At 72.6% G+C, this 57,013-nt stretch carries 49 protein-coding genes and 1 riboswitch (2 of these 50 only partly in view); of the genes, 15 read left to right on the top strand and 34 right to left on the bottom strand.

The window, feature by feature from the left end; all coding sequences use genetic code 11:
- The 5 genes from RBJ77_RS14225 to RBJ77_RS14205 all read right to left on the bottom strand — a co-directional run.
- Positions 1–411: the start of an amino acid permease gene (locus RBJ77_RS14225; RefSeq protein WP_372345341.1), read on the bottom strand. Its footprint begins 1,041 nt before the window's first position; the window shows 411 of its 1,452 coding nt (coding positions 1–411); its start codon is at positions 409–411; the stop codon falls past the left edge of the window.
- A 118-nt stretch (positions 412–529) separates the two neighbouring features.
- Positions 530–1,546: an ornithine carbamoyltransferase gene (argF, locus tag RBJ77_RS14220; protein WP_372345340.1), complete on the bottom strand. Its 1,017-nt coding sequence runs from the start codon at positions 1,544–1,546 to the stop codon at positions 530–532.
- A 130-nt stretch (positions 1,547–1,676) separates the two neighbouring features.
- The gene (locus RBJ77_RS14215) at positions 1,677–2,906 is read right to left on the bottom strand and encodes an arginine deiminase (RefSeq protein ID WP_255980119.1); all 1,230 of its coding nucleotides are present in this window, start codon (positions 2,904–2,906) and stop codon (positions 1,677–1,679) included.
- 210 nt (positions 2,907–3,116) lie between these two features.
- Positions 3,117–5,669 (bottom strand): polynucleotide kinase-phosphatase, encoded by a 2,553-nt coding sequence (locus tag RBJ77_RS14210; RefSeq protein WP_372345339.1) that lies wholly within the window; start codon positions 5,667–5,669, stop codon positions 3,117–3,119.
- The gene (locus RBJ77_RS14205) at positions 5,666–7,168 is read right to left on the bottom strand and encodes a 3' terminal RNA ribose 2'-O-methyltransferase Hen1 (protein ID WP_372345338.1); all 1,503 of its coding nucleotides are present in this window, start codon (positions 7,166–7,168) and stop codon (positions 5,666–5,668) included. Before RBJ77_RS14205 ends, RBJ77_RS14210 begins: the two co-directional genes overlap by 4 nt.
- Before the next feature lie 81 nt (positions 7,169–7,249).
- On the opposite strand from RBJ77_RS14205, the gene RBJ77_RS14200 reads away from it, so the two are divergent.
- A complete protein-coding gene (locus RBJ77_RS14200; protein WP_372345337.1) occupies positions 7,250–8,173 on the top strand; it encodes an LLM class F420-dependent oxidoreductase in 924 nt (307 codons plus the stop codon).
- Between the two features lie 286 nt (positions 8,174–8,459).
- Entirely contained in the window at positions 8,460–8,648 is a 189-nt protein-coding gene (locus tag RBJ77_RS14195; protein ID WP_372345336.1) for a hypothetical protein, read from the top strand.
- 46 nt (positions 8,649–8,694) lie between these two features.
- On the opposite strand, the gene RBJ77_RS14190 is transcribed toward RBJ77_RS14195, so the two are convergent.
- The 7 genes from RBJ77_RS14190 to RBJ77_RS14160 form a co-directional block, all read right to left on the bottom strand.
- On the bottom strand, positions 8,695–9,186 hold the full coding sequence (locus tag RBJ77_RS14190) for a DUF6099 family protein (protein WP_372345335.1): 492 nt from the start codon (positions 9,184–9,186) through the stop codon (positions 8,695–8,697).
- A 149-nt stretch (positions 9,187–9,335) separates the two neighbouring features.
- Positions 9,336–9,704 carry a nucleotide pyrophosphohydrolase gene (locus tag RBJ77_RS14185; protein WP_372345334.1) on the bottom strand — a complete coding sequence of 123 codons (369 nt, stop codon included), beginning with the start codon at positions 9,702–9,704 and terminating at the stop codon, positions 9,336–9,338.
- The gene (locus tag RBJ77_RS14180; RefSeq protein WP_372345333.1) at positions 9,701–10,867 is read right to left on the bottom strand and encodes an AAA family ATPase; all 1,167 of its coding nucleotides are present in this window, start codon (positions 10,865–10,867) and stop codon (positions 9,701–9,703) included. The genes RBJ77_RS14185 and RBJ77_RS14180 overlap by 4 nt, the downstream gene beginning before the upstream one ends.
- A gap of 177 nt (positions 10,868–11,044) precedes the next feature.
- Positions 11,045–11,431, bottom strand: a complete 387-nt coding sequence (locus tag RBJ77_RS14175) for a cell division protein SepF (RefSeq protein WP_255980103.1) — start codon at positions 11,429–11,431, stop codon at positions 11,045–11,047.
- A gap of 94 nt (positions 11,432–11,525) precedes the next feature.
- Positions 11,526–12,863: an FtsX-like permease family protein gene (locus RBJ77_RS14170; protein ID WP_372345461.1), complete on the bottom strand. Its 1,338-nt coding sequence runs from the start codon at positions 12,861–12,863 to the stop codon at positions 11,526–11,528.
- A 12-nt stretch (positions 12,864–12,875) separates the two neighbouring features.
- Complete coding sequence (locus RBJ77_RS14165; protein ID WP_372345332.1) at positions 12,876–13,682, bottom strand: ABC transporter ATP-binding protein; 807 nt, start codon at positions 13,680–13,682, stop codon at positions 12,876–12,878.
- Between the two features lie 116 nt (positions 13,683–13,798).
- Entirely contained in the window at positions 13,799–14,641 is an 843-nt protein-coding gene (locus RBJ77_RS14160; protein ID WP_372345331.1) for an ABC transporter ATP-binding protein, read from the bottom strand.
- 196 nt (positions 14,642–14,837) lie between these two features.
- On the opposite strand from RBJ77_RS14160, the gene RBJ77_RS14155 reads away from it, so the two are divergent.
- The 3 genes from RBJ77_RS14155 to RBJ77_RS14145 are packed head-to-tail and all read left to right on the top strand — an operon-like array spanning position 14,838 to position 18,924.
- On the top strand, positions 14,838–17,030 hold the full coding sequence (locus tag RBJ77_RS14155; RefSeq protein ID WP_372345330.1) for an MMPL family transporter: 2,193 nt from the start codon (positions 14,838–14,840) through the stop codon (positions 17,028–17,030).
- Positions 17,031–17,035: 5 nt separating this feature from the next.
- Positions 17,036–18,271 carry a sensor histidine kinase gene (locus RBJ77_RS14150; RefSeq protein WP_372345329.1) on the top strand — a complete coding sequence of 412 codons (1,236 nt, stop codon included), beginning with the start codon at positions 17,036–17,038 and terminating at the stop codon, positions 18,269–18,271.
- Positions 18,268–18,924 carry a response regulator gene (locus RBJ77_RS14145; RefSeq protein ID WP_372345328.1) on the top strand — a complete coding sequence of 219 codons (657 nt, stop codon included), beginning with the start codon at positions 18,268–18,270 and terminating at the stop codon, positions 18,922–18,924. Before RBJ77_RS14150 ends, RBJ77_RS14145 begins: the two co-directional genes overlap by 4 nt.
- 10 nt (positions 18,925–18,934) lie before the next feature.
- Here the strand turns inward: RBJ77_RS14145 and RBJ77_RS14140 are convergent, their stop codons facing one another.
- The 7 genes from RBJ77_RS14140 to RBJ77_RS14110 all read right to left on the bottom strand — a co-directional run bounded on the left by RBJ77_RS14140 (position 18,935) and on the right by RBJ77_RS14110 (position 28,906).
- Positions 18,935–21,499 (bottom strand): ATP-binding protein, encoded by a 2,565-nt coding sequence (locus tag RBJ77_RS14140; protein WP_372345327.1) that lies wholly within the window; start codon positions 21,497–21,499, stop codon positions 18,935–18,937.
- Between the two features lie 17 nt (positions 21,500–21,516).
- A complete protein-coding gene (locus RBJ77_RS14135; protein WP_372345326.1) occupies positions 21,517–22,209 on the bottom strand; it encodes a response regulator in 693 nt (230 codons plus the stop codon).
- Positions 22,209–22,862 (bottom strand): potassium-transporting ATPase subunit C, encoded by a 654-nt coding sequence (locus tag RBJ77_RS14130; RefSeq protein WP_372345325.1) that lies wholly within the window; start codon positions 22,860–22,862, stop codon positions 22,209–22,211. Before RBJ77_RS14130 ends, RBJ77_RS14135 begins: the two co-directional genes overlap by 1 nt.
- Positions 22,863–22,866: 4 nt before the next feature.
- Positions 22,867–24,975 (bottom strand): potassium-transporting ATPase subunit KdpB, encoded by a 2,109-nt coding sequence (kdpB, locus tag RBJ77_RS14125; protein WP_372345324.1) that lies wholly within the window; start codon positions 24,973–24,975, stop codon positions 22,867–22,869.
- Between the two features lie 42 nt (positions 24,976–25,017).
- Complete coding sequence (gene kdpA, locus RBJ77_RS14120; RefSeq protein WP_372345323.1) at positions 25,018–26,679, bottom strand: potassium-transporting ATPase subunit KdpA; 1,662 nt, start codon at positions 26,677–26,679, stop codon at positions 25,018–25,020.
- Between the two features lie 8 nt (positions 26,680–26,687).
- On the bottom strand, positions 26,688–26,777 hold the full coding sequence (gene kdpF / locus RBJ77_RS14115; protein WP_018533641.1) for a K(+)-transporting ATPase subunit F: 90 nt from the start codon (positions 26,775–26,777) through the stop codon (positions 26,688–26,690).
- 257 nt (positions 26,778–27,034) lie between these two features.
- Positions 27,035–28,906, bottom strand: coding sequence for an APC family permease (locus tag RBJ77_RS14110; protein ID WP_372345322.1), 1,872 nt, complete (start codon positions 28,904–28,906; stop codon positions 27,035–27,037).
- Between the two features lie 308 nt (positions 28,907–29,214).
- Here RBJ77_RS14110 and RBJ77_RS14105 point away from each other — a divergent pair, with 308 nt between their 5' ends.
- Both RBJ77_RS14105 and RBJ77_RS14100 read left to right on the top strand, forming a co-directional pair.
- Positions 29,215–29,745 carry a hypothetical protein gene (locus RBJ77_RS14105; RefSeq protein ID WP_372345321.1) on the top strand — a complete coding sequence of 177 codons (531 nt, stop codon included), beginning with the start codon at positions 29,215–29,217 and terminating at the stop codon, positions 29,743–29,745.
- A 111-nt stretch (positions 29,746–29,856) separates the two neighbouring features.
- On the top strand, positions 29,857–31,110 hold the full coding sequence (locus RBJ77_RS14100) for an MFS transporter (protein ID WP_372345320.1): 1,254 nt from the start codon (positions 29,857–29,859) through the stop codon (positions 31,108–31,110).
- Between the two features lie 173 nt (positions 31,111–31,283).
- Here the strand turns inward: RBJ77_RS14100 and RBJ77_RS14095 are convergent, their stop codons facing one another.
- From RBJ77_RS14095 to RBJ77_RS14080, 4 genes are all read right to left on the bottom strand, one after another.
- The gene (locus RBJ77_RS14095; RefSeq protein WP_372345319.1) at positions 31,284–32,087 is read right to left on the bottom strand and encodes a thioesterase family protein; all 804 of its coding nucleotides are present in this window, start codon (positions 32,085–32,087) and stop codon (positions 31,284–31,286) included.
- A gap of 137 nt (positions 32,088–32,224) precedes the next feature.
- Positions 32,225–33,697: a flotillin family protein gene (locus RBJ77_RS14090; RefSeq protein WP_372345318.1), complete on the bottom strand. Its 1,473-nt coding sequence runs from the start codon at positions 33,695–33,697 to the stop codon at positions 32,225–32,227.
- A gap of 157 nt (positions 33,698–33,854) precedes the next feature.
- Positions 33,855–34,370, bottom strand: a complete 516-nt coding sequence (locus tag RBJ77_RS14085) for a hypothetical protein (RefSeq protein WP_372345317.1) — start codon at positions 34,368–34,370, stop codon at positions 33,855–33,857.
- Between the two features lie 102 nt (positions 34,371–34,472).
- On the bottom strand, positions 34,473–36,392 hold the full coding sequence (locus RBJ77_RS14080; protein WP_372345460.1) for an NAD-binding protein: 1,920 nt from the start codon (positions 36,390–36,392) through the stop codon (positions 34,473–34,475).
- 171 nt (positions 36,393–36,563) lie between these two features.
- Between RBJ77_RS14080 and RBJ77_RS14075 the strand changes: the two genes are divergently transcribed.
- On the top strand, positions 36,564–37,661 hold the full coding sequence (locus RBJ77_RS14075; RefSeq protein WP_372345459.1) for a PucR family transcriptional regulator: 1,098 nt from the start codon (positions 36,564–36,566) through the stop codon (positions 37,659–37,661).
- Positions 37,658–38,248: a histidine phosphatase family protein gene (locus tag RBJ77_RS14070; RefSeq protein ID WP_372345316.1), complete on the top strand. Its 591-nt coding sequence runs from the start codon at positions 37,658–37,660 to the stop codon at positions 38,246–38,248. Before RBJ77_RS14075 ends, RBJ77_RS14070 begins: the two co-directional genes overlap by 4 nt.
- Here the strand turns inward: RBJ77_RS14070 and RBJ77_RS14065 are convergent, their stop codons facing one another.
- On the bottom strand, positions 38,249–39,013 hold the full coding sequence (locus tag RBJ77_RS14065; protein WP_372345315.1) for a CbtA family protein: 765 nt from the start codon (positions 39,011–39,013) through the stop codon (positions 38,249–38,251).
- A gap of 22 nt (positions 39,014–39,035) precedes the next feature.
- Positions 39,036–39,257: a CbtB-domain containing protein gene (locus RBJ77_RS14060; RefSeq protein ID WP_255970780.1), complete on the bottom strand. Its 222-nt coding sequence runs from the start codon at positions 39,255–39,257 to the stop codon at positions 39,036–39,038.
- 37 nt (positions 39,258–39,294) lie between these two features.
- Positions 39,295–39,432: riboswitch (cobalamin riboswitch) on the bottom strand.
- Between the two features lie 148 nt (positions 39,433–39,580).
- Between RBJ77_RS14060 and RBJ77_RS14055 the strand changes: the two genes are divergently transcribed.
- Genes RBJ77_RS14055 through meaB form a run of 3 tightly spaced genes read left to right on the top strand, consistent with a single transcriptional unit; the run spans position 39,581 to position 44,581 of the window.
- A complete protein-coding gene (locus RBJ77_RS14055) occupies positions 39,581–41,407 on the top strand; it encodes a methylmalonyl-CoA mutase family protein (protein ID WP_372345314.1) in 1,827 nt (608 codons plus the stop codon).
- A complete protein-coding gene (gene scpA, locus RBJ77_RS14050; RefSeq protein ID WP_372345313.1) occupies positions 41,404–43,581 on the top strand; it encodes a methylmalonyl-CoA mutase in 2,178 nt (725 codons plus the stop codon). The genes RBJ77_RS14055 and scpA overlap by 4 nt, the downstream gene beginning before the upstream one ends.
- Before the next feature lie 16 nt (positions 43,582–43,597).
- Complete coding sequence (gene meaB, locus RBJ77_RS14045; RefSeq protein WP_372345312.1) at positions 43,598–44,581, top strand: methylmalonyl Co-A mutase-associated GTPase MeaB; 984 nt, start codon at positions 43,598–43,600, stop codon at positions 44,579–44,581.
- Here meaB and RBJ77_RS14040 read toward each other — a convergent pair.
- The 4 genes from RBJ77_RS14040 to tatA form a co-directional block, all read right to left on the bottom strand.
- Entirely contained in the window at positions 44,565–45,779 is a 1,215-nt protein-coding gene (locus tag RBJ77_RS14040; RefSeq protein WP_372345311.1) for an MFS transporter, read from the bottom strand. The two genes, meaB and RBJ77_RS14040, sit on opposite strands and share 17 nt — an antisense overlap.
- 156 nt (positions 45,780–45,935) lie before the next feature.
- A complete protein-coding gene (locus RBJ77_RS14035; protein ID WP_372345310.1) occupies positions 45,936–47,282 on the bottom strand; it encodes a class I SAM-dependent RNA methyltransferase in 1,347 nt (448 codons plus the stop codon).
- A gap of 150 nt (positions 47,283–47,432) precedes the next feature.
- Positions 47,433–49,478: an APC family permease gene (locus RBJ77_RS14030; protein WP_372345309.1), complete on the bottom strand. Its 2,046-nt coding sequence runs from the start codon at positions 49,476–49,478 to the stop codon at positions 47,433–47,435.
- 57 nt (positions 49,479–49,535) lie between these two features.
- Positions 49,536–49,781 carry a Sec-independent protein translocase subunit TatA gene (gene tatA / locus RBJ77_RS14025; RefSeq protein WP_372345308.1) on the bottom strand — a complete coding sequence of 82 codons (246 nt, stop codon included), beginning with the start codon at positions 49,779–49,781 and terminating at the stop codon, positions 49,536–49,538.
- 84 nt (positions 49,782–49,865) lie between these two features.
- Here tatA and RBJ77_RS14020 point away from each other — a divergent pair, with 84 nt between their 5' ends.
- Positions 49,866–51,293, top strand: coding sequence for an LCP family protein (locus tag RBJ77_RS14020; protein WP_372345307.1), 1,428 nt, complete (start codon positions 49,866–49,868; stop codon positions 51,291–51,293).
- Here RBJ77_RS14020 and RBJ77_RS14015 read toward each other — a convergent pair.
- Positions 51,284–52,003: a lytic transglycosylase domain-containing protein gene (locus RBJ77_RS14015; protein ID WP_372345306.1), complete on the bottom strand. Its 720-nt coding sequence runs from the start codon at positions 52,001–52,003 to the stop codon at positions 51,284–51,286. The genes RBJ77_RS14020 and RBJ77_RS14015 overlap by 10 nt on opposite strands.
- 241 nt (positions 52,004–52,244) lie before the next feature.
- Here RBJ77_RS14015 and RBJ77_RS14010 point away from each other — a divergent pair, with 241 nt between their 5' ends.
- A complete protein-coding gene (locus tag RBJ77_RS14010; protein WP_372345305.1) occupies positions 52,245–52,916 on the top strand; it encodes an NAD-binding protein in 672 nt (223 codons plus the stop codon).
- Positions 52,916–53,587 (top strand): TrkA family potassium uptake protein, encoded by a 672-nt coding sequence (locus RBJ77_RS14005; RefSeq protein WP_207826409.1) that lies wholly within the window; start codon positions 52,916–52,918, stop codon positions 53,585–53,587. The genes RBJ77_RS14010 and RBJ77_RS14005 overlap by 1 nt, the downstream gene beginning before the upstream one ends.
- Before the next feature lie 119 nt (positions 53,588–53,706).
- Here the strand turns inward: RBJ77_RS14005 and RBJ77_RS14000 are convergent, their stop codons facing one another.
- The 4 genes from RBJ77_RS14000 to RBJ77_RS13985 all read right to left on the bottom strand — a co-directional run.
- On the bottom strand, positions 53,707–54,492 hold the full coding sequence (locus RBJ77_RS14000) for a DUF3159 domain-containing protein (RefSeq protein WP_372345304.1): 786 nt from the start codon (positions 54,490–54,492) through the stop codon (positions 53,707–53,709).
- Between the two features lie 3 nt (positions 54,493–54,495).
- Positions 54,496–54,906: an OB-fold nucleic acid binding domain-containing protein gene (locus tag RBJ77_RS13995; protein ID WP_255970494.1), complete on the bottom strand. Its 411-nt coding sequence runs from the start codon at positions 54,904–54,906 to the stop codon at positions 54,496–54,498.
- A gap of 83 nt (positions 54,907–54,989) precedes the next feature.
- Complete coding sequence (locus RBJ77_RS13990; RefSeq protein WP_255970492.1) at positions 54,990–55,673, bottom strand: response regulator; 684 nt, start codon at positions 55,671–55,673, stop codon at positions 54,990–54,992.
- A protein-coding gene (locus RBJ77_RS13985) for an ATP-binding protein (protein WP_372345303.1) crosses the window boundary here: on the bottom strand, positions 55,670–57,013 show its 3' portion. The gene runs 1,230 nt beyond the window's last position; 1,344 of the gene's 2,574 nt are visible here — the last part of the coding sequence; the start codon falls outside the window, past its right edge; its stop codon occupies positions 55,670–55,672. The genes RBJ77_RS13990 and RBJ77_RS13985 overlap by 4 nt, the downstream gene beginning before the upstream one ends.

Here is a 57,013-nt window from a genome sequence, read left to right as displayed (position 1 = left end):
GTTCAGGTACTGGCTCCAGCCGACGGCCACGGCCGACACCGAGACGCCGTACTCCAGGAGCAGGCACCAGCCCACGAGGAACGCGATGCGCTCGCCGAGGGTCGCGTAGGCGAACGAGTACGAGGATCCGGAGACCGGGATCGCGCCGCCCAGCTCGGCGAACGAGAACGCGGTGAAGATGCAGGTGACCGCGGCCAGGACGAACGAGACGATGACGGCGGGACCGGCCTCGGCGACCGTGTCGGACAGGCCGACGAAGATGCCGGTGCCGACGATCGCGCCGACGCCGAAGCACACGAGCTGGAAGAGCCCCATGGTGCGCTTGAGGCCGTGCCCCTCCAGGTCGGCGCCGGACTCGGCGATCAGGGACTCGGGGGACTTGATGCGCAGCCCCGTGGGGGTGGGCGACATGGGGCGGTGCTCTTTTCTGATGGTGCGGGGGCGGCGGGGTGTGCCGCATGCCGGTGGGGCCGGAGAAGGTGTTCCGGCCCCACCAGTTTGAACCTTTATGCGCTGTCAGTGGTGTTTGTCACAGTTGGCCGAGCGTGGCGACCATGATCGCCTTGATGGTGTGCATCCGGTTCTCGGCCTCGTCGAAGACGACGGAGTGCGCCGACTCGAAGACCTCGTCCGTGACCTCCAGGGACTCCAGACCGTACTTCGCGTGGATCTCGCGGCCGACCTTGGCGCCCAGGTCGTGGAAGGCGGGCAGGCAGTGCAGGAACTTCACGTCCGCGTTGCCCGTGGCGCGCAGCACGTCCATCGTCACCGCGTACGGCGTGAGGGACGCGATGCGCTCGTCCCACACCTCCTCGGGCTCGCCCATGGAGACCCAGACGTCGGTGACGACGAAGTCGGCGCCCGCGACGCCCTCGTCGACGGCCTCGGTGAGCGTGATCCGCGCGCCGCTCGCCGCCGCCAGCTCGCGGGCCCTGGCGACGACGTCGTCGGCCGGCCAGTAGGACTTCGGCGCCACGATCCGCACGTCCATGCCGAGCAGGGCACCGGTGACCAGGTACGAGTTGCCCATGTTGAAGCGGGCGTCGCCCAGGTAGGCGAAGGCCATCTCGGTCAGCGGCTTGTCGCTGTGCTCGGTCATCGTGAGCACGTCGGCGAGCATCTGGGTGGGGTGCCAGTCGTCGGTCAGGCCGTTGTAGACCGGCACGCCCGCGAACTCGGCGAGGGTCTCCACCGTCTCCTGCGCGTCGCCCCGGAACTCGATCGCGTCGAACATCCGGCCGAGCACCCGGGCCGTGTCCTTGCTGGACTCCTTCTTGCCGATGTGCGAGCCGGCCGGGTCGATGTACGTCGTCGAGGCGCCCTGGTCCGCGGCGGCGACCTCGAAGGAGCAGCGGGTGCGGGTCGACGACTTCTCGAAGATCAGCGCGACGTTCTTCCCCTTGAGGTGCTGCACCTCGGCCCCGGCCTTCTTGGCGGCCTTCAGCTCGGCGGCCAGCTCGACCAGACCGCGGAACTCCTCGGCGGTGAAGTCCACCTCCTTGAGGAAGTGGCGGCCAAAGAGGTCGGGACGCTGGGCTGTCGCCATGGGGCGCTCCTGGGGTGGGACGGGGACGGGACGGAGGACGTGGACGATGAGATCCGGACGCGACCTCGCACGAGATCACGATGGAAGTCTATACGACCATCCACATTTCTATTCAGTGCGGTCCGCCCCGCTACCCGCCCACCGGGTCCCGCTGCACCGGACAGCTCATGCAGCGCGGGCCGCCCCGGCCCCGCCCGAGCTCGCTGCCGGGGATCTCGATGACCTCGATCCCCTGCTTGCGCAGATACGTGTTCGTCGTGGCGTTCCGCTCGTAGGCGACCACGACGCCGGGCTCGACCGCCAGCACGTTGCACCCGTCGTCCCACTGCTCGCGCTCGGCGGCGTGCACGTCCTGCGTCGCCGTCAGGACGCGGATCTCGCTCAGGCCGAGCGCCGCCGCGACGGCCCGGTGCATGTGCTCGGGCGGGTGGTCGGTGACCTTCAACTCCCGGGCGGAGGTGCCCGGTTCGATGGTGTACGAGCGCAGCATGCCGAGGCCCGCGTACTGCGTGAACGTGTCGCCGTCGACCATCGTCATCACGGTGTCCAGATGCATGAAGGCCCGCCGCTTCGGCATGTCGAGCGCGACGATGGTGCGCGCCGAACCGGCCGCGAACAGCTTGTGCGCGAGCATCTCGACGGCCTGCGGCGTGGTGCGTTCGCTCATCCCGATGAGGACGGCGCCCTGCCCGATGACGAGGACGTCACCGCCCTCGATGGTGGACGGGTAGTCGGCCTGGCCCTGGGACCACACGTGGAACGGCTCGTCCCGGAACAGCGGATGGTGCCGGTAGATCGCCTCGAAGTGGACGGTCTCGCGCTGCCGGGCCGGCCAGCGCATGGCGTTCACGGAGACCCCGTCGTAGATCCAGGCGGAGGTGTCCCGGGTGAAGAGGTGGTTGGGCAGCGGCGCGAGCAGGAAGTCGTCCAGGTCCATGGCGTGGAAGCGGACGGACGTCGGCTCGGGGTGCGCCGCGAGGAACTCCCGCTTGGTCATGCCGCCGATGAGCGCCTCGGCGAGCTCCTGGGAGGGCAGCGTCTCGAAGGCGGCCCGCAGGTGGTCGGTGGCGAGCGGGCCGTACTCCTTCTCGTCGAAGACGCGGTCCAGGACCCGGGTGCGGGCGGCGTCCACGTCGAGGGCCTCGGTGAGCAGGTCGCCGAAGAGGTGCACGGTGACGCCGCGGTCGCGCAGGACGTCGGCGAAGCCGTCGTGCTCCTGGCGGGCGCGGCGCACCCACAGCACGTCGTCGAAGAGCAGCTGGTCCTTGTTGCTGGGCGTGAGGCGCTTCAGCTCCAGATCGGGCCGGTGCAGGATGACGCGGCGCAGGCGGCCGGCTTCGGAGTCGACTTGGAATCCCATGCAGCCATCCTTCCCGGGGTTGACCGGTTTGCGCGATCGCACCGTTGCGGGTTGGACTTTCGTGGGCGGGTGCGGGTCCGTGGGGCTTCTCGCGCAGTTCCCCGCGCCCCTGAAGGCATGCGCTGCGCGCAGCCTTCCCCTGAGCGAGCGGAGCTCGCTTCAGGGGCGCGGGGAACTGCGCGACCAGCCCCCACCGGCCCGCAGCCGGGCTCACAAACGAGGGTCGACCGGCTCCGATTCCAGGGCGAGGATCGCGAAGACCGCCTCGTGGATGCGCCACAGCGGCTCGCCCTCCCCGAGCCGCTCCAGGGCCTCCAGGCCCAACCCGTACTCACGGATCGCCAACGACCGCTTGTGCCCGAGGAACCGCTGCCGCAGCTTCGCCAGGTTCTCCGGCCGCGTGTACTCCGGCCCGTAGACGATCCGGAGGTACTCGCGTCCACGGCACTTGATGCCGGGCTGCACGAGCCGCCCCTTGCCGTCCCTGACCAGCGCCCCGACCGGCTTGACGACCATGCCCTCGCCGCCGCGCCCGGTCATCTCCAGCCACCAGTCGACACCGGCCCGCACCGACTCCGGGTCCCCGGTGTCGACGAACAGCCGCCGCGTGGTCTGCAGCAGCCCGCTGACGTCGTGCTCGACGACCCGGTCGATCAGCGCGAGCTGCTCGTCGTGCGGCAGCCCGGCGAGCGAGCGGCCCCGGGCGGCCAGGATCTGGAAGGGCGCGAGCCGCACCCCGTCGAGCCCGTCCGTGGTCCAGCAGTAGCGCCGGTACGCCTCCGTGAACGCGGCGGCGTCGGCCGCGCGCTCCCGCTGCCGGTCGAGGAGGCCGCCCACGTCGACACCCCGCCCGGCCGCCGCCTCCAGCGCACCCAGCACGCCGGGGAACGCCGCGCCGGACGCCGCGCCCACCGCCGCGTACTGCGAGCGCAGCAGCCCGGACGCCTTCAGCGACCACGGCATCGACTCGGCGTCGAGGAGCAGCCAGTCGGTGTCCAGCTCCTCCCACAGCCCGGCCGCCGTGACGGCGTCCCGCACCCGGCCGAGCACCGCCTCCGTCGTCTCCCGGCTGTCGAAGAACGGGCGGCCGGTACGGGTGTACAGGGACCCGGTGACGCCCGGGTCGTCCACGCCGAACCGCTCCCGCGCCGCCGCCGCGTCCCGGCACACCAGCACCACGGCCCGCGACCCCATGTGCTTCTCCTCGCACACGACCCGGGCCACCCCGTCGGCTGCGTACTGCGCGAACGCCTCGGCCGGGTGCTCCAGGTAGCCCGCCACCTCGGACGTGGCGGTGGGCGCCATCGTCGGCGGCAGGTACGGGACCAGGCGCGGGTCGACCGCGAACCGGCTCATGACCTCCAGCGCCGCCGCCGCGTTCTCCTCGCGGACCGCGACGCGCCCGCCGTGCCGGGTCTCCACGGTCCGGCGGCCGTGCACGTCGGCGAGGTCGAGCGGCCGGCCCTCGTGCCCACCGGGCGCCTCGGTCGCCAGCGGCCTGGCCGGCTCGTACCAGACCCGCTCGGCCGGTACGTCGACGAGCTCGCGCTCCGGCCAGCGCAGCGCGGTGAGCTTGCCGCCGAACACGGCGCCGGTGTCCAGGCAGATGGTGTTGTTCAGCCACGTCGCCGTCGGCACCGGGGTGTGGCCGTAGACCACGGCGGCCTGGCCGCGGTAGTCCTCCGCCCACGGGTAGCGCACGGGCAGCCCGAACTCGTCGGTCTCGCCGGTGGTGTCGCCGTACAGCGCGTGCGAGCGCACCCGGCCCGAGGTCCGCCCGTGGTACTTCTCGGGCAGTCCCGCGTGGCACACGACGAGCTTGCCGCCGTCGAGCACGTAGTGGCTGACGAGGCCGCGGACGAACTCCCGCACCTCGGCCCGGAACTCCTCGCTCTCCGCCGCCAGCTGCTCGACCGTCTCGGCGAGTCCGTGGGTGTGCTGCACCTTGGCGCCCTTGAGCCAGCGGCCCAGCTTGTTCTCGTGGTTGCCGGGCACGCAGAGCGCGGTGCCCGCCTTCACCATCGCCATGACGCGGCGCAGCACGCCCGGGGTGTCGGGCCCGCGGTCGACGAGGTCGCCGACGAAGACCGCGGTGCGCCCCTCGGGGTGCGCGCCGTCCACGTAGCCCAACTTGCCGAGCAGCGTCTCCAGTTCGGCGGCGCAGCCGTGGATGTCGCCGATGATGTCGAACGGTCCTGTGAGGTGCGTCAGGTCGTTGAACCGCTTCTCCCGGACGATGCCCGCGCTCGCCACCTCCTCGGCGCCGCGCAGGACGTGCACCTTGCGGAACCCCTCGCGCTCCAGGTGGCGCAGGGAACGGCGCAGTTCGCGGGTGTGGCGGGTGATGACGCGGCGGGGCATGTCGGCGCGGTCGGTCCGCTGCGCGTTCCGCCGGGCGCACTCGTCCTCCGGGACGTCGAGCACGATGGCGATCGGCAGCACGTCGTGCTTGCGGGCGAGCTCGACCAGCTGACGGCGGCTCTCCTGCTGCACGTTGGTCGCGTCGACCACGGTCAGCCGGCCGGCCTCAAGCCGCTTGCCCGCGATGTAGTGCAGGACGTCGAACGCGTCGCCGCTGGCGCTCTGGTCGTTCTCGTCGTCGGCGACCAGGCCGCGGCAGAAGTCGCTGGAGATGACCTCGGTGGGCTTGAAGTGGGCGCGCGCGAACGTCGACTTGCCCGATCCGGACGCCCCGATCAGGACGACGAGGGCGAGGTCGGTGACGGGCAGCGTCCGCGCGCTGCTGTTCTCGGTGGTGGTCATGCGGCCTTCGCCTCCTTCTCGGTCGTGGTGGTCGGGGTGGTCGGGGTGGTCGTGGTGTCAGGGGCCGCCAGGGTGAACACGGCCATCTGCGTGGGCGGCCCCACCTCGGGGTCGTCGGGTCCGACGGGCTCGTACCGCACCTGGTAGCCGTGCCGTGCGGCCACCCGCTCAGCCCACTCACGGAACTCGGCCCGGGTCCATTCGAAGCGGTGGTCGCCGTGCCGGACGTGGCCGGCGGGGAGGGTCTCCCAGCGCACGTTGTACTCGACGTTCGGCGTGGTCACGAGGACGGTGCGGGGCCGCGCGGAGCCGAACACCGCGTATTCGAGGGCGGGCAGCCGCGGCAGATCGAGGTGCTCGACGACCTCGCTCAGCACGGCGGCGTCATAGCCCTTGAGCCGCTTGTCGGTGTACGCGAGCGAGCCCTGGAACAGCCGCACCCGGGACGCCTGCCGCTCCCCCATGCGGTCCAGCTTGAGCCGGCGGGAGGCGATGGTGAGCGCCCGCACCGACACGTCGACGCCGACGATCTCCGTGAACCGCACGTCCTTGAGCAGCTCCTGCACCAACTGGCCCTGCCCGCAGCCGAGGTCGAGCACCCGGGCCGCCCCGGACTCGCGCAGCGCGGCGAGGATCGCCTCCCGGCGCCGGACGGCCAGCGGCACGGGCCGCTCCTCGGTGTCGGTCCGCTCGTCCACGGCGTTGTCGATCTCCTCGACGGCCGTGTCGTCGGCCTCCGCGAGCCGCACCAGCTCCAGACGTTCCATGGCCTGCCGGGTCAGCGACCAGCGGCGGGACAGATAGCGGCTGGTGATCAGCTTCTGCTCGGGGTGCCCGGCCAGCCAGCCGTCGCCCGCGCGCAGCAGCTTGTCGACCTCGTCGGCCGAGACCCAGTAGTGCTTCGCGTCGTCGAGCACCGGCAGCAGCACGTACAGGTGCCGCAGCGCCTCGGCGAGCCGCAGCTCCCCTTCCAGGACGAGCCGCACGTACCGCGAGTCGCCCCACTCGGGGAACTGCGCGTCCAGGGCCACGGGCTCGATGTGCACCGTCCAGCCGAACGGCTCGAACAGGCTCCGTACCAGGTCGGGGCCGCCGCGGGCCGGCAGTGCGGGCACCTCGATGCGCAGCGGCAACGGCTCCTCGGCCCGCTCGGGGCGCGCCTTGCACACCCCGCGCAGCGCGCTGGAGAAGACGGTGCTCAGGGCGACGGCGAGCAGCGACGACGCGGCGTACGGCCGGTCGTTCACGTACTGGGCGAGTGCCGCGTCCGGGGCACCGGTCTTCCCCTTGCCCTTGCCGCGCCTGACCAGGGCCACCGGATCCACTTCCAGGAGCAGCGCGGCAGTGCACCGCTGCGCGGTCGCCTCGGGGTAGAGGACGTGCGCGGTGCCGTAGGAGGTGGAGAACGCCTGCGCGCTCTCGGGATGCTTGTGCAGCAGGAACCCGAGGTCGGTCGCGGGGCGTTCGGGGGTGCCGGTGGTACTGATCGTCAGGAACACGCCACCCAGTCTCCCCGGTGGGCACGACGGCGACCAGCGAGTTTTCCCGGCCGGGAGCGGCCGCCGGGCATCATGGCGGGTATGGATCTTCGCGTATTCACCGAGCCACAGCAGGGTGCCACCTACGAGACGCTGCTCCGCGTCGCGCAGACGGCCGAGGAGTTGAACTACGGAGCGTTCTTCCGGTCGGACCACTACCTCCACATGGGATCCGTCGACGGGCTGCCGGGGCCCACGGACGCCTGGACGACGCTGGCCGGGCTGGCCCGCGAGACCAAGCGGATCCGGCTCGGCACCCTGATGACCGCGGGTACGTTCCGGCTGCCGGGCGTGCTCGCGATCCAGGTGGCCCAGGTCGACCAGATGTCGGGCGGCCGCGTCGAGCTGGGCCTCGGCTCCGGCTGGTACGCGCAGGAGCACGCCGCGTACGGCATCCCGTTCCCGAAGGAGAAGTTCGGGCGCCTGGAGGAGCAGCTCGCCATCGTGACGGGGCTGTGGGAGACGCCCGTCGGGCAGCGCTTCTCCTTCGACGGCACCTACTACCAGCTGAAGGACTCCCCCGCCCTGCCGAAGCCCGCCCAGTCGCGCGTGCCGGTCCTGATCGGCGGGCACGGCGCCAAGAAGACCCCGGCGCTGGCCGCCCGGTTCGCCACCGAGTTCAACATTCCGTTCGCCTCGATCGCCGACACCGAGCAGCAGTTCAAGCGGGTCAGGGCGGCGGCGGCCGCCCACGGGCGCGCGGACGACGCGCTCGTCTACTCCAACGCCCTCGTCATCTGCGTCGGCCGCACCGACGCCGAGGTGAAGCGGCGCGCGGACGCGATCGGCCGGGACGTCGACGAGCTGAAGGCGAACGGGCTGGCGGGCTCCCCCGCCGAGGTCGTGGAGCGCATCGCCGCGTACCAGGCCGTCGGCTCGCAGCGGATGTATCTCCAGATGCTCGACCTCGACGACCTGGACCACCTGGAGCTCATCGCGGCCGAGGTCGCACCCCAGCTCTCCTGAGCCGCCCTGGGGGCGTCCGGTCCCGGGGCCCGCACCGCCCGTGCGGGCCCCGGTCCTCGAACAGGCGTCAACTCCGCAGGTCCCGCCGGCTCGCGCCGCCCCGGTCGGGTGAAAATGCGTCAACCCGGAACGTGGTGGCGGCCCGCCCCAGTGACCCGGTGCGTCCGGTGATCGTTGGCCGGGGCGGAGCCGGACCGCCCGGCCCCCGCGCCGGCGGTCGCTGCCGGGCGTCACTTGCGTCAACTGCCCTTTCCCCAGCGGAAGGGCGAGGGCCGAGGAGGCCGTCATGTCCCAGGAAGCCGTGCCCGAGCAGGCAGTGCACAAGACACCCGTGCCCGAGCAGCCAGGCGCACCCAAGGGTCTGTTGCAGCAGATGGAGGAGCTGATGGCGGCTCTCAACGCCGATCTGTCGCAGCTCGACGCCGACCTCCAGCAGTCCCCGGGCACGTCGCGTCCGACCGCCGAGGACGTCTGACGGTGCACTTCCCGCCGGGAGCGCCCGCGGACGGGTCAGCTCCCGGTCAGGCCGCCGAGTCCGAGCCGGGTTCCGGTGCGGGCCCGGACAGCCGGCTGTCGTGCTCCGGCAGCCGCCGCAGTATCTCCAGGACGCGGTCCCTGGACTCGTCCGCCGAGTCGATCGCTTCCATGCACTGCCAGTAGGCCCCCTCCTCGAACGATTCGCTCGCCACGCCGACGAGCGCGATCCCCACGTCGCCGAGCAGTGCGCCGAGTCCCGTCAACGCCTGGCGCACCTCGCCCAGTTCGGTCAGCTGCGCCGCCCGTATCCCACCGGCTCCCACCACCGGCACCACGGAACCCCCGCTGCCGCGCGCGCCCGCCTCGGCCAGACCCCGCGCCTCGCCCCGTAATTCCGGCGGCCCGTACATCGCGAGCCGCGCTCCTATCGCCTGTGCGAGTGCCTGTGCCTGCCACGCCTCCCTCATGATGTCCGGCGCGTCCTGGCTCTGCGCCAGGGCCCGTCGGCCGACCCCGATGAGCCGCACCGCATCCATCGCGTCCCCGTCCGTCCTGCCCGAACTCCCTTGTCCACTACCCAGAGTGAAGGTCTGTGCGACGAAAAGCCAGAGGAAGCCCGAAATCTGTGGACACGGAATCCGATGTGGATAATTCTATGACTCCGTAGAGTGACAGAACGGGATCTCTAGCCGCCCTGCGCGGGTGGGACCGGGAACCGGCTCTCGTTGCGGTCGATCTTCGCGGCGAGGGCGGCCAGCGCGTCGATGCCGAGCACCTCGCACAGTTGCAGGAGATAGGCGAGGACGTCGGCGACCTCGTCCTCGACGCGGTGCGCGGACGCCGGGTCGTCCATCACGCGGGCGGACTGCTCGGGGGTCAACCACTGGAAGATCTCGACCAGTTCGGACGCCTCGACGCTGAGCGCCGCGGCCAGGTTCTTCGGCGTGTGGAAGGGCTGCCAGTTCCGCGCGGCGGCGAACCGGGAGAGCCGCTGCTGCAGTGCCGCCACGTCGAGGGGTGCCGGTCCCGGCCGGTCATGGGGTGCGTCTGTCACGGCTTCAGGTCTACCACCGCCGCGCCGTGCGCCCGCGCCGCCCGGTCCGCGCCCGACCCCTCGCCCACCGCGGCGACGAGGCGGATGTGGCCGCGGGCGCACATCCGCGCGGCCAGTTCGGTGAGTGCGGCGCCCTGGGCGGGGTCGAGCCCGCGGTCGAAGCCGTCGGCGAGCACGGTCAGGGTCTGGTAGGCCTCCGGGACCTCGGCGGCCGCGTCGACCGCCAGCACCCGGGGCCCGGTGAGCAGGACGAGGGCGAGGGCCAGGTACCTCAACTCGCCGTCCGCGAGCCGCTCGACGGGGGTGCGCAGTCCGGCGCCGCGCTCGACGACGGCCCGTACGGCGCCGTCCGCGGCGGGCTCGGTGAGCACGTCCACGACGGGTGCCGCGAGTCCCGCGCGGGCCGCGGCGACCAGCAGCGCGTGCCGGGTGCCGCATTCGGCGCGGGTGCGGTGCAGCACCGCCGCGAGGTTGTCGCAGCCGCCGAGCAGCCGGTCGGCGCGGACCGGCACCGGGGCGCGCATCCGCGCGGGGTCCGGGTCGCAGGCGAACGCCGAGCGCAGGCCGACGACCGTCTGCTCCGCCGCGGCGAGGACCCGGCGCTGCCCCTCCGTGCGGCCCGACACCCGCAGTGGGAGGAGGGCCGTGCCGAGGAGGTCGTCGGGGAGCGGGGCCCGGGTGACCGGCACGGAGCCCGCGGTGTGCCAGGCGGCCTGGACGTCGCGGCGGCCCGGGTCGCGCAGGGCGGTCTCCAGGTAGGTGATGCCGGGGCCGGTCAACCGCTCGCCCACGATGCGCAGTTCGGGCTCGGCCTGCACCGCGAGGTCGAGCCTGACGGGTCCGGCGGGGCCCGCGACGGTGCAGCCGATCCGGAATCCGCGACGCTGCTGGGCGTCGGGGCGGGCCCGTTCGGGAACGTGTCCGCGCGGGTCGGGGAACACCTCGGCCAGCTCCGCCCCGCCGCTCAGCCGGGCGAGCGCCCCCAGCGCCCGCAGCGCGCTGGTCTTTCCGCTGCCGCTCGGTCCGGTGAGGACGGTGAAGGGGGCGAGGGGGACGGTGACGCCGCGGTGGCCGGCGAAAGCCGAGAGCCGCAGTTCGGTCACGCACGGGCGGTCCGGGGACGCGTCGGGTAACGGGGACGCGCCCCGCAGGAGCACGGTCATGCCGCGAACGTAGGCGGGAAGGCCACCGCAGAACCGTTTTTCCGCGATGACCTTCCTACGATCGGGGGACTATGCCGCCCGGAATTGCCGGAACACCCGGACCGGTCCCGCGTCGCGTGAACCGACCCTGCGTCGCGCGAACCGGCCCCGCCGCCCCCTTGAGAACCGGTCCCGCCGCTACGAGAGGGCGCCCGCCCCGGCCACCAGCCCCTGGACCTCCGTGCCGGGCGGCGCCAGCAGGAAGACGTTGCGGTCGACGCGGTGCATGCCGCAGCCGAGGCCGAGGACCACGCCGCTGCTGAAGTCCAGGACCCGCTTGGCGACTTCGGTCTCGGCCCCGGTCAGGTCCAGCAGGACCGGGATGCCCGACATCACGGTCTCGGCGACCTCGCGGGCGTCGCCGAAGACGTTCACCCGCAGCACGACGAAGCGGCGGCGCGGCTCCGTCTCCACTTCCGGCATCGCCCGGTGGTCGACCGCTGACGGCCACTCATTGCGGCTGCGCAGCGGTACGACCTGGGCGAGCCCTTCCCACTGTTCGTCGGTGACGTCGTGGCCGTTCACTGCCCCCACCCCGTCCGGGCTCGCACTGTTGTCTGCACCGGCCAATTCTTACGCCATGTCACCCGTTCAGCCCAACACCGACACGGACCAGGCCCTAAGCCGCAAGGGACACGGCCTCCACCGCGGGCACCCGCACCCCGCGCCGGGCCGTCGCCAGGCTGGTGACCAGTGTGGCCGCCGTGGCAATGGCCACCACCGTGATCCAGATGCCGAGGCCCTGCCCGGGAAGGAGTCCGTCGGTGCGCACGGCGGTGAACGGGAGGATGCCCGCCAGCGCCGCGAGTGTGCCGAAGAACACTCCGGTGACGGTGAGGACGACGCCCTCCACGGCGACGGTTCCCAGCACTTGGGCCGGGGTCGCACCGGCGAGGCGCTGCTGGCCGAACTCCCGGACGCGGTAGGACGTGGCGGCGTACAGGGAGTTGATCAGCATGATGCAGGCGAAGACGACGATGATGCCGACCACGGTGAAGTTGAGCGTCTCGAGGTTCTTGTCCTCGATCGACCTGGTCAGCCCCGAGGCCTCGATCGCGTCGTTCTCGACGGCCTGCATGTACAGCGTCGCGGTGGCCATGCCGGTGAACAGGATCAACGGCATGAGGACGCCGGAGAGTTCGGCCGCGCGCTGTCGCATGTTCCGTACGGTCAGATAGCCGCTCGCGCCGGTGAGGGCGGTCACCAGGGGTTCGACGCGGCCGAGGACGGTGCGCAGCAGGCGCGTCGAGACGAGGGCGAAGCCGACGGAGAGCAGGATCGCCCCGTAGGCCGGTGCCGCCATGAGCGCGGCGTCGGTGGCCTTCATGGCGAACGTGGAGCAGACGGCGAGCGCGCCGACGGCCAGTGCCGCCCAGGACGCGACCGTGCGGGCCCGGCCCGGCTTCCGGCGGCCGCCCGCCGCCGCCCTGGTGGCCCGGCGCACGGCGAGGAACGCGGCGCCGGCCGCGGCCAGGACGGTGACGTCGATGCCGGACATGAGGGCGATCGGGCCGAAGGAGGGGTCGACGGAGTCGGCGACCTGGCCGCTGTCCTTGAACACGTCGAGCAGGATCCGGCCGCCGAGCATCGCGGGGCCGATCGCGAGGAGCGCGCCCACCAGGGCCACGGCGACCGCCTCGCCGACGACCATCCGCTTGATCTGGGCCGGGGTGGCGCCCGTGCTGCGCAACAGGTCGATCTCCTCGGTGCGTTGGCGGACGTTGACCGTCAGCGTCGAGGCGACCGCGAAGAAGACGAGCAGGGTGCCGTAGCCGCCGACGACGCTCGCCGCGGTGGTGAGCGTGTCCGAGCTGACCTTGTCGACGCCGTTCGCGCCGGCCGTGTCGTGCATCGAGTTGAACGTCATGATGATCGCCGCGCCGAGGAAGGCGGACAGGAGGGTCGCGAGGAAGCGGCCGGGGCGCTGGCGTACGGAGCGGGCCGCGAGGCCGAGCATCGTGAACACGGCTCACACCCCCGCCGTCACGTCGTCGCCGAGGTGCGCGAGGCGTTCGGCGACCGCGTCGGCCGTCGGCGCCGTGAGACGGCCCGCGAGGCGGCCGTCGGCGAGGAACTGGACGGCGTCCGCGTACGAGGCGGCGACCGGGTCGTGCGTCACCATCACCACGGTCCTGCCGTGCACCCGCACCGCTTCCCTCAGGAGGCCCAGCACGTCGCGGGCGCTGCGGGTGTCGAGGGCGCCGGTCGGCTCGTCGGCGAAGACCACGGACGGCTCGGTGACCAGGGCGCGGGCGATGGCGACGCGCTGGCGCTGGCCGCCGGAGAGCTGGTCGGGCCGGTGGCCGAGCCGGTCGCCGAGGCCGACGGAGCCGAGGATCCGCTCGACCCGGCTTCGGTCGACGCGCCGGCCCGCGAGCTTGAGCGGCAGGATCGTGTTCTGGGCGACGGTGAGCGTCGGCAGCAGGTTGTACTGCTGGAAGACGAAGCCGACGCGGGTGCGGCGGAACTTGGTGAGCTGCGCCTCGCTGCGGACCGGGCCGGTGCCGCCGGTCATCTCCTCGCCGTCGACGACGACGAGGCCGCTGTCGGGGCGGTCGAGTCCGGCGGCGCAGTGCAGCAGCGTCGACTTGCCGGAGCCGGACGGTCCCATCACCGCCGTGAACGTGCCGGTGGGCAGGGACAGGGTGATGTCGTCGAGGGCCCTGACCGTGGCGCCCTCGGTGTCGCCCGCGCCGTACGTCTTGGTGACCTTCACCAGGCGCAGCGCCTCGGCGCGCCCGGTGTCGTGCGTCGTTCGGTGCTGGTGTCGCGTCATCGCCGATCCCCTCGTCCGGCGCACTCTGCGCCTCTCCTCAGACGCTAGGGACGGCGGGCCGCGGAGGCATTGGGCGTACGGCCCGGAGCAGGGGTGTTCCTATGTACACCCCCGTCCTACGGGTGTCCGCCCGACCGGGCCAGCCACCGGCCCTCGTGCCGGGTCACCTCGATGGGGCGGCCGAAGCAGGTCGTCATGCGGTCCGCGGTCAGGACCTCGTCGACGGGGCCGCGGGCCAGCACCCGGCCCTCGCGCAGGAGGAGGGCGTGGCTGATCGCCGGGGAGAGCTCCTCCAGGTGGTGGGTGACCGTCACGGTCGCCAACTCCGGGCGGCTGTCCGCCAGTTGGCGCATGGTGTCGATGAGGTCCTCGCGGGAGGGCAGGTCGAGCGCGTTGAACGGCTCGTCGAGCAGGAGCAGCGCCGGGTCCGCCATCAGCGCGCGGGCGATGAGGATGCGGGCGCGCTGGCCGCCGGAGCAGACGCCGTACGGGCGGTCGGCGAGTTCCTTGATCTGGAGTTCGGCGAGGAGCGCGTGGGCGCGGTCGCGCACCTCGGTGTCGTACGCCTTCCAGAGCGGCTGCACGGTGCCGGTGTGGCCGGTCAGGACGACGGTGTGGCCGGGCAGGTCCTGGGGGACGCGCTGGGAGGTGGAGACGTGGCCGATGTGGGCGCGCAGTTCGCGGACGTCGACCCGGCCGAGCCGGTGGCCGAGGACCTCGACGGTGCCGGTGGTCGGGAAGGTCGTGGCGCCGACGAGTCGCAGGATGCTGGTCTTGCCCGCGCCGTTGGGGCCAAGCAGGGCCCAGTGCTCGCCGGAGCGGACCTGCCAGTCGATGGCGTCGAGGATGACCTGGCCGGTGGTGAGGCGGCGCATGCTCGCGCCGTCGAGGGCCGCCACGAGGCGGCTGCCGCCGGTGTCCTCGCCCGCCGCCCGGTTCCCGGTGTCCTTGTCGCTCATCAGCGCCTCCCGATGCGTCGCGTTCCGGACGGACAGTAGCTGTAGTCGGCATGTATCGACCGGAGTGTCCGAGTCCTGGACCGGTGGGCCGGAGTCCGGGCTCCCGTCGGGGGCCGGGGGTCCACCGGTCGGTGGACGCCAGGTTCCACCGGCCGCCGCTGTCGCCGCCCCGGCCCGCCCGACCAGCATGGACGTCATGACCAACTACCCCGTACACATGGCTCGTTGGAGCGCGGGACATCCGTGGCGCGCGATCGCCGGATGGTTCCTGTTCGTCGTCCTCTGCCTCGGTGCCGGCATCGCCGCCGGGTCGAACCCGGCCACCTCGGCGGACTTCGGTGTCGGTGAGGCCGGCCGCGGTGAGGCGATCGCCCGGGCGGGCGGTCTCGCGCAGCGGCCCGTGGAGCGGGTGCTGATCGAGCACAGGACCGGCGGCGCCGCCCTGGACCGGGCGGCGGGCGGCGCCGTCGCCCGGGACGTCGCGGACCGGATGCGGAAGCTGCCCGAGGTGCGGTCCGTGGCCGCGCCCGTGTGGTCGAAGGACGGCCGGGCGGTCCGGGTCGACGTCACCATGGCGGGCGCCGAGCTCGACGGGAAGAAGCACGTCGACCCGTTGCGCGCGCAGACCGCCGCCGTGCAGCGGGCCCATCCGGAGCTGCGGGTCGAGGAGACCGGCGGGCCGACCATCAGCCAGGGCGTCGACAAGCTGCGCGGCAGCGATCTGTCCCGCACCGAGCTGATCGCCCTGCCCATCACACTGCTCACGCTGCTCTTCGTGTTCCGGTCGGTCGCGATGGCGACCGTGCCGCTGCTGCTCGCGCTGTCCTCGATCGTCGCGTCGGTGGGCCTGTCGATGCTGGCCTCGCACGTCTTCCCCGACGCGGGCGTCGGCACGAACGTCCTGCTGCTGATCGGGCTCGCCGTCGGCGTCGACTACACGCTGTTCTACCTGAAGCGGGAGCGGGAGGAACGGGCCCGTTCGGGCGGGACGCTGAGCCCGCGGGCGCTCGTCGAACTGGCCGCGGCGACCTCCGGCCGTGCGGTGGTGCTGTCCGGTCTCGCGGTCGCCGTCTCCAGCGCCACGCTGTACCTCGCCGACGACGTGATCTTCTCGTCGATCGCCACCGCGGCGATCGTCGTGACGCTCGTCGCCGTGGTCAGCTCGCTGACCGTGCTGCCCGCGCTGCTCGTGAAGATCGGTGCGCGGGCCGAGCGGCGGGCGGCCCGCAAGGGCCGCACGGCGGCAGTGCCCAGGAAGCCGGAGGTGCGGCACAACGCGCTGCTGCGGTTCACCGCCCGCCGGCCCGCCGCCGTGCTGACCGTCGCCGTCGTCGCGCTGCTCGCCCTCGCGGCGCCGCTGCTCGGCATGAAGCTGACCGACATGGGCCGCGAGACCCACTCGCGACAGACCCAGGGGATGCCCGCCTTCGACCGGCTCAACGCGGCGTTCCCCGAGGTCAAGGCCATGCACCAGATCGTCGTCCGGGCCGGTGCGGACCGCGCGGACGAGGTGGCCGGCGCGCTGCGCGACCTCGCCGACCGGGTGCGGCACGACCCCGGCACGAACGGCACGTACACCCTGCGCACCTCGGCCGACCGCCGTGTCACCTCGCTCGTCCTGCCGGTCCCCCACTACGTGAGCACGGGCCCCGCGCAGGAATCCCTGGAGCGGCTGCGGGAACGCTACGTCCCGGACACCGTGGGCCGGTTGAGCGGTGCGGTGGAGACCGCCGTGACCGGGGACGTCGCCCGGTACGCCGACTATCCCGCGCACCAGAAGCAGAAGCTGCCGCTGATCATCGGGGCGCTGCTGCTGGTGACGTTCGCGATGACGGTGTGGGCGTTCCGCTCGGTGGTGCTCGGGCTGGTCGGCGTCGCGCTGAACCTGCTGTCGGCGGGCGCGTCGCTGGGCGTGCTCACCCTGACGTTCCAGGGGAGTTGGGCCGAGGGACTGCTCGACTTCGACTCGACGGGGTCGATCGGCTCGCGGGTGCCGCTGTTCCTCTTCGTGATCCTCTTCGGGCTCTCCATGGACTACCAGGTGTTCGTGATCAGCCGGATCCGGGAGGCCGCGCTGCGCGGAGCGGGGACGCGGCGGGCCGTGCTGGACGGGGTGGGCAGTTCGGCGGGCGTGGTGACGAGTGCGGCGTTCGTGATGGTGACCGTGTTCGCGAGCTTCGTGTCGCTGCACTTCATCGAGATGAAGCAGATCGGTTTCGCGCTCGCGGTGGCCGTGCTGCTCGACGCCTTCGTGATCCGGGTGCTGATCCTGCCCGCGCTCATGCTGCTGCTGGGCGTGGCGAGTTGGTGGCCGTCCCGGGGGCCGGCGCGGGCCCTGCGGGAGCGGTCGAAAGCCCCGGCAGGCGCGGACCTCGCGAACGTAGGCTGATCACCATGGACAGCAGCCGGCAGCCCGTCGTCGCCCCGCTCGCCCTCGTGCCCGTCGCGCACCGCTGGAACGCGGTGGTGTGGGTGCTGTGCGGTCTGCTGCCGCCCGCCCTCGCGGTGGTGGACGAGCCGGCCGGCACGAAGTACCCGACGTACGTGCTGCTGGCCGCGCTGACCTTCGCCTACGCGGCCGTGGCGATGTTCCCCGGGCGGCCGTTGCTGCGGCCGGCCGCCTATCTGACGGTCCTGGCCGCCGGGCTCGGCGCCGTCTCGTACGCGATGGGCAGCGGCGCCGCCCTGTTCATCGTGTCGCTGCCGCACTTCTGGATCTACGCGTCCGGGCCGGTGGCGGCACTCTCCTTCAGCGGGGCCGGGGCGGCCCTGACGGTCCTCGGCACGATCGCGGGACGCGAGCCGCATTCCGCGGTGCTGTCCGGGAACGTGCTGTTCACGGTGATCGGGTACGTGGCCGGGGCGGGGGTGGGCCTGCTGGTGCAGCGGGTGGCCGAGCAGGGGGACGCGCGGGCCCGGCGGCTCGCCGACGAACTCGTCGACACGCAGCGGGAGTTGGCCGAGGCCCACCGGATGCAGGGCGCGGCGCACGAGCGGGAGCGGATGGCCCGGGAGATCCACGACACCCTCGCGCAGGGGTTCGCCTCCATCGTGGTCCTCGCGGAGGCGGCGCGCGCCGGCCTCGCGTCCGAACCGGCCCGGGCGGCCCAGCAGTTGACGTCGATCGAGCAGACGGCGCGGGAGAACCTCGCGGAGGCGCGGATCCTCGTCGGCGCCGGGCCCGCGCCGGGCGGGGTCGTCCAGGGCTCGGTGGCGGGCACGCTGCGCCGCACCCTGGACCGGTTCGCCGAGGACACCGGCACCGCCGTCGACGCCGAGCTGCCGGACGACGTGGAGTGCGACCAGCAGACCCGCATCGCGCTGCTGCGCTGCACCCAGGAGTCCCTCGCCAACGTCCGCAAGCACGCCGCCGCGTCGACCGTGATCGTGGTGCTCACCCGGACCGCGTACGGCATCGAGCTCGAACTCACCGATGACGGGCGCGGGTTCGACGTGGGGGCGGCGCGCGGCTTCGGTCTCGACGGGATGCGCAGGCGGCTCGCCGAGCTCGGCGGCGAGCTGTCCGTCACCAGTTCGCTGGGCGACGGCACCCGGATCCTCGTCTCCCTGCCCGCTTCCCACGACCCCGACGACCACGGCCACGACCGTGACCACCAGGAGCTCTCATGACCAGTCAGGAATCCGCCGTCCTGCGGGTCGTCGTGGTCGACGACCACACGGTGATGCGCGCCGGGGTCGTCGCGCTGCTCGCGCCGGACCCGGGCATCGAGGTGGTGGGCGAGGCGGACGACGGGCGGGCCGGTGTCGAACTCGTCGAACGGCTGGTCCCCGACGTGGCGTTGCTCGATCTGCGGATGCCCGTCCTGGACGGGGTCGCGGCGACCCGGGACATCGTGGCGGGGCCCAGCGGCACCCGCGTCCTGATCCTGACGACGTACGACACGGACACCGAGATCGAGCACGCGGTGGAGGCGGGCGCGATCGGCTATCTGCTCAAGGACACCTCGCGCGAGCAGCTCGTCGACGCGATCCGCTCGGCGGCGCGCGGCGAGACGGTGCTCGCGCCGCGCGTCGCCCAGAAGCTCGTCGCGAAGATGCGGCGTCCGGTGCAGGCGGCGCTCACCTCGCGCGAGGTGGACGTCCTGAAGGCGGTCGCGGACGGCCTGTCCAACGCGGACATCGGCAGGCGGCTGGTGATCGGCGAGGCGACCGTGAAGACGCACCTGCTGCGCGTCTTCGCGAAGCTCGACGTGAGCGACCGGACGCGGGCGGTGGTCGTGGCGATGGAGCGGGGGCTGCTGGAGGGGCCGGGGGCGCGCTGAGCGATCGCCCTCATCGGGACGCCCGGCGTGGCAGGGGTGGCGGGGCGTCCCGTGCGGGCAGTGGCGCGGGGGCCGGCACCGTCAGGGTCAGGACCATCGTGAGGCCGCCGCCCGGGGTGTCCTCCGCCGTCAGCGTGCCACCCATCGCCTCGGCGAAGCCGCGGGCCACGGCGAGTCCGAGGCCCACCCCGGCGCCGTCCGGCGCGTCGCCGTGGCGCTGGAACGGGGCGAAGATGCGGTCCTTCGCCTCGTCGGGGACGCCGGGGCCGCGGTCCACGACGCGCAGTTCGACGCGGTCGGAGTGGGCGCTCGCGGCGATCAGGACCGGTACCCCGTCGGGGGTGTGCTTCACGGCGTTCTCGACGACGTTGGCGACGGACCGCTCCAGGAGTCCCGGGTCGGCGACCACCATCGGGAGCGTCTCGGGGATGTCGAGTTCGACCAGTCCGAGGCTGCCGTCCGGCACTCCCCCGAGGGCCATCGGCACCACCTCGTCGAGGTCGGTCTCCCGCAGCAGCGGAGCGACCGTGCCGGTGCGCAGCCGGGACATGTCGAGGAGGTTGCCGACGAGGTGGTCGAGCCGGTCGGCGCCGGTCTCGATGGCTTCCAGGAGGTCGGCCCTGTCCTGCCGCGACCATTCGACGTCGTCGGCGCGCAGGGACGACACGGAGGCCTTGATACCGGCCAGCGGGGTGCGCAGGTCGTGCGAGACGGCGGCGAGCAGCGCGGTGCGGATCCGGTCGCCCTCGGCGAGGGCGCGGGCCCCGTCCGCCTCGGACTTGAGGCGTTCCCGGTCGACGACGACCACGGCCTGCGCGGCGAACGCGGCGAGCACGCGCCGGTCCTCGGCGGGCAGCACGCGCCCGGACAGGACCAGCGCCACGTGGTCGTCCACGGGCATGTCGACGTCGGCGTCCTCGGGCCGGTCGACGGGGCGCGGCCCGACGCTGCCCGCGCAGGTCCACGGCTCGGTGTCGCCCGCCCGCTCCAGCAGCGCCACCGACTCCATCGCGAACGTCTCCCGTACGCGTTCGAGCAGGGCCTCCAGGCTGGTCTCGCCGCGCAGCACGCTGCCCGCCAGGAACGACAGGATCTCCGACTCGGCCCGCAGCCGGGCCGCCTGGTGCGTGCGCCGCGCCGCCAGGTCCACCACGGACGCCACCGACACCGCGACGCCGATGAAGATCGCCAGGGCGAGGATGTTCTTCGGGTCGGAGATGGTCAGCCGGTGGACCGGCGGGGTGGCGAACCAGTTGAGGAGCAGCGAGCCGAACGCGGCGGAGGCGAGCGCCGGCAGCAGTCCGCCGAGCAGCGCGGCGGCGACGGTGACCGCGAGGAACAGCAGCATGTCGTTGGCGAGGCCGAGGCCCGGGGCGACGCCGCTGATGAGGAGGGTCAGCAGGGCCGGGCCCCCGATGCCGGTCAGCCAGCCCCACCGGGTGCGGTCCCGGCCGAGTCCCTTGCGCGGGGCGGCCGCGAGGCCACGGCCGCGGCCCACCGCGTCGTGGGTGACGAGGTGGACGTCGAGGTCGGGTCCCGACTCGATGGCGACGGTGGCGCCGACGCCGGGCCCGAAGACGTACTGCCAGGCCCTGCGCCGGGAGACGCCGAGGACGATCTGGGTGGCGTTCACGCCGCGCGCGAAGTCGAGCAGCGAGGACGGCACGTCGTCGCCGACGACGTGGTGGAAGGTGCCGCCGAGGTCCTCCACGAGCGTGCGCTGGACGGCGAGTTCCCTGGGCGACGCGGCGGTGAGGCCGTCGCTGCGGGCGATGTAGGCGGCCAGTACCTCGCCGCCGGCGCCCTTCTCGGCGAGCCGGGCCGCGCGTCTGATCAACGTACGGCCTTCGGGACCGCCGGTCAGTCCGACGACGATGCGCTCGCGCGAGGCCCAGATCTTCGAGACGCGGTGTTCGCTGCGGTACGCCTGGAGGTGTTCGTCGGCGCGGTCGGCGACCCAGAGCAGGGCCAGCTCGCGCAGCGCGGTGAGGTTGCCCGGGCGGAAGTAGTTCGAGAGCGCCGCGTCGACCTTGTCGGACTTGTAGATGTTCCCGTGGGCCATGCGGCGGCGCAGCGCCTGGGGCGACATGTCGACCAGCTCGATCTGATCGGCCCTGCGCACCACCTCGTCGGGCACGGTCTCCTGCTGGCGTACGCCGGTGATCGCCTCGACGACGTCGCCCAGCGACTCCAGGTGCTGGATGTTGACCGTGGACACGACGTCGATGCCCGCCGCGAGCAGCTCCTCGACGTCCTGCCAGCGCTTGGCGTTGCGGGAGCCGGGCACGTTCGTGTGCGGCAGTTCGTCGACCATGGCGACCTGTGGCCGGCGGGCGAGGACCGCGGCCACGTCCATCTCGGTGAACTGCGTTCCCCGGTAGTCGAGTTGCTGTCGCTCGACCTGTTCGAGGCCGTGCAGCATGACCTCGGTGCGCGGCCGGTCGTGGTGCTCGACGAACGCGACCACGCAGTCGGTGCCGCGCTCGATGCGGCGGTGGGCCTCGGAGAGCATCGCGTACGTCTTGCCGACGCCGGGTGCGCTGCCGAGGTAGATCCTGAGCTTGCCGCGCGCCATCAGCCTGTGTGTTCCCCTCAGTGCCCTGGGTTCTCGAAGCGGTAGCCCATGCCGGGCTCGGTGATCAGATAGCGCGGGTGGGAGGGGTCCGCCTCCAGCTTGCGGCGCAACTGGGCCATGTAGACGCGGAGGTAGTTCGTCTTGGTGCTCTGCGAGGCCCCCCAGACCTCGTGCAGCAGCTGCTTCTGGCTGATCAGGCGGCCCGGGTTGCACACCAGGATCTCCAGCAGGTGCCACTCCGTCGGGGTCAGCCGGACGTCCCGCCCGCCCCGTACGGCCTTCTTCGCCACGAGGTCGACGGTGAAGTCGTCCGTCGTGACGACGACGGTGTCCGGGGCGACGGGCGCCGACTCGGTGCGGCGCACCGCCGCCCGCAGCCGGGCGAGCAGTTCGTCCATGCTGAACGGCTTGGTCACGTAGTCGTCGGCCCCCGCGTCGAGGGCCTCGACCTTCTCCTCGGAGGCGCGCCGCGCGGACAGCACCATGATCGGTACCCGGGTCCAGCCGCGCAGCGCCCGGATGACGTCGACGCCGTCCATGTCGGGCAGGCCCAGGTCGAGGACGACCACGTCGGGCCGGCGGGCGGCGGCCAGCCGGAGCGCGGTGGCTCCGTCCGGCGCCGCGTCGACCCCGAACCTGCGGGCCTGCATGTTGATGACCAGGGCACGGACGAGCTGGGGGTCGTCCTCCACCACCAGTACCCGGGTCATCAGCTCTTGGTGGTCAACTGCTGGAGGGCGATGTTGAGTTCGAGCACGTTGACCGTCGGTTCCCCCATGAATCCCAGGATCCGGCCGTCCTTGTGGCCGTCGACGAGCTTCTGGACCTGTGCGACGGAGAGGTGGTTGCGCTCCGCGACGCGGTGGACCTGGAGGTCGGCGTACTCCGGGGAGATCGCCGGGTCCAGACCCGATCCCGACGAGGTGACGGCGTCGGCGGGGATGCTCGCCGGCCGGACCTTGTACGTCGCCGTGGAGTTGTCCTTGATGACGGCGGCCCGCGCCTGCTTGACCTGCTTGACCAGTTCGGGGTTGTCGCCCGCGAGGTTGGTGGCGCCGGACAGGATCAGCTTGTACTGGGTGTTGACGCTGTTCTCGCCGAGGCCGTTCGAGGGGCGCGGCTGGAACCACGTGAGGTCCGGCTTGCCGTCCTTGGTGAGGTACGTCTGGCCGATGAGGGAGGAGCCGACGACCTTGCCGTCGGCGTTCTCGATCTCGGAGCCGTTGGCCTTGCCGTGGAAGGCGGCCTGGGCGACGCCGGTCACCGCGAGCGGGTAGAGCACGCCGCAGACGACGGTGAGGAGGATCAGGGCCCGGAAGCCCGCCCAGAGCAACCGGCCGGTGTTTCCTACGGAGTTGTTCATGGCCTTAACCGATTCCGGGGATGAGGGAGATGAGCAGGTCGATGATCTTGATGCCGACGAAGGGGGCGATCAGACCGCCCAGTCCGTAGATCCCGAGGTTGCGGCGCAGCAGCTTGTCGGCGCTGACCGGCCGGTACTGGACGCCCTTCAGGGCGAGCGGGACCAGCGCGATGATGATGAGCGCGTTGAAGATGACCGCGGACAGGATCGCGGAGTCGGGGCTGGACAGCTGCATGATGTTCAGCGTCTCGAGGCCCGGGTAGACCGCCGCGAACAGCGCCGGGATGATCGCGAAGTACTTCGCGACGTCGTTGGCGATGGAGAACGTCGTCAACGCGCCCCGGGTGATGAGGAGTTGCTTGCCGATCTCGACGATCTCGATGAGCTTGGTCGGGTTCGAGTCGAGGTCGACCATGTTGCCGGCCTCCTTCGCGGCCGACGTGCCGGTGTTCATCGCGACGCCGACGTCCGCCTGGGCCAGGGCCGGGGCGTCGTTGGTGCCGTCGCCGGTCATCGCGACGAGCTTGCCGCCCGCCTGCTCCCGCTTGATGAGGGCCATCTTGTCCTCGGGAGTGGCCTCCGCGAGGAAGTCGTCGACGCCCGCCTCCTCGGCGATCGCCTTGGCCGTCAGCGGGTTGTCGCCGGTGATCATGACGGTCTTGATGCCCATGCGGCGCAGTTCGTCGAACCGCTCGCGCATGCCGTCCTTGACCACGTCCTTGAGGTGGATGACGCCGAGCACACGGGCACCCTGCGCGTCCTCCATCGCCACGAGCAGCGGCGTGCCGCCGGCCTGGGAGATCCGGTCGGTCACCTCGCGGGCGTCCGCGGCCACGTCGCCGCCCTGCTGCTCGACCCAGGCGATCACGGAACCCGTGGCGCCCTTGCGGATCTTGCGGCCGTCGACGTCGACGCCGGACATCCGGGTCTGCGCGGTGAACTCGATCCACTCGGCGCCGACGAGCTCGCCCTGATGGCGCTCGCGCAGGCCGTACTTCTCCTTGGCGAGGACGACGACGGAGCGGCCCTCGGGGGTCTCGTCGGACAGCGAGGAGAGCTGCGCCGCGTCGGCGAGCTGGGCCTCCGTGACCCCGCGCACCGGCACGAACTCGGCGGCCTGGCGGTTGCCGAGGGTGATGGTGCCGGTCTTGTCGAGCAGCAGCGTCGACACGTCGCCGGCCGCCTCGACCGCCCGTCCGGACATCGCGAGCACGTTGCGCTGCACGAGCCGGTCCATGCCGGCGATGCCGATCGCGGAGAGCAGGGCGCCGATGGTGGTCGGGATGAGGCAGACCAGGAGCGCGACGAGGACGACCATGCTGAGGTGCTTGCCCGCGTAGTCGGCGAACGGCGGCAGGGTGGCCACGGCCAGCAGGAAGACGATCGTCAGCGAGGCGAGCAGGATGTTGAGCGCTATCTCGTTCGGCGTCTTCTGCCGGGCGGCGCCCTCGACCAGGTTGATCATGCGGTCGATGAAGGTCTCGCCGGGCTTCGTCGTGATCTTGATGACGATGCGGTCGGAGAGCACCTTGGTGCCGCCGGTGACGGCCGAGCGGTCGCCGCCGGACTCGCGGATGACCGGGGCCGACTCGCCGGTGATGGCCGACTCGTCGACGGAGGCCACGCCCTCGACGACGTCGCCGTCGCCGGGGATCACGTCGCCGGCCTCGCAGACGACGAGGTCGCCGACCTTCAGCTCCGTACCGGGGACCTGCTCCTCGCGGTCACCCACGATGCGGCGCGCGACGGTGTCCGTCTTGGCCTTGCGCAGGGTGTCGGCCTGGGCCTTTCCGCGGCCCTCGGCGACGGCCTCCGCCAGGTTGGCGAAGATCACCGTGAGCCACAGCCAGGCGCTGATGACCCAGCCGAACCAGTCGGACGGGTCCTTGAAGGAGAACACCGTCGTCAGGACCGAGCCGATCAGCACCACGAACATCACGGGCGACTTGACCATGGTGCGCGGGTCGAGCTTGCGGCAGGCGTCCGGCAGCGACCTGATCAGCTGCTTCGGGTCGAAGAGACCCGCGCCGACCTTGCCTTCGCCGTCCTGACCTGACTTGTGACCGGTCGGCACGTCCTGGTGCGGCGCCCGGGTGGGTGTGACTGTGGACATGGCGTCCTCTGAATTCTTCGTCTTCTGGGTGTCGGTACTCATCTAGGCCAGCCCCTCGGCGAGCGGGCCGAGCGCGAGCGCCGGGAAGTAGGTCAGGCCGGTGATGATCAGGATCGTGCCGACCAGCAGGCCCGTGAACAGGGGCTTCTGGGTCCGCAGGGTGCCCGCGGTCTCCGGGATCGGCTTCTGCTCGGCCAGCGAACCGGCCAGCGCGAGCACGAACACCATCGGCAGGAACCGGCCGAGCAGCATCGCGAGGCCGATCGTGGTGTTGAACCAGTTCGTGTCGGCGCTCAGCCCCGCGAAGGCGCTGCCGTTGTTGTTGGCGCCGGACGTGAACGCGTAGAGGATCTCGGAGAATCCGTGCGCGCCGCCGTTGAGCATCGAGTCCTTCGGCGTCGGCAGGGCCATCGAGAGGGCCGTGAAGACGAGGACGAGCGTCGGCGTGATGAGGATGTAGCAGGCCGCGAACTTGATCTCGCGGGTGCCGATCTTCTTGCCGAGGTACTCGGGCGTGCGACCGACCATCAGACCCGCGATGAACACCGCGATGATCGCCATGATCAGCATGCCGTAGAGGCCGGAGCCGGTGCCGCCGGGCGCGATCTCGCCGAGCTGCATGCCCAGCATCGTGATGCCGCCGCCGAGTCCGGTGAGCGAGGAGTGGAAGCCGTCGACCGCGCCGGTCGAGGTGAGGGTCGTGGAGACCGCGAAGATCGACGTGCCGCCGATGCCGAAGCGGTTCTCCTTGCCTTCCATGGCGCCGCCGGCGAGGTCGAACGCGGGGCCGTGGTGGGCGAACTCGGTCCACATCATCAGCGCGATGAAGCCGACCCAGATCGTCGCCATCGTGGCGAGGATCGCGTAGCCCTGCTTGATCGAGCCGACCATCTTGCCGAACGTGCGGGTCAGCGCGAACGGGATGACGAGGATCAGGAAGACCTCGAAGAGGTTGGAGAACGCGTTGGGGTTCTCGAAGGGGTGGGCCGAGTTGGCGTTGAAGTAGCCGCCGCCGTTCGTGCCCAGCTCCTTGATGGCCTCCTGGGAGGCGACGGCGCCGCCGTTCCACTGCTGGGTGCCGCCCGTGAACTGACCGACCTCGTGGATGCCGGCGAAGTTCTGGATCGCGCCGCAGGCGACCAGGACGAGCGCGCCGACGACGGCTATCGGGATCAGGATGCGGACGGTGCCGCGGACCAGGTCGGCCCAGAAGTTGCCCAGCTCACCGGTGCGGGAGCGGGCGAAGCCGCGGACGAGGGCCACCGCCACGGCGATGCCCACCGCCGCCGAGACGAAGTTCTGCACGGCGAGGCCGCCGGTCTGCACGACGTGGCCCATGGCCTGTTCGCCGTAGTACGACTGCCAGTTGGTGTTGGCGACGAAGGACGCGGCCGTGTTGAAGGCCTGGTCGGGGTCGATCGACCGGAAGCCGAGCGAGCCGGGCAGGCTGCCCTGCACGCGCTGCATCAGGTAGAGGAAGAGGACGCTCACGGCGGAGAAGGCGAGGACGCCGCGGAGGTAGGCGGTCCAGCGCATCTCCGCGTTGGGGTTCGCGCCGATGCCCTGGTAGATCCACTTCTCCACCCGGAGGTGCTTCTCGGAGGAGTAGACCCGGGCCATGTAGTCGCCGAGGGGACGGTAGGCCAGTGCCAGCGCCGCGATCAGCGCGAGCACCTGGAGCACTCCGGCAAGTACGGGGCTCATATCTGTGCTCAGAACCTCTCCGGGTAGATGAGGGCGAGGACGAGATAGCCCAGCAGGGCGACGGCCACGACGAGGCCGACGATGTTCTCGGCGGTCACAGCTTCGTCACCCCCTTGGCGACGAGTGCCACCAGCGCGAAGACCGCGATCGTGGTGACGACGAAGGCCAGGTCGGCCATCGTGAGCTCCCTGGATGAGGATTCGGATAGGAACTGCGGAGCAGTGCCGGGGACTGCTCGGCACTGACGGGGACTGACACCTTGAGGAAACCCCCGGCCATGGCCGGTTTCGATCCCCCTTGACGGCTCCCATACGGGGGCGTACGCGCCTTTGACGCGTCCCTTACGCCGGGTACGTCAGGTGAGCCGGAACCGCAGCCGGCAGATGACCGCGTCGGTGTCGCGGCGCACCGCGTGGGCGACGACGGCGCCGCGCTGGTTCTGCAGGATCCGCTGCCAGGCGCGGCCCGGCTCGGCCTCCGGGATGAGGACGGTGACCCGGGTGCCGGGCTCCACGGCCGCCACGTCGCGCACGTACGCGGCGACGGGCCTGCCGATGGTGCGCCGCTCGGACGGGATGTGGACGAGGTCGACGCCCGGGTTCCACAGCGCCCAGTCCCGGGTCAGGGCCTCCGTCTGCTCCCGGTCCTCCGGGTCGGAGTGGCAGACGGTGACGGCGCGCACCTCGTCGCCGAGGGAGATCGCGGCGGTCAGCGCCTCGCTGGTGAGCCGGGAGATGCCGGAGACGGGGACGACGACGAGGGACCTGGCGTGGGTCGGGCAGTCCGGGATGCGGCCGAGGCCGAGACGTTCGCCGATCCGGGCGTACGCGCGGTGCACGGCCTGGAACGCGAGGACGAGCAGGGGCAGCGCGACCACGATCAGCCAGGCGCCGTCGTGGAACTTGGTGGCGGTCACGACGATCGCGGAGACACCGGTGAGCAGGGCGCCGAGCCCGTTCAGGAGCGTCTTGCCCAGCGAGCCCGGCACTCCGCGCCAGTGGATCACCATGCCGACCTGGGCGACGGTGAAGCCGATGAAGACCCCGATGGCGAAGAGCGGCACGAGGGTGTTGGTGTCGCCGCCGGAGAACACCAGCAGGGCGGCGGAGATCCCGGCGAGGGTGAGGACGCCGTGCCGGTGGACCTGACGGTCGGCCTTGAGGGCGAAGACGTGCGGCAGGTAGTTGTCCCGGGCCAGCAGCTTGAGCAGGACCGGGAGGCCGCCGAAGGACGTGTTCGCGGAGAGGGCGAGCAGGAGCATCGTCGCGAACTGCACGACGTAGAAGGCCCAGTTGTGGCCGAGGGACGCGTCGGCGAGCTGGGCGAGGACGGTGACGCCCTCGACCGGCTGGAGGTGGAACCGGGAGATCAGCACGCTCAGGCCGATCAGCATCACGCCGAGCACGGCGCCGAGGGCGACCTCGGCGCGCTGGGCGCGGCGGGCGCGCGGGGCGCGGAAGGACGGCACGGCGTTGGCGATGGCCTCGACGCCGGTGAGCGCGGAGCATCCGGAGGCGAACGCCTTGAGCAGGAGCAGCGCGCCGACGGTGGTGGCGTCGTCCGCGAGGACGGAGGCGTGGCCCGCGGCGGCCGCCGTGGAGACGGGGGCGTCGCGGAACAGGCCGACGGCGATGAGGATCAGGATCGAGGCGACGAAGACGGCCGTCGGCACGATGAAGGCGCGGGCCGAGTCGACGATGCCGCGCAGGTTCACGCCGGTGATGACGACGAGGACGGCGAGGCAGATCAGCAGCCGGTCGCCGTACAGGCCGGGGAAGGCGGAGGTGAGGGCGGCGACGCCCGCGGTGACCGCGACGGCGACGTTCAGGACGTAGTCGAGGACGAGGGACGCCGCCGCCACGAGGCTGGTGCGGGCGCCCAGGTGCCGCTTCGCCACGGCGTAGGAGCCGCCGCCGTCCGGGAACGCGGCGATGACCTGCCGGTAGGAGGCGACGAGTACGGCGAGGAGTGCGGCGATGGCGAGGGTGACCGGGAGGGTGAAGCCCAGGCCGTGGCCGCCGGCGGCGGCCAGGACCAGCACGATGGCCTCCGGTCCGTAGGCCACCGACGCCATCGCGTCCAGGGAGAGTGCGGCGAGGCCCGTGAGGGTGGTGAGGCGGTGCTTCTCGGCCTGGGCGTCGCGGGGGTCGGGGGGTTCCTCGGTGCCGGGGCCTGGGGTGGGGCCGGGGGCGGGGACGGGGCCTGGTCGCGTTGTCCTGGTGGTCATGTGGGTGGCCTTCTCGCCGTGGGTGGTGGTCGGTCGCCCGGGGCGGGCGACTGTTCGTCGTGGCCGGTCGCACGGTTCCCGCGCCCCTTCGGACGCAGCGGGACCGGGAACGAACCGGCCTGCTCAGGCTGGGGTCTGCGCTCGGCCGGGGCCCTCGCTCCTAGCGCGTTCTTCGCGGCGAAGCCGCCGAACCTGACGGGTTGTTGACGGCGGCCGGGACCGGGGCCCGTCAAGAAGCCGTGCGGAGTTCCGTTCCGGCCGCGTCAAGAACGCGGACGCGGGCCGGCGGTCTGCCTACGGTCTGCGCCATGCCAGACACCTTCTGCGCCATGCCGGACACCTTCTGCGCGCGTGACGAACGCTGGGCCGGCGAGGCGCGCAGTGCCGTGCTGTACGCGGCCGTGCTGTTCGTACTGCTGCTCGGGATCGACGCGCTCACCGGTCAACTCGCCCCGTGGCGGGTCGTGTTGTGGGCGTGGCTCGGGGCCGCGCTCGGGCTCGTGCTGCTGCCCGCGCGGGTCGGCGCGACGGCGGACCGGCTCACGGCGCGGGGGCTGTGGCGGGAGCGCAGCGTGCGGACGGACCGGCTCGTGGCGGTGCGCTGCGTGGACGGAGTCGCCCACCGGCTGGTGCTCAGGGACGATCTGGGCGGCCGGGTCGAGATCGATCCGGCGGTCCTGGTGGCCAATCCCCCGCTGTGGCGGCTGCTCGACGAGGCGGCCCGGGTGTCCGTGGAGCGCGGGCTGCTGCTGTGCGGCGGGGCCGCGCTGCGGCGGCTCGCGCGGCAGGTCGACGGGGAGCTGGCGCGGACCGTGTTCCAGGTGTCGGGGCTGCGCTGACGCCGCAGGCGGCGCCGGACGAGATCGACGACCTGGCTGCGGAGGGCCGCTCGGGCCGCCTAGGGTGCGGAACGTCCGTGCCCCGTGCACCCGTTCGCGGAGGAACCGCCCATGAAGGAACGCCGGTACCGCCTCCTGGTGACCGGTTACGCGATCTCGTCCTACGGCACGTACCTGAACCTCGTCGCGCTGAACCTGTACGTGTACGCGGTCACGGGCCGGGCCCTCGCGGTCGGCGTCTTCATGGCCGTGCGGCTCGCGGCGGGGTTCCTCGCGGGGCTCGGCGCCGCCGCACTGCTGTCCCGGTGGGCGGCGAAGCCCGTGCTGCTGTGGACCAACGTGGTGCAGGCCGGCGCGCTGCTGCTGCTCGTGTGCGCGCCCGACGGGCTCCGCACGGCGGCGCTGTTCCTCGTCTCCGCGGTGGCCGGCGCGGCCGGCACGTGCTTCCTGGTCGCGTTCCGCAGCTCGATCCCCGACATGGTGGACGAGGGGCGGCACACCTGGGCCAACTCCCTGATGGTGAGCGGCCGTTCGGTGGCGATGGTCGTCGGGTTCGCGTCGTCGGGCGTCGTCGTCTCGCTGCTCGGCTACACCGCGGCGTTCCTCGTCGACCTGGCGACGTTCCTGGTGTGCGCGGCCGCGGTGGCGCTGCTGCCGCTGTCGGCGCCCGCGGTGACCGGCCCGAAGGAGACCCCGGCGGACGGCTCCCGCGGGCGGCGCGTGCCGGGGGCCCTGGTCGCGCTCGGTGCCGCCCCGGTCGTCGCGCTCATGGTCGCCCTGCGCGGGGTCGACGCGCTCGGCTCGTCCTCGCACAACGCGGCGCTGCCGGTGTACTCGACGCAGCTGGACGCCGGCCGGCCCGCCGTGTTCGTCAGCGTCTTCTGGTGCACGTGGGCGCTGGGCAACGTGCTGGTGCAGCAGGTGCTCCAGCGGTACGTGAAGCGGTCGGGGCGGTCGGTGGGGGCGCTCGGGTTCGGCCTCGGCACCATCGCGATGTCGGCGGCCTTCGTCCTGGCGTTCGCCGGTCTGCCGTGGCCGGTGACCGTGTCCGTGGCGCTGCTGGCGGGTGCGGCCGACGGCGTCACCGAGGTGGCGTACAGCTCGCACCTGCAGACGCTCCCGGCCGGTCTGCGCACCCACGCCTTCGGACTCTCGGCGACCGTCGAGAACCTCGGCTTCGGCGTCGGCATGATCGTGGTCGCGGCCGCCCTCGACGCCTTCTCGCCGCTGTCGGTGGTCGGCGCGGCGCACGGTGCGGCGATCGTCGTCGCCGTGGTGTTCGTGGCGCGGGTGCTGCGGCAGCGGCGGGCGCGCCCGGCGCAGCGCGCGGACGGCCCGCCGCGGGGCGCGCGGGAGGCGGCCTAGGAGCTGTCTCCCAGGTCCCTCCGTCCGCCCGAAGGGCGGGCCCCGCGGCGTCCGGTGCGTGCTCTCGGCGTGCCGGGCTCAAGGTCTCGTACTGGATGTACTCGGCCTTGCGCCCGGTGCGGCGAGAGCGCGTGCCGGGCGTCGCGGGGCAGGAGGGATCCGGGAGGCAGGCCCTAGCTCCCCGGCTGGGGCCGCACCGTGAGGATCTGCTGGGCGTGTCCGACGGCCCCGTCCGTGTCGTGCAGCACCGTGCTGGTGACCCCGTGCCCGGCGGGCCCGAACGTCACCGTGGTGTCGAGCCCCGTCCAGCTGCCGCGCGGCTGCCGGTGGAGGTGCACGGTGAGGTCGACGTTGGGGAACATCCACTCGGCCGGCGACTGGCGGACCGCGATGCCGTTGGCGGTGTCGACCAGCGCGACGAACGACGCGAGCGGACTGCTCGGCTCGCCGGCGACGAGGTCCAGCGGGGTGGAGATCCACGCGGTCGTGCGGCCCGGTGTCGGCGGGGCGACGGGGCGGACGTCGATCGACGCGATGTATCCGCCGGGCCAGTGCTCGGCCATCGGCCACGGGTCGAGCCCGTCGGGCGCGGTGAGCGGCTCGGGGGCGCCGCCGGCGACGTCGGCGGTGTCCCCGGAGGCGAGCAGCCAGGCGCGGGCCCGCACGACGGCCCGTCCGGCTATCCGGACGACGGCTTCGAGGAGTTCGATCGTGCGGCCGGGCCGGAGGGTCTCCACCCGGATCTCGCACTCGTCGAGGGCGAGCCGCCCGAGGATGTCGAAGCTGATCCGGGAGAGCGCGGGGGCCGGCCCCCCGGCCGCCGGTGGGCGCTCGGCGAGGTGCCGGTCGATCGCGTGCACGACGAGGCCGCCGAGCGGACTGAAGTGGATCTCGTCGGTGGCCCAGGCGCCGCCCGCGTGCGCGGTGGGCTTGTAGCGGTGGGCGTCGATGCGCTCGAAGTAACTGCCGGTGGACAAGTGGTGCTTCCCCTTCGCTGGTGGACCGACGGCCGACGTCGCTGGTGGGCCGGTGACCAACGTAACCGAGCGCCGGACGGCGACGGCCCCGGCCGGGGGCCGGGGCCGCGGGTGCGGGTGCCGTGGGTGCGGTGCTGTCAGTCGCCGATCTCGATCCGCCCGTCGGCCGGGGCGGCGCCGGCCTGAGCGGCACTCTTCGGTGCGGTGCCCGTCGGGGCGGGTACGAGGCCCTCGAGACCCTTGCCGCCCGCGGTGACGTTCTTCAGCAGGGCCGCGAGGTCGACTCCGGCCGTGGAGTTGAGGAGTTCCACGCCCTGGGCCACGTTGTCGGCGACCGTACGCGTCAGCCGGCTCGCGCCGTCCGTGGAGATCACCGTCATCCTGTCGACGGCGGCCAGCGGCTCGGACGCCTTGGCGACGACCTGCGGCAGCACCTCGACGAGCATCTGCAGCACGGCCGCGTCGCCGTACTGCGCGAACGCGTCGGCCTTCTTCTGCATGGCCTCGGCCTCCGCGGCGCCCTTCGCGCCGATCGCGGCGGCCTCCGCCTCGCCCTCCAGGCGCACGGCGTCGGCGAGCGCGGCGCGCTGCGCCTTCTCGCCCTCACCGGTGAGGCGGGCCCGCTCGGCGTCCGCCTCGGCCTGCTTGACCAGGCCGATCCGGCGGGCCTCCGCCTCCTGCTCGGCCTGGTAGCGGGCGGCGTCGGCGGGCTTGCGCACCTGGGTGTCCAGCTCGCGGTCGGTCAGGGCGGCCTGGCGCTCGGCGACCTTCTCCTGCTCGGACAGCACCTCCTGGCGGCGGGCGGCCTCGGCGAGCGGTCCCGCCGCGTTCGCCTGCGCCGCGGCCCGGTCGGTCTCGGCCTTGATCTCGGCCTGCTTCAGCGCGAAGGTGCGCTGCGCGATCGCGATCTCCTCCTCGGCCTTCAGGCGTGCCTGCTCGGAGGCGCGGCGGGCGACGGCCTCGGCGATGTCGGCCTCCTGCCGGGCGCGGGCCGCCTCGGGCCGCCCCAGGTCCTCCAGGTAGGAGCCCTCGGTGGTGATGTCCTGGATCTGGAAGGCGTCGAGGACGAGTCCCTGCCCGGACAGCGACGCCTCGGCCTCCTCGGCGACCTGTCCGGCGAACGCGGCCCGGTCACGGATGACGTCCTCCACGGACATCCGGCCCACGATCGAGCGGAGCGCGCCGGAGAGCACTTCCTGGGTGAAGCCGACGATGCCGTCCTGCTGCATCAGGAAGCGCTGCGCGGCGGCGCGGATCGAGTCCTCGGTGCCGCCGACCTTGACGATGGCGACGCCCTCCAGGTGCGCCTTCACCCCGCGCAGGGTGACGGCGCCGCGCACCGCGACCGGGATGTGCCGCGAGGAGAGGTCGAGGGTGAACTTCTGCTGGACGAACGGGACGACGAAGACGCCGCCGCCGACCACGACCTTCTGGCCGCTGTTGTCGGTGAAGACCCGGCCGGTCTCGGGATCGGTGGACTTCTTGCCGCGCCGGCCGGTGACGATGAACGCCTCGCTGGGCCCGGCGACCTTGTACCGGGTGACGACGACGAGCGCCAGCAGGACCAGGAGTACGACGACTCCGGCGACGGCGATGGTGACAGGGCTCATGGTGGGTTTCCCCTCTGCCTCCCGGGAGACGGCAGTCGTTGGGCGGAGCGGACGGCCGGGGCCGCCCGGATCATGGGCGATGGGCACACGGGTGGGGCGCGGGTGCGGTCAGCGGTCCGCGGTCCGCAGTCAGCGGTCCGCGGTCAGCAGTTAGCGGTCAGCGGTCGACGGGGCGGACCTCGACCGAGGTCGCCGAGAGCAGGCCGGTCACCCACACCTCGGTGCCGCGGGCGACGGCGGCCTGACTCCTGGCCGCGAACTTGGCGGGCTGGCCCGCCAGTTGGAGCAGCACCTCGCCGTACCCGTCGGCCGGGACGGCCGTGACGACGGTGCCCGCGGTGCCGACGAGGTCGTCGCCGCGCGGGGTGCCGGCCGTGTCGTCCCGCATCAGGGCACGGGTCGCCTTCCAGGTCAGCCAGCCGGTGGCGACGCCCGCCCCGGCCCCGACGAGGGTGGCGGGTGCGGCGCCGAGTCCGGTGGTGCCGAGGACGATCGCGCCGCCGAAGCCGAGCATCGACAGGAAGCCCGCGATCACCGGCAGCGAGAGCAGCCCGTCGAAGAGTCCGTCGAGGACGCCTGCTCCGTCGAAGAGCCCTTCCAGAACGCCGTCGAGCACCAGCGACAGCACGAGCAGGACCACGCCGACGATGCCGAGACCGAGAAACCAGGTCATGTCGTCGACCCCCCTGCCAGCGCGTTGTCGTGTGCCTGCCGTGATGCTGTCACGGGCGACGGGCCGGGCGAACTGCCGGTTTCCGGCAATCTTTACGCGTTCTTAATGCCTGGCCGCGTCCCGGGTCCCCGGCCGGTGTCCGAGCAGTTCGGCCAGGCCCTGCCGGGTGGCGGCGACGACGACCCGGTCGGTGGGGCGCAGCACGTAGCCGGGGTGCAGCCGCCAGACGAGACCGGTCGGCGCCGCGCCGGTGCGCTCCTCGTCGGGGGCGGCGGTGAGGTCGGGCCGCCGTTCGTGCGGCGCGCTGGAGTCGATGGCCAGCACCCGCCACGCCCCTGGCCGGAACGATTCGGCGACGGTACGCCCCTCCAGCTGCGGCTGCCCGGCGACGTCGAAGGCCGCGAACAGCAGCACCCGGCGCTCGACGGGGACGGCGCCCAGCACCCGGCGGCCCATCATCGCCCCGGCGAAGGCGGGCGCGGCGAGCGAGGTGACGCTGCGGCTGCGGGTCAGGGCGCGGGGGTGGGCGGAGCGCAGCGTGCGGTAGACGGCGGTGGCGAACGCGTCGTCGTACAGCCGCAGCGAGACCCGCAGGTCGGCCTTGACGGAGCGGGCGTACAGGACGGCTTCGAGGTTGGTGGTGTCATGGCTGGTGAGGGCGAGCAGGGCGTGCGCGCGGTGGACCTTCGCGGCCTCCAGGACGCCTTCGTCGCGTACGTCGCCGAGGACGGTCGGCACGCGCAGCCTGCGGGCGAGCGGGATGCCGCGGGCGTCGGGGTTCTCCTCCACGCACACCACGGGGATGCCCAGTTCGTGCAGGCGGGCCAGGACGCGGGTGCCCACCTTGCCGAGGCCGAGCAGCACCACGTGACCGGACAGGCCGCGCGGCGGACGGCGCAGCGCGGACGCCGTGCGGAACGTGCCGAGCGCCTCCAGGACGGCGGCCAGCAGGACCGGCAGCAGCAACAACCCGGCCAGGCCGGTGAGCAGTTGGAGGATCTGCCGGGCGGCGGGCTCGCCGATCGCGGGGTCGTCGATGGCGAACAGGTCGAGGAGGGTGAGATAACCGGCGCGCAGCGGATGGTTCTCGGTGGTGGCCCAGGTGGCGAGGGCCAGTCCGAGGACGCAGATCACCAGTCCGGCGAGCGACCAGCGCAGCCGCCGGGAGAAGAGCGAGCCGAACGGCAGCGCCCGCCCCGACAGCCGGCGCGGCGGCAGCACGGGACCCGCCGGGGTCACGGTGTCGAGGACGACGGTGCCGCGCCCGGTGGAGGCGGCGACGGTCCGGTCGTCGGGCAGCAGCAGCGGCCCGTCCCGCCCCGACGCGTCCGAACCCTCCGCCCCCGCCGGGTCGTTGGTGGTGGACGACAGCAGCGCGAGCGTGCAGATCCCGGGGTCGGCGACCTCGCCACGGCCGGGCGGGTGGCGCTCGACGGCGCGCAGCAGCAGTCCGTCGGCCTGGACCACCTTGCTCGTACCGGCCACGGCGGTCGCGGCGAGCGCGGGCGCGGCGGTGTCGGCGTCCGACAGGACGGTCGTGGAGGTGTCCAGGGCGTCCGGGTCGAGTCCCGGCTGCGCCAGCACCGCGGCCTGGTCGAGGAGCTGGGCGAGGTGCTGGCCGAGGCGCCGGTCGTAGAGCCGGATCACCAGGCGCAGCCGGGGGTTGAGGCGCCGGGCGGCCAGGGCGGCGCGGATGTTCGTCTCGTCGTCGTCGTGCACGAGCGCCAGCGCGTCCGCGCGCAGCACGCCCGCCTCCAGCAGTGCGTCCTCGTCGAGCACCGGCGCCTCCAGGACTCGCGGCGCCCGGCCGGGCAGCGAGTCGTCGGCGGCGGGCGCGGCCCGGTTCATCGCGGCCTGCACCCGGCCGAGCAGCGCCGCCGCGCGCAGCCGGCCGGTCACGGCGGGCTCGGGCTCGGCGGCGGCGCCCGCGGCCGGGACGACGATGGTGACCTGCGAGCGGTACAGGTCCCGCAGTTCGGCGGCCAGCCGCTCGGCGAGCGCGTCGTCGCCACAGACGATCATGTGGCCGGGCAGGGAGGGCCGCTGGGGCTGATGAGGTAACGACACAGGGATCATGGTGCCCCCCGCCGGTGGGCGGCCGTGGCGCATCGGCTAAGAAGACGTCAGGACGACGGCAGACGACGGCGGACGACGGCGGACGACGTCGGGGCCAGGACGACGACAGGGGTGGAGATGGCGCCGCAGGAGGACGTCCCCGCGGAGTTCCTGGACGGGTTCGCCCGGGTGGTGGCGGACGCCTCGGCCACCGGCCGGCGGCTGACCCGGGACGAGCTCGACGGGCGCCGCGCGCTGGGCGAGCGGGCCGCGGAGAAGGGGCTCGGCCTGCGCGATCTGGTGGCCGCGCACCTGGCGCAGCTGCGTACGGACACGGTCGGCGCCCGCGCCGGGCTCGACAGCGTCGTCACGGTCGGCGCCCAGGCGCTCGACGCGTTCGCCGAGGGCTACGAGCGGGCGCAGCGGCTCACCATGCGGCAGGAGGAGGCGGCCCGCCGCGACTTCATCGACGATCTGCTCTACGGCCGCAGCGACCTGGGCCAACTCGCCGAGCGGGCCGAGCGGTTCGGGCTGCGGCTGTCGTCCGGGCACGCCGTCGCGGTGGCCCGTGGGCCGGTCGCGTACGAGGAGGGCGGCGCGGTGTCCCGCGAGGTCGAGCGGGCGGTGATCGCCCGCTTCGGCAACCGGCACATCCTGCTGACCGCCAAGGACGGCCGGCTGGTCTGCATCGCCCCCGGCGACCAGCAGAAGGTCCTCGCCCACTTCGCCGAGCAGGCGTGCGCCGCGGGCGAGGGCGTCCAGGTCGCCGTCGGCCGCCCGCAGTCGGGCCCAGGCGGCGTCGTCCAGTCGTACGAGGAGGCGCTCAACGCGCTGGACCTGGCCGCCCGCCTCGATCTGGACGCCCCGGTGCTGCGCGCCGCCGACCTGCTCGTCTACCCGGTGCTGACCCGCGACCGGCAGGCGATGGCCGACCTCGTCCAGCACACGCTCGGCCCGCTGCGCGGGGCGCGGGGCGGGGCGCAGCCGCTGCTCGACACGCTCACGGCCTACTTCGACTCCGGCTGCGTGTCCGCCGAGGCCGCCCGCCGGCTGACCCTGAGCGTGCGCGCGTTCACCTACCGCCTGGCCCGCATCCACCAGCTCACCGGCGCCGACCCGGCCGACCCGGTGCACCGCTACGCGCTGCAGACCGCGGTGATCGGCGCCCGGCTCCTCGACTGGCCGGGCCCCGCACCCGTCCACCCGCCCGCCCCGTCCCCGAGGAGTCCGTCGTGACCCGACGCGTCCTGTTCGTCTCCCCCGCCATGAACGCCTCGCTGCGCCAGGCCCGGTTCGACGACGGGGCCGCGCTCGACGCGTCGGGGCGGGACGCCGCGCGGGCGGCGGCCGGAGCGCTGGTGACGGGCGCGGGCGCGCCGGCCGTCACGTCGGGCAGCAGGCGCTGCCGCGAGACCGCCGAGGCCCTCGGTCTCGACGCGTCGGCCGCGCCGGACGGACTGGCCGCCCAGGACATGGGGCGCTGGCGGGGCAGGACGCTCGCGGAGGTGACCGGGGCCGAACCGCTGGACGTCGCGCGGTGGCTCGACGATCCGGAGTTCGCGCCCGGTGGCGGGGAGTCGGTGGCCGGTGTGTGCGCCCGGGTGGCGCGGTGGCTCGACGCGCTGGCGGACGACGCGCAGGTGGTCGCCGTCGTGGAGCCCGAGGTGGTGCGCGCGGCCGTGGTGCACGCGCTGGGCGCGCCCGTGTCGGCGTTCTGGCGCTGCGACGTCGCGCCGCTGACGGCCACCGGGCTGAGCGGCCGGGGCGCACGCTGGAACGTGCGCCTCGGAGGACCGCTCAGCCCCGCGGATCCGTCGGACTGATCACCGGCCGGCCGGTACCGCCGGTGCGGCCGGGACCGCGGCCGGCTTCGGCTGGAGCAGGCGCTGGGCCAACTCCCCGAAGATCAGGCCGAATCCGCTCCACAGGGTGACCTGGATGGCCAGCGCGGAGAGCCGGAAGCGCCACAGCAGGGTGGCGGGGAAGTGCTCGGGCACGTCGTTGACCACGGGCAGGACGGCGAAGGCGATGCCCGTCACGACGACGAAGCCCAGCACGCCGGCCAGCGTGGCGTAGTACGTCCCGATCCGCGGGGCGAGCCGCTTGCCGAGGACGGTGGCGCCGGTCGCGAGGAGCACGCTGAGCAGGATCATCAGGAAGTAGAGGGTGGTCCGCTTGCCGATGGTGTCGGGGTTGCCGACGGCGGGCGGAGTGGCCGGGTACTTCAGGTACGGCACGACGTACACGGCCAGCAGTGCGCAGCCGGACAGCAGCAGCGCGGTCGCCCGCGGACCGAACCGGCCGGCGCGGCCGAGGGCGAAGCAGTAGGCGAGGGCGGCGATGCCGCCGAAGGCGACGCCGTAGACGAGCATGCCGGTGGCGAGGCCGGCCGTGGACTGCAGGCTCCGGGAGACGAGTTCGGCCTCCTCGCCGCCGTGCGAGTGGGCCGCGTGGGCCTCCTCGAAGCCGATGGCGCCGTCGACGCTGGGCTCGCCGAGCCAGTAGGCGATGACCAGGGCGAGCACGCCGGCCGCCAGGCCGGCGAGCATGCCCCGAACGAGCAGGTTGCGTACGGTGGTTGAGTTCATGAGCGCGCGACGTCCCTCTGGATCAGTGGCAGGGGAAGCCGAGCAGGTGGCGTGCGTCGTGCACCCATTCATGGACCCCCGCGCCACTGAACACGGAGGTGGCGCCCTGTTCGGCGCCGACGAAGTACAGCAGGACCAGCATCAGGATGCCGAAGAAGGCGGCCCAGGGGGCGATGACCTTCAGCGGGAGTTTGGCCGGCAGGACCGGCGTGGTGGCGGTCGGCTGGGCGACAGGCTGCGCCATGGCAGTGCCTCCTTGGGAGTTCGCGTCCCGTTTCGTTGGTGCACATGACGACCGTCACGGGTCTGACTCACGAGGAGCCCGGGGGCTCGTCGTTCACAGTGGCGCGACCGTGCCGGACTCTCACCGGCTTCCGTCGACCGTCGTCGATAACGACATGACGCTACCGTGTGACGCGTCCATGGCCAAGACCGGGCGGACGGCGGGCCGGGGGCGCGCGGGGCCCGGGGACCGCTCATAGTCGCAACCGGCCGGGAAGCCAAGGCGAACAAGGTCACACGGGTCGGCTCTGCTGTCGCTGTAGTCATCTCCCCTAGCATCCGAGCATGACGGTCCTGCCAGACGACGGGCTTTCCTTGGCGGCCGAGTTCCCCGACGCGACGCACGAGCAGTGGCAGCACCTGGTCGCGGGTGTCCTGCGCAAGTCGGGCAAGGAACTCTCGGCGGCCGAGGCGGAAGACGCCTTGTCCACTCCGCTCGAGGACGGGCTGCGCGCCCGCCCGCTGTACACCTCCGGGGACGCGACCACGGTCGCCTCCGGCCTGCCCGGTTTCGCGCCGTTCGTGCGCGGCGGCCGGGCCGAGGGCAATGTCGTGGGCGGCTGGGACGTGCGCCAGCGGCACGCCGTCGCCGACGCCGCGGCGGTCCTCGCCGACCTGGAGAACGGGGTCACGTCGCTGTGGCTGACCGTGGGCGGCTCCGGCGGCATCCCCGTCGAGGCGCTGCCCACCGCGCTCGACGGCGTGCTGCTGGACCTCGCCCCGATCGTCCTGGACGCGGGCGCCGAGACCGCGGCCGCCGCCGACCGGCTGCTGCGGCTGTACGCGGACGCGGGCGTCGCCGACGACGCCGCGCGCGGCAACCTGGGCGCGGACCCGCTGGGCCACGAGGCGCGCACCGGCACCGGGTACGACGACGAGGCCGTCGTCGAGCTCGCCCGCCGGTGCACCGCACGCCACCCCGGCCTGCGGGCGCTGACCGTGGACGCGCTGCCGTACCACGAGGCGGGCGGTTCGGCCGCGCAGGAGCTGGGTGCGTCGCTGGCGACCGGGGTCGCCTATCTGCGCCTGCTGACGGCGGCCGGGCTGACGGTCCGGCAGGCGCTGGCGCAGCTGGAGTTCCGGTACGCGGCGACCGCCGACCAGTTCCTGACCATCGCCAAGTTCCGGGCGGCGCGCCGGCTGTGGGCGCGCGTCGCCGAGGCCTGCGGGGCGGCCGACGCGGGTGCGCAGCGCCAGCACGCGGTGACCTCGTCGGTGATGACGACGCGCCGCGACCCGTGGGTGAACATGCTGCGGACCACCATCGCCACGCTGGCGGCGGGCGTCGGCGGCGCCGATTCCGTGACGGTGCTGCCCTTCGACGACGCGCTGGGGCTGCCGGACGCGTTCGCGCGGCGGATCGCCCGCAACACCTCGACGATCCTCATCGAGGAGTCGCACCTGGCGCGGGTCATCGACCCGGCCGGCGGCTCCGGGTACGTGGAGCGGCTCACCGACGAACTCGCCCACGCGGGCTGGGAGTTCTTCCAGCTGATCGAGCGGTCCGGCGGTCAGGCGGCCGCCCTGCGCTCCGGTCTGGTCCGCGACCGGCTCGCCGAGACCTGGGCGGCGCGCAGCGCCCGCCTGGCCCAGCGGCGTGAACCGATCACCGGTGTCAGCGAGTTCCCGCACCTGGGCGAGAAGCCGGTGCGGCGCGCCCCGGCGCCCGCGCCCCCGTCGGGCGGTCTGCCGCGGGTCCGCCGCGACGAGGCCTTCGAGGTGCTGCGGGCCCGCTCCGACGCCCATCTCGAAGCCACCGGGGCCCGCCCCCGGGTGTTCCTCGCCGCGCTCGGCCCGGCCGGCGCCCACACCGCCCGGCTCGCCTTCGCCGCCAACCTGTTCCAGGCGGGCGGCATCGAGCCCGTCAGCGACGGCACCTTCGAGGAGAGCGGGGCGCGCGAGGCGTGCCTGTGCTCCAGCGACGAGGTGTACGCGGAGCAGGCCGACGCCACCGTCCGGCAGTTGCGGGCGGCCGGTGCCGAGCACGTCCTCCTCGCGGGCCGGCCGGGCGCGGCGGGCCGGTCCGACGGCATCGACACCTACGTCTTCGCCGGCTGCGACGCCGTGGCCGTGCTCTCCGCCTCGCTCGACCGCATGGGAGTGTCCCGATGACCGTCCCCGACTTCTCGGCGATCGATCTCGGCGCCCCGGCGGGCGCCCCCGGCGCCGACGAGTGGCGCGCCGCGCTGAAGCGGGCCACGGACGGCAACGACCTCCGGTGGGAGACCCCCGAGGGCATCGCCGTCGAACCGCTGTACACCGGCCGGGATCTGGAGGGCCTCGACTTCCTGGACACGTATCCGGGCGTCGCGCCGTACCTGCGCGGCCCCTATCCGACGATGTACGTGAACCAGCCCTGGACGATCCGGCAGTACGCGGGCTTCTCCACGGCCGAGGAGTCGAACGCCTTCTACCGGCGCAATCTGGCGGCCGGTCAGAAGGGCCTGTCGGTCGCCTTCGACCTGCCGACCCACCGCGGCTACGACAGCGACCACCCGCGCGTCACCGGTGACGTCGGCATGGCGGGCGTGGCCATCGACTCGATCTACGACATGCGCCAGCTCTTCGACGGCATCCCGCTGGACAGGATGACGGTGTCGATGACGATGAACGGCGCGGTGCTGCCGATCCTCGCGCTCTACATCGTGGCGGCAGAGGAACAGGGCGTACCGCCCGAGAAGCTCGCGGGGACCATCCAGAACGACATCCTCAAGGAGTTCATGGTCCGCAACACCTACATCTATCCGCCCAAGCCCTCGATGCGGATCATCTCCGACATCTTCGCGTACACCTCGCAGCGGATGCCGCGCTACAACTCGATCTCCATCTCCGGCTACCACATCCAGGAGGCGGGCGCGACGGCCGACCTGGAGCTGGCGTACACCCTCGCGGACGGCGTGGAGTACATCAGGGCGGGCCGCGAGGCGGGCCTGGACGTGGACGCGTTCGCGCCGCGCCTCAGCTTCTTCTGGGCGATCGGCATGAACTTCTTCATGGAGGTCGCCAAGCTCCGCGCGGCGCGCCTGCTGTGGGCGAAGCTGGTGAAGCAGTTCGACCCGAAGAACGCCAAGTCCCTTTCGCTGCGCACCCATTCGCAGACGTCGGGCTGGTCGCTGACGGCGCAGGACGTGTTCAACAACGTGACGCGTACGTGCGTGGAGGCGATGGCGGCGACCCAGGGCCACACCCAGTCGCTGCACACGAACGCGCTCGACGAGGCGCTCGCGCTGCCCACCGACTTCTCCGCCCGCATCGCCCGCAACACCCAGCTGCTGCTCCAGCAGGAGTCGGGTACGACCCGGGTCATCGACCCGTGGGGCGGCAGCGCCTACGTCGAGAAGCTGACCCACGACCTCGCCCGGCGCGCCTGGCAGCACATCCAGGAGGTCGAGCAGGCGGGCGGCATGGCGCAGGCCATCGACGCGGGCATCCCCAAGCTGCGCGTGGAGGAGGCCGCGGCCCGCACCCAGGCCCGGATCGACTCCGGCCGGCAGCCGGTGATCGGGGTGAACAAGTACCGGGTCGACAGCGACGAGCAGATCGAGGTCCTCAAGGTCGACAACTCGTCGGTGCGCGCCCAGCAGATCGCCAAGCTGCGGCGGCTGCGCGAGGAGCGTGACGAGCGGGTCTGCCAGGACGCGCTCGACGCGCTCACCCGGGCGGCGGGCGGCGACGGCAACCTGCTGGAGCTCGCCGTGCACGCGGCGCGCGCGAAGGCGACCGTCGGCGAGATCTCCGACGCCCTGGAGAAGGTGTACGGGCGGCATGCCGGGCAGATCCGTACGATCGCCGGCGTGTACCGCAACGAAGCAGGCCAGTCGCCGTCGGTGGACCGCACCCGGGCCCAGGTGGACGCGTTCGCCGAGGCCGAGGGCCGCCGGCCGCGCATCCTCGTCGCCAAGATGGGCCAGGACGGTCACGACCGCGGCCAGAAGGTGATCGCGACCGCCTTCGCCGACCTCGGCTTCGACGTCGACGTCGGCCCGCTGTTCCAGACCCCGGGCGAGGTGGCGCGCCAGGCCGTCGAGGCGGACGTGCACATCGTGGGGGTGTCGTCGCTCGCGGCCGGACACCTCACCCTCGTGCCGGCGCTGCGCGAGGCACTGGCCGAGGAGGGGCGCGACGACATCATGGTCGTGGTCGGCGGAGTGATCCCGCCGGCCGACGTGCCGACGCTCCTGGAGATGGGCGCGGCCGCCGTCTTCCCGCCCGGCACGGTGATCCCGGACGCGGCCCACGACCTGGTGGCGCGGCTGGCCGCCGACCTCGGGCACGACGACCTGTGAGCCGGTGACCGCGACCATGGCCATCGATCTCGACACGTACGTCAAGGGCGTCCTCGACGGGAAGCGGGCGATCGTCGCCCGGGCGATCACCCTGGTCGAGTCCACGCGCCCGCAACACCGCGCGCTGGCCCAGGAGTTGCTCACCCGGCTGCTGCCCTACAGCGGCCGGGCGCGGCGCATCGGGATCAGCGGGGTGCCGGGGGTGGGCAAGTCGACGTTCATCGACGCCTTCGGCACGATGCTGACCGGTCTCGGGCACCGGGTCGCCGTCCTCGCGGTCGATCCGTCGTCCACCCGGACCGGCGGGTCGATCCTGGGCGACAAGACCCGGATGGAGCGGCTCGCGGTCGATCCCGCGGCGTTCGTCCGGCCCTCCCCCACGGCGGGCACGCTCGGCGGGGTCGCGAAGGCGACCCGCGAGTCGATCGTGGTCATGGAGGCGGCCGGCCACGACGTGGTGCTGGTCGAGACGGTCGGCGTGGGCCAGTCGGAGACGGCGGTCGCCGACATGGTCGACTCCTTCCTGCTGCTGACCCTGGCCAGGACCGGCGACCAGTTGCAGGGCATCAAGAAGGGCGTCCTGGAGCTGGCCGACGTGATCGCCGTGAACAAGGCCGACGGCCCGCACGAGCGGGACGCGCAGGCGGCCGCACGCGAACTGGCGGGCGCACTCCGGCTCATGCACGGCAAGGACGCCTTCTGGGCGCCGCCCGTGCTCAGTTGCAGCGCCCGCGAGTCGACCGGGCTCGACGTGGTCTGGCAGCGGCTGGAACAGCACCGCGCCCTCCTCGACTCCTCGGGCCGGCTCGACGCGCGGCGCCGCGATCAGCAGGTCGACTGGACCTGGACGATGGTCCGGGACGAACTGCTGGGCCGGCTGCGGGCCGACCCCGAGGTCCGCTCCCTCGCCCCCGGCCTCGAACAGCGGGTGAGGCAGGGCGAGTTGACGGCGACGCTGGCCGCGGAACGGATCCTGGAGGCCTTCAGGACTGATCGTTGACCGAAGCCCGTACATGCTGCCCCGCCGCGGGTGCGGCGGATCCTTCAGCCACCGGACGCGACGACCGGCGCCCCGCCCCCACGACGACGCCCGCGACGACGGCCATGGCCACGGACAGCGCGACGAATCCGGTGGAGAAGGTCGCGGTCCGGGCGGCGAGTCCGAGCAGCAGGGACCCGAGGCCGGTACCGGAGTCGTAGCCGATGTTCCAGGCGACGGAGGTGGTGTGCCGGTTCCCGGCTCCGGCCTGGCTGAAGGCGTGCACGAAGGTGATGCTCTGCAGTCCTCCGTACGCGGTCCCGAGCAGCAGGAGACCGGCCGCGAGCACGGCGATGGAGGGCTGCCCGGAACGGACGGCGACGGCGACGAGGGCGAGCCCGGCGCAGCCGGTGACCAGGAGGGCACAGGTCAACGGGCGGGGCGCGAACCGGTCCACGAGGACTCCGCAGCCCCACCGGCTGCCGGCGGCCGTGGCGGTGAAGAGGAGCAGCGCCGCCGCGGCCACGGCGGGCCGGCCGGCGAACTGGGGCGTGAAGGTCAGCACGGCCCCGCCGGCCGCGGTCACCAGCAACAGGGTGACCAGCGGCAGCCGGATGCGACGGAGCACGGTGGCCGTGGGCGAGACGTCCGCCCCGGCCTGCTCCGCCCCGGACTCCCGGGTACGGGCGTCGACGGCCCGCCCGAGCCCGCGGGCGAACGGCAGGGCGAGAACGGGCACCACTCCGCAGGCGATGATCACCGGAAGGCCGAGGGCCGCGGCGAGGGCCGGGGCGGCCGGGGTCAGCACCATCTGGGGCACGGCGAGCGCAAGCCCGTACAGCCCGATGGCCGCGCCCTGACGCCCGGCAGGTGCGAGGGTCGCGGCGGCGGTGGACCCGCACACGGTGACGATGCCGAAACCGAGCCCGCGCAGCCCGGTGCTGAGCAGGATCACCCACAGGCTGTCGCTGACCGCCTGCACCGGCGCGGGCAGTCCGAGCAACAACGCCCCCAGGGCAAGCGTCCGCGGCCAACCCACCCTGCGCAGAACGGCCCTGACGAGCAGTTGGGCCAGCACGGTGGTGGCCATGAGCGTGGCGGTGACGAGCCCGGCCCCGAACTCGTCGGCACCTCCGTGCACGGCCCACTCGGGCGAGACGGGCAACAGCAGCGCGAACCCGGCGAGGCAGAAGCCCGCGAGGAGGATCAGGTGGGGCATCCCGGGAGCGGTGATGACGGACGACTTCGCCTCGGAAGCCGCCTTCCCCTTCGACCTCGACGTCGCCTTCGACTTCGACTTCGACCTCGACCTCGTACGAATGTCGACCCGCCCCCTTCTCACCCCCGCCGCACGACGGACCCTACCCGCCTGCGGTCAGCGCCCCTTCTCGGCCTTGTCGCCCTTGTCGGCGGGCTCCAGGATCGCCACGCACTCCACGTGGTGCGTCATCGGAAACAGATCGAACGCCCGAAGCGTCCGCACCCGGTACCCGCCCTCCCGGAAGTACCCCAGGTCCCGCGCCAGTGCGGCGGGGTCGCAGGCCACGTAGGCGATGCGGCGGGCGCCCAGCGTGGTGAGGTGGGCGACCGTCTTCTTGCCGGCGCCCGCGCGCGGCGGGTCCAGGACGATCAGGTCGGCCTCGGTGATGCCCGTGCGCGGCAGCACCGCCTCGACCTTGCCCTGCTCGATCCGGACGCGGTCGAAGGAGGCCAGGTTGTGGCGGGCGTCCTCCACCGCGCGCTTGCCGGACTCGATGCCGAGGACCGCGCCCTTCTCGCCGATGCGGTCCGCGAGCGCGCCCGCGAAGAGGCCGACGCCGCAGTACAGGTCGAGGGCCGTGTCGCCCTTGCGGGGCAGCAGGCCCTGCATGACGGCGCGCATGAGCGTGTCCGCCGCCTTCGGGTGGACCTGCCAGAAGCCGCCGCTGCCGACGCGGTACGTGCGGTCGTCGGCGCGCTCGCGCACGAACGGCCGGCCGTGCACGCGGTGCACGCCGCCGTCCTTCTCGCCCACCCGCATCACGGACACCGGCTTGTCGAGCTCCACGATGGGCAGCCGCGCGCCCGGCTTCGGGGTCAGGATCACCTGGCGGTCCTGGGAGCCGCTCGCCGCGATCGCCTCGACCGACTCCATGCCGGACCAGTCGCGCTTCTCGATGCCCAGCTCGGACACGCCCTCGGCCGCGATCATGCAGTGCTCGACGGGCTCGACCTCGTGGGAGCGGTGGCGGCGCAGACCCGCGTTGCCGTCGGCGTCGACCGCGTACTGGACGCGGGTGCGCCACTGCGGCACCTCGCCCGCCGGGAGCTTGTCGCCGTCGGCCGGCATGACCGTGCCGTCCCAGCCGGCCTCCTCGGGCGTGAGGCCCGCGAGGCGCTGCAGCTGCTCGGCGATGACCTCGCCCTTGAGGCGGCGCTGGGCGCCGGGCTTGGCGTGCTGCCAGTCGCAGCCGCCGCAGCGGCCGGGACCGGCGTACGGGCACGGGGCCTCGACGCGGTCCTTGGACGCGTCGAGGATCTGCACGGCGTCGGCCCGCAGGAAGCGCGCGCCCTCCTCGCCCTCGGTCACCCGGGCCACGACCCGCTCGCCGGGCAGCGTGTGCCGGACGAACAGAACCTGGCCCTCCGACGTCCGCGCGATGCAGTGGCCGCCGTGCGCGACGGGGCCGACCTCGACCTCGTACTCCTGCCCCACCAGTGACGTCTTCGGTTCTGCCTGCATGGCGGGGGCTCCACTACCTCAAGGGGAAAACGGCCGGAAAGCTGAGAGCGGCCGGACAACAGCCCACCAGTCTACGTGGCTGTCGCCCGGCCGCTCACCAGGGCCGTGTCGCTCATCAGGACCGCGCCCCTCACCGGGACCGCGTCGCGGCTACTTGCTGCTGGGCTCCTTGGAGCGCTTCTCCACCGGACCCCGGCGCACCGCACCCGGCGCGCTCCACTCGGAGCGCCTGCGGGCCCGCTTCTTGGCGGCCTCGGAGGACTCCAGCTGGTACGGCACGGAGGTGACCATGATCCCGGGCGTGAAGAGCAGACGGCCCTTCAGGCGCAGCGCGCTCTGGTTGTGCAGCAGGTGCTCGTACCAGTGGCCGACCACGTACTCGGGGATGATCACGCTGACCGCGTCGCGCGGGGACTCGCGGCGCAGGCCCTTCACGTACTCGATGATCGGCCGGGTGATCTCGCGGTAGGGCGAGTCGAGGACCTTGAGCGGCACGTCGATGCCGCGGCGCTCCCACTCCTCCCGCAGGGCCTTCGTCTCGGCCGGGTCGACGTTGACGCTCAGCGCTTCGAGCGTGTCCGTGCGCATGAGCTTCGCGTAGGCGAGGGCGCGCAGCGTCGGCCGGTGGATCTTCGAGACGAGGACGATCGAGTGGACGCGGGACGGGCGGACGCTGTCGTCGGACGGCGTCTCCGGCGCGGCGATCTCCTCGGCGACCCGGTCGTAGTGCTTACGGATCGCGGTCATCGTCGCGTAGAAGATGCACATGCCGAGCAGCGCGACCCAGGCGCCGTGGGTGAACTTCGTGACGAGGACGACCACGAGGACCAGGCCGGTCAGGAAGCCGCCGAAGGCGTTGATCGCGCGGGAGCGGATCATGTGGCGGCGCTTGTCCGCGTTCTTCTCGGTGCGCAGGTGGCGGTTCCAGTGGCGGACCATGCCGGTCTGGCTGAGCGTGAAGGACACGAACACGCCGACGATGTAGAGCTGGATCAGCCGGGTGGAGTCGGCGCCGTAGATGACGACGAGCATCGCGGCGGCGCCGGCGAGCAGGACGATGCCGTTGGAGAAGGCCAGGCGGTCGCCGCGGGTGTGCAGCTGGCGCGGCAGGTAGCGGTCCTGGGCGAGGATCGAGCCGAGCACCGGGAAGCCGTTGTACGCGGTGTTCGCCGCGAGGAACAGCACCAGGGCGGTGGCCGCGGCGAGCACGATGAACAGGAAGCTGCCGTTGCCGAAGACGGCCTCGGCGACCTGTGTGATGACCGGGTCCTGCACGTAGCCGGAGCCGACCGGCACGCCGCCCTTCAGCAGGTCGTGTCCCGGGTTCTCGGCCATCCGGACCTTGGTGACCAGGGCGAGGGCGATGATGCCGACGAGCATGGTGATGGCGAGCACGCCCATCATCGCCAGCGTGGTCGCCGCGTTCTTGGACTTGGGCTTGCGGAAGGCCGGGACGCCGTTGGAGACGGCCTCGACGCCGGTGAGCGCGGCACAGCCGGAGGAGAAGGCGCGCAGCAGCAGGAAGACGAGGGCGAAGCCCGCGAGACCCTGGTGCTCGGCCTCGATGTGGAAGTCCGCGGTGGGCGCGCGCATGGTGTCGCCGAGCACGAGGGCGCGGAAGGCACCCCACGCGATCATGATGAAGACGCCCACGACGAACACGTACGTCGGGATCGCGAAGAGCGATCCGGACTCCTTGACGCCGCGCAGGTTCATCAGCGTCAGCAGCAGGATCACCGCGACGGCGCACAGCACCTTGTGCTCGACCACGAACGGGATCGCCGAGCCCAGGTTCTCGATGCCGGAGGTGATGGAGACGGCGACGGTGAGGACGTAGTCGACGAGCAGCGCGCTGGCGACCGTCAGGCCCGCCTTGGGGCCGAGGTTGGTGTTGGCGACCTCGTAGTCGCCGCCGCCGCTGGGGTAGGCGTGCACGTTCTGCCGGTACGACGCCACGACGGTGAACATGACCACCACGACGGCCAGGGCGATCCACGGGCTGAAGTGGTAGGCCGACACACCCGCGACGGACAGGACGAGCAGGACCTCACCGGGCGCGTAGGCGACGGAGGACAGGGCGTCGGAGGCGAAAACGGGGAGTGCGATGCGCTTCGGCAGGAGCGTTTCTCCGAGCCGATCACTGCGCAGAGCGCGCCCGATCAAGATCCGTTTGGGCACGTCGGTCAGTTTGGACACGCAGAGGATCGTAAGCGTTCGAACGAGGGGCCGCCCACCCGCCACCCCCATTCGTCCTCAGGCCTCCCCCCGAGTCTCCTCGAACCCCTCCTTCCGGCCGGTGCCGGCCTCGCTCGGCGCGGCCGTCGGACCGCTCTTCGCGACCTCGGTCTCACTCTTCATGGCCGCGGTCTCGCTCTTGAGGATCCGCAGCGACTTGCCGACCGACCTGGCGGTGTCCGGCAGCCGCTTGGCCCCGAAGAGCAGGATGAAGATCACCGCCACGATCAGCAGGTGCCAGGGCTCCAGCCCGTTGCGGAGCATGCCGCCTCCTTGCAGTGCGCTCACGAAAGGTTGCTACATTGCGCAACTGTACAACCCAATGCACGCCACTTCACAGGAGGCTCCATGTCCGGCCGACGGCGCAGACGGTCGCGTCCGCTCCGGATCGCCCTCGCCCTGACCGCCTCCTTCGTGGTCCTCGTCACGGCGGGGGCCGGCTGGCTCTACCTCCGGCTCGGCGGCAGCATCCACACCTTCAGCTCCGACGGCGTCTCCGGCGACCGCCCGGACGCCGACGCGTCGAAGGGCGAGAACGTCCTCGTCATCGGCTCGGACGCGCGCACCGGCGGCAACAGCGCGCTCGGCGGCGGCGACAAGGGCGACATCGGCCGCTCCGACACCACGCTCCTGCTGCACATATACGCGGGCCACCGGCGCGCCGTCGCCGTCTCGATCCCGCGCGACAGCCTGGTCACGATCCCCTCGTGCAAGCTCCCGGACGGCACGTGGACGAAGGAGCGGCCGGACACCATGTTCAACGCGGCGTACTCCGTGGGCTCCACCGCGCAGGGCAACCCGGCCTGCACCCAGAACACCGTCGAGAAGCTGACCGGCCTGCGCGTCGACCACACGGTCGTCGTCGACTTCAAGGGCTTCGCCGCGCTGACGGACGTCGTGGGCGGCGTCCGGGTCTGCCTGCCGCAGAACGTCTACGCGCGCGACCTCGACCCGAACCGCACCACCCGCGGCGCCCTCCTCTTCCCCCAGGGCGAGCAGACGGTGTCCGGGCAGCGGGCCCTGGACTACGTCCGGATCCGCCACGGCTCGGACATCGGCCGCATCAAGCGCCAGCAGGCCTTCATGGCCGGCCTGCTGAAGAAGATCCGCGCAGACGGCCTGACCCCGACCCGGCTGCTGCCGCTGGCGAACGCGGCCACCGAGTCGCTGACGGTCGACCCCGGCCTGGGCTCCGCGGACAAGCTGATCGCGTTCGCGATGTCGCTCAAGGACGTCGATCCGGGGCACCTGAAGTTCGTGACGGTGCCCTGGCGCTACGAGGGGTCGCGCGTCGCCCTCGTCCAGCCGGACGCGGACCGCCTGTGGGCGTCCCTGAAGGACGACCGCGCGGTGCACGGCAGGAGCGCGTCACCCACGCCGTCGCCCGCACCCTCCTCGGGGGACGGCATCGCGGTCTCCGTCCACAACGGCACGACCGTCCCGGGACTCGCCGCCCGCGCCGCGGCCGAGCTGGAGGCGGACGGCTTCACGGTCACGGGTACGGCGACCGCGGCGGGGCAGGGCCGCACGACGACGGTGGTCGAGTACGGCCCCGGTCTGCGCGCCCGCGCCGCGACCGTCGCCGCCCGCTTCCCCGGCGCCACGCTCGCCCCGGCCGCCGGAACCGGCATCGACGTGATCCTCGGCACCGACTACCCGACCGCCAAGGCCCCCGCGGACGCCACGAGTACCACCGGCACCACCAGTACCGAAGACCCGACCGAGAACGCGCGCTCCGCCGACGCCGACCCCTGCGACGACCTCTCCTACGGCTGACGGGCCACCGCGCGGCCGGCCTTCTCCCAGTTCTCGTGCAGCCGGTCGAGATAGGACCGGGCCTGGCTGCCGGGCGACGCCCCGCGCGCGAAGGCGAGCATGTTGGCGGACCCGGTGTTGTAGCCGAGCGCGAGCAGTTCGTCGCGGGTGTACGGGCCCGTCCAGCGGGCCGGCAGCCGTGCGGCGAGGTCGTGCAGGTGCCACGCCGCGGCCTCGATGGCCAGGTCCCGGTCGTCGGGCAGCTCGTCCCAGCGCCGGCCGGCGAAGTCCCGGCCCCGCTTGGTGTCGTCGAAGGCGGCCCGGTGCATGTTCGCGATGCCGAAGGCGGCGTCGGGCTTGTACCGCTGCCAGGCCCGCTCCAGCGCCGGATCGTGCGGCTTGTACGCCTCGTTGTAGAGGATCGCCATGACCAGCCGCGCACCGACACCGGCCTGCCCGGCGCGGGCCCGCACCTCCGCCGCGTAGTCCGCGGGGTCGTAGCGGGCACCGGCCGTCCTGGACGGGGAGGGCTCCGCGGCATCACGACCGGGCGAGGACGAGGGCGAGGACGAGGGCGAAGGGGACGGCGACGGGGACCGCGCCGGAGCGGGTGACGGGGACCCTGCCCGGGGCTGCGACGGCTGGTTCCCACCGCGCGCCACGAGCCCCCACACCACCACCGCGGCCACGACGAGCGCGAGCCACCCCCACCGCGTACGACGCCCGGCCATGCCGGTCTCCTCTCGCCCGCAAGGTCCGCACCGGCCAGTGTAGGAACCGTCGGCGATCTAGGCGTCGACGCGAGGGAGGAGTTCGAGCACATTGCCGATACGGTGGTCCAGAGCGCGAGCCGCAAAAAGCCCGCACCGTGCCCGAGATCGAGCCGCACCGGCTGGACCGAGCCGCGAGAGAGAGACATGAGCAGGACGTTTACGCAGGTCAGAAGGCCTATGAGGAGTGCGGGGTAGGGCCGTGCATATCGTGATCATGGGCTGTGGCCGAGTAGGGTCCCAACTTGCCCAGACCCTGGAACAGCAGGGCCACACGGTCGCCGTGGTCGATCAGGACCCCACGGCCTTCCGCCGACTGGGCTCCGGTTTCGGCGGCCGTCGCGTCACCGGTGTCGGTTTCGACCAGGACACCCTGCGCGAGGCCGGCATCGAGGAGGCGGGCGCGTTCGCCGCGGTCTCCAGCGGTGACAACTCCAACATCATCGCCGCCCGCGTGGCCCGCGAGATGTTCGGCATCGAGAACGTGGCGGCGCGGATCTACGACCCCCGCCGCGCCGAGGTCTACCAGCGCCTGGGCATCCCGACGGTCGCCACGGTCCGCTGGACCGCCGACCAGATGCTGCGCCGCCTCCTGCCGTCCGGCGCGGAGCCGCTGTGGCGGGATCCCACCGGCGGCGTCCAGCTCGCCGAGGTGCACACGTCGGCGTCCTGGGTCGGCCACAAGATCAGCCGCCTCCAGGAGGAGACGGGCGTGCGCGTCGCGTTCCTGACCCGGCTCGGCGAGGCGATCCTGCCGACGTCGCAGACGGTGCTGCAGGAGGGCGACCTCGTCCACGTGATGATGCGCACGGACGACGTCGAGAAGGTCGAGGCGGCGTTCGCCGGGGGTCCTGAAGAGGAGGGCGGTCACTGATGAGGGTCGCCATTGCCGGAGCCGGAGCGGTCGGCCGCTCGATCGCGGGCGAGCTGCTCGAGAACGGCCACGAGGTCCTCCTCGTCGACAAGGCGCCGACCGCCATCTCGGTCGAGCGCGTCCCGCAGGCGGAGTGGCTGCTCGCCGACGCCTGCGAGATCACGTCCCTGGACGAGGCGGCGCTGCAGCGCTGCAACGTGGTCATCGCGGCCACCGGCGACGACAAGGTCAACCTGGTCGTCTCGCTGCTCGCGAAGACCGAGTACGGGGTCCCGCGGGTCGTCGCCCGCGTCAACAACCCCAAGAACGAATGGCTGTTCAACGAGTCGTGGGGCGTCGACGTCGCCGTCTCCACCCCGCGCCTCATGTCGGCCCTGGTCGAAGAGGCCGTCAGCGTGGGCGACCTGGTGCGCCTGCTGCGCTTCAGCCACGGTGACGCGAACCTGGTCGAGCTGACGCTCCCGCCGGAGTCGGCCCTGGCCGGCACCCGGGTCGGCGACGTCCAGTGGCCGGAGGACACGTCCCTGGTCACGATCATCCGCGGCACCCGCGTGCTGGCCCCCAGCCAGGAGGACTCCCTGGAGGCGGGCGACGAGCTGCTGTTCGTCGCGGCGCAGGCCCGGGAGGAACAGCTGGAGGACCTGCTGTCGGTCCGGCGCGAGGACGCGTAGAAGAAGTCGGAAAAGGGCGGTGGCCCCGAGCTCTGCTCGGGGCCACCGCCCTTTTCCGACTTCAGGAGCGCGGGGAACTGCGCGCCCAGCCCCCCACGACCCGCACCCGCGAACCGGGCTCAGGCCTCCCGGCGATGCCGCGCCCCACCTTCGGAACGCCCGGCCTCGGCCCCGGCCCCGGCCTTCTCGGCCTTCGCCGCCTTCTCGGCCTGCTCGGCGGCTTCCATCTCCGCGAACACGTCGATCGGCGCGGGCGCCTTCGCCAGGAACACCCACGTCAGCCACACCGCCAGCAGGAACGGCGGGATCTTCAGCGCGATGAGCACCCAGCCGAACTGCGTCGTGTCCGCCCACCAGTACAGCGGGAACAGGACCGCGCACTTGGCGAGCAGGATGAGCCCCCAGGCCCAACTCGCCTTCGCGTAGGCCTTCTTGCGACCGGGGTTGCGCGTCCGCCAGGAGAGGTTCTCCTTGAACACCGGCCCGAGGATGAGGCCGATGAGCGGAACCCCGCACAGCGTCGTCACGATGTACGCGAGGGCGAGCCCCAGCGTGTAGAGCATGCCGGGCAGGTAGAAGTCCTTGGCATTGCCGGTCATCATCGCGAAGACGACACCGAAGGCGACGCCGAAGACACCGCTGAAGGCGTGCTTGACGGTGTCCTTCATGACCAGTCGTACGACGACCAGGACCAGGGACACCGCGAGGGCCGCGATGGCCGACATGTGCAGGTCCTTGTTGATCGTGAAGATGGTCACGAAGAGGAGACCGGGCACGACGGTCTCCACCATGCCCCGCACACCACCGAAGGCCTCGAAGAGTGCGGCCTCGGTCACCGCCCTGTCTGCGGTTGCGGGGTCGTCGACTCCGGGTTCGCGGTCGGTCGGCTTGTCGAGGGACGTCACCGGCTACTCCCGTCCGAGCGGTCTGAGTTCGTATTTCGGGTTGAAGAGCACCCTACGGCCCCGGCTCATCGAGATCCGACCCGATGCGATCAACTTACGGCCCGGTTCTATGCCCAGGATCGAGCGGCGGCCGAGCCACACGACGTCCAGGGCCGCCGAGCCGTCGAACAACTCCGCCTCCAGCGCCGGGACTCCGGCGCGTGGCCGCAGGGTGACCGTGCGCAACGTACCAGTAACCGTGACGATCTGTCGGTCCTGGCAGTCGCCGATGCGTGTGCAGCCCGTGGTCTCCGAGTCCTCGCGCAGCTCCTCCGACTCCAGGTCCTCCTGCGAGGTGGACAGTCGGTCGAGCATGCGCCGGAATCGGCCCGCCGGCTTCTCGGACGCCCTGTCGGAACGAGGAACAGCACTCATACAGGAAGCGTACCCGGGGCCGGTGACACGGTCGTACTCGCTGGTGTACCCCGGTTCCCGGGGCCCTACCCGACCGGTTTCGGCTACTTCTCGAACCGGTATCCCATTCCGGGCTCGGTGACGAAGTGCCGCGGGTGCGAGGGGTCGGTCTCCAGCTTGCGGCGCAGCTGGGCCATGTACACCCGCAGATAGTTCGTCTCCGTGCCGTACGACGGCCCCCACACCTCCTGGAGCAGCTGTTTCTGGCTGACCAGGCGCCCCGTGTTGCGCACCAGCACCTCCAGCAGGTGCCACTCCGTGGGCGTGAGGCGTACGTCGCGGCCACCGCGGTTGACCTTCTTGGCCGCCATGTCGACCGTGAAGTCCGCGGTCTCGACGATGCCCTCGTCCTCACCGCCGCCGGTGGGCTCGGCCCGCCGCACGGCCGCCCGCAGCCGGGCGAGCAGCTCGTCCATGCCGAACGGCTTGGTGACGTAGTCGTCGGCCCCGGCGTCGAGCGCCTCGACCTTCTCGTCCGACGAGTGCCGGGCGGACAGGACGAGGATCGGCACCCTGGTCCAGCCGCGCAGCCCCTTGATGACCTCGACGCCGTCCATGTCGGGCAGTCCCAGGTCGAGGACGATCACGTCGGGGTGGCGGGCGGCGGCGAGCTGCAGCGCCTGCGCGCCGTCGGCGGCGGCGTCCACCTCGTACTTGCGCGCCTTCAGGTTGATGACGAGGGCGCGGACGATCTGCGGTTCGTCGTCGACCACGAGCACCCGGGTCATGCGTGCCTGCCTCTCTGCGTTCCAGCAGTCGGTGCGGGGGCCTGGACGGCCGCCGCGGAGGGGGTGCGGGCCGCGGCCCGCAGGGTGAGGACCATGGTGAGGCCGCCACCGGGGGTGTCCTCGGCGCTGAGCGTGCCGCCCATCGCCTCGACGAAGCCTCGCGCCACGGCGAGCCCGAGTCCCACTCCGGCGCCGCGTGGAGCGTCACCGTAGCGCTGGAAGGGCGCGAAGATGCGGTCCTTCGCCTCGTCCGGGACGCCGGGTCCGCGGTCCACCACGCGGAGTTCGACGCGGTCGCCGAGCGTGCTCGCGGCGACGAGCACGGGCTCGTCGGGCGGGCTGTACTTGACGGCGTTCTCCACGATGTTCGCGACGGCCCGCTCCAGCAGGCCCTTGTCGACGGTGACCATGGGCAGCGACTCCGGGATCTCCAGGTCGACGCTGAGCTCCGGGTCCGGTACGCCGACCAGCGCCATCGGCACCACCTCGTCGAGGTCGATCTCCCGGATGAGCGGGGTCACGGTGCCGGTCTGGAGGCGGGACATGTCGAGGAGGTTGCCGACGAGGTGGTCGAGCCGGTCGGCGCCCTCCTCGATCCCGGCGAGCAGTTCCGCCTGGTCCTCGTCGGACCACTCGACGTCCTCGGAGCGCAGGGACGACACGGAGGCCTTGATGCCGGCCAGCGGGGTGCGCAGGTCGTGCGAGACGGCGGCGAGCAGCGCGGTGCGGATCCGGTTGCCCTCGGCGAGGGTGCGGGCCTGGTCGGCGGCGTCCTGGAGGCGCTGGCGGTCGAGCACGACGGCGGCCTGCGCGGCGAACGCGGCGAGCACGCGCCGGTCCTCGGCGGGCAGCACGCGCCCGGACAGGGCGAGCGCCATGTGGCCGCCGACGGGGACGTCGACGTCGGCGTCCTCGGGGCGTACGAGCGGGCGCGGTCCGACGCTGCCCGCGCAGGTCCACGGCTCGGTGTCGCCCGCCCGCTCCAGCAGCGCCACCGACTCCATCGCGAACGTCTCCCGGACCCGCTCCAACAGGGCCTCCAGGCTGGTCTCGCCGCGCAGCACGCTGCCCGCCAGGAACGACAGGATCTCCGACTCGGCCCGCAGCCGGGCCGCCTGGTGCGTGCGCCGCGCCGCCAGATCCACCACGGACGCCACCGACACCGCGACGCCGACGAAGATCACGATGGCGACGATGTTCTTCGGGTCGGCGATCGTGAACAGGTGCAGCGGGGGTGTGAAGTAGTAGTTCAGGAGCAGGGAGCCGAACGCCGCCGAGGCGAGCGCCGGGAGCAGCCCGCCGACCAGCGCCGCCGCCACGGTCAGCGACAGGAACAGCAG

It is taken from the genome of Streptomyces sp. KL116D (assembly GCF_030766975.1).
GTDB classification, from domain to species: domain Bacteria; phylum Actinomycetota; class Actinomycetes; order Streptomycetales; family Streptomycetaceae; genus Streptomyces; species Streptomyces longispororuber_A.
The sequence above is the reverse complement of the archived record's forward strand: the minus strand, read 5'-3'. Positions and strand labels throughout refer to the sequence as shown.

Coding starts and splice junctions, on each gene's coding strand:
- RBJ77_RS13990 (WP_255970492.1), bottom strand. CDS start 55,673: ATGACCCGGGTGCTCGTGGTCGACGACGAACCGCAGATCGTCCGCGCC.
- RBJ77_RS14015 (WP_372345306.1), bottom strand. CDS start 52,003: ATGGCCGGGCGTCGTACGCGGTGGGGGTGGCTCGCGCTCGTCGTGGCC.
- kdpB (WP_372345324.1), bottom strand. CDS start 24,975: ATGTCCACAGTCACACCCACCCGGGCGCCGCACCAGGACGTGCCGACC.
- argF (WP_372345340.1), bottom strand. CDS start 1,546: ATGGCGACAGCCCAGCGTCCCGACCTCTTTGGCCGCCACTTCCTCAAG.
- RBJ77_RS14080 (WP_372345460.1), bottom strand. CDS start 36,392: ATGATCGTCTGTGGCGACGACGCGCTCGCCGAGCGGCTGGCCGCCGAA.
- RBJ77_RS13995 (WP_255970494.1), bottom strand. CDS start 54,906: ATGAGTGCTGTTCCTCGTTCCGACAGGGCGTCCGAGAAGCCGGCGGGC.
- RBJ77_RS14130 (WP_372345325.1), bottom strand. CDS start 22,862: ATGAACAACTCCGTAGGAAACACCGGCCGGTTGCTCTGGGCGGGCTTC.
- RBJ77_RS14075 (WP_372345459.1), top strand. CDS start 36,564: ATGGCGCCGCAGGAGGACGTCCCCGCGGAGTTCCTGGACGGGTTCGCC.
- RBJ77_RS14035 (WP_372345310.1), bottom strand. CDS start 47,282: ATGCAGGCAGAACCGAAGACGTCACTGGTGGGGCAGGAGTACGAGGTC.
- RBJ77_RS14170 (WP_372345461.1), bottom strand. CDS start 12,863: ATGCTCGGCCTCGCGGCCCGCTCCGTACGCCAGCGCCCCGGCCGCTTC.
- RBJ77_RS14210 (WP_372345339.1), bottom strand. CDS start 5,669: ATGACCACCACCGAGAACAGCAGCGCGCGGACGCTGCCCGTCACCGAC.
- RBJ77_RS14040 (WP_372345311.1), bottom strand. CDS start 45,779: ATGCCCCACCTGATCCTCCTCGCGGGCTTCTGCCTCGCCGGGTTCGCG.
- RBJ77_RS14140 (WP_372345327.1), bottom strand. CDS start 21,499: ATGGCGCGCGGCAAGCTCAGGATCTACCTCGGCAGCGCACCCGGCGTC.
- RBJ77_RS14180 (WP_372345333.1), bottom strand. CDS start 10,867: ATGACCGTGCTCCTGCGGGGCGCGTCCCCGTTACCCGACGCGTCCCCG.
- RBJ77_RS14020 (WP_372345307.1), top strand. CDS start 49,866: ATGTCCGGCCGACGGCGCAGACGGTCGCGTCCGCTCCGGATCGCCCTC.
- RBJ77_RS14150 (WP_372345329.1), top strand. CDS start 17,036: ATGGACAGCAGCCGGCAGCCCGTCGTCGCCCCGCTCGCCCTCGTGCCC.
- RBJ77_RS14160 (WP_372345331.1), bottom strand. CDS start 14,641: ATGAGCGACAAGGACACCGGGAACCGGGCGGCGGGCGAGGACACCGGC.
- RBJ77_RS14085 (WP_372345317.1), bottom strand. CDS start 34,370: ATGACCTGGTTTCTCGGTCTCGGCATCGTCGGCGTGGTCCTGCTCGTG.
- scpA (WP_372345313.1), top strand. CDS start 41,404: ATGACCGTCCCCGACTTCTCGGCGATCGATCTCGGCGCCCCGGCGGGC.
- RBJ77_RS14105 (WP_372345321.1), top strand. CDS start 29,215: ATGCCAGACACCTTCTGCGCCATGCCGGACACCTTCTGCGCGCGTGAC.
- RBJ77_RS14135 (WP_372345326.1), bottom strand. CDS start 22,209: ATGACCCGGGTACTGGTGGTGGAGGACGACCCCCAGCTCGTCCGTGCC.
- RBJ77_RS14005 (WP_207826409.1), top strand. CDS start 52,916: ATGAGGGTCGCCATTGCCGGAGCCGGAGCGGTCGGCCGCTCGATCGCG.
- RBJ77_RS14060 (WP_255970780.1), bottom strand. CDS start 39,257: ATGGCGCAGCCTGTCGCCCAGCCGACCGCCACCACGCCGGTCCTGCCG.
- RBJ77_RS14100 (WP_372345320.1), top strand. CDS start 29,857: ATGAAGGAACGCCGGTACCGCCTCCTGGTGACCGGTTACGCGATCTCG.
- RBJ77_RS14055 (WP_372345314.1), top strand. CDS start 39,581: ATGACGGTCCTGCCAGACGACGGGCTTTCCTTGGCGGCCGAGTTCCCC.
- RBJ77_RS14110 (WP_372345322.1), bottom strand. CDS start 28,906: ATGACCACCAGGACAACGCGACCAGGCCCCGTCCCCGCCCCCGGCCCC.
- RBJ77_RS14200 (WP_372345337.1), top strand. CDS start 7,250: ATGGATCTTCGCGTATTCACCGAGCCACAGCAGGGTGCCACCTACGAG.
- RBJ77_RS14065 (WP_372345315.1), bottom strand. CDS start 39,013: ATGAACTCAACCACCGTACGCAACCTGCTCGTTCGGGGCATGCTCGCC.
- RBJ77_RS14090 (WP_372345318.1), bottom strand. CDS start 33,697: ATGAGCCCTGTCACCATCGCCGTCGCCGGAGTCGTCGTACTCCTGGTC.
- RBJ77_RS14155 (WP_372345330.1), top strand. CDS start 14,838: ATGACCAACTACCCCGTACACATGGCTCGTTGGAGCGCGGGACATCCG.
- RBJ77_RS14145 (WP_372345328.1), top strand. CDS start 18,268: ATGACCAGTCAGGAATCCGCCGTCCTGCGGGTCGTCGTGGTCGACGAC.
- kdpA (WP_372345323.1), bottom strand. CDS start 26,679: ATGAGCCCCGTACTTGCCGGAGTGCTCCAGGTGCTCGCGCTGATCGCG.
- tatA (WP_372345308.1), bottom strand. CDS start 49,781: ATGCTCCGCAACGGGCTGGAGCCCTGGCACCTGCTGATCGTGGCGGTG.
- RBJ77_RS14190 (WP_372345335.1), bottom strand. CDS start 9,186: ATGGATGCGGTGCGGCTCATCGGGGTCGGCCGACGGGCCCTGGCGCAG.
- RBJ77_RS14195 (WP_372345336.1), top strand. CDS start 8,460: ATGTCCCAGGAAGCCGTGCCCGAGCAGGCAGTGCACAAGACACCCGTG.
- RBJ77_RS14215 (WP_255980119.1), bottom strand. CDS start 2,906: ATGGGATTCCAAGTCGACTCCGAAGCCGGCCGCCTGCGCCGCGTCATC.
- meaB (WP_372345312.1), top strand. CDS start 43,598: ATGGCCATCGATCTCGACACGTACGTCAAGGGCGTCCTCGACGGGAAG.
- RBJ77_RS14165 (WP_372345332.1), bottom strand. CDS start 13,682: ATGACGCGACACCAGCACCGAACGACGCACGACACCGGGCGCGCCGAG.